The sequence below is a fragment of the Pseudoalteromonas rubra genome, from assembly GCF_005887095.1.
Lineage (GTDB): Bacteria > Pseudomonadota > Gammaproteobacteria > Enterobacterales > Alteromonadaceae > Pseudoalteromonas > Pseudoalteromonas rubra_E.
This window is the reverse complement of sequence record NZ_PNCI01000041.1, coordinates 57,672-115,342: the sequence shown is the minus strand read 5'-3', so window position 1 is coordinate 115,342 and position 57,671 is coordinate 57,672. Positions and strand designations below refer to the sequence as shown.

Annotated in this window: 42 protein-coding genes (2 of these 42 cut by a window edge); 19 read left to right on the top strand and 23 right to left on the bottom strand. The window is 47.2% G+C overall.

Features of this window, described 5'->3' with window-relative positions; genetic code table 11:
* The 7 genes from CWB99_RS17340 to CWB99_RS17310 all read right to left on the bottom strand — a co-directional run.
* Positions 1 to 1,514 carry the 5' portion of a basic secretory protein-like protein gene (locus CWB99_RS17340; protein ID WP_138551152.1) on the bottom strand. Its footprint begins 16 nt before the window's first position, so only the first 1,514 of its 1,530 coding nucleotides appear in the window; the start codon lies at positions 1,512 to 1,514; the stop codon falls past the left edge of the window.
* A 491-nt stretch (positions 1,515 to 2,005) separates the two neighbouring features.
* On the bottom strand, positions 2,006 to 2,896 hold the full coding sequence (locus tag CWB99_RS17335) for a sterol desaturase family protein (RefSeq protein ID WP_138551153.1): 891 nt from the start codon (positions 2,894 to 2,896) through the stop codon (positions 2,006 to 2,008).
* 3 nt (positions 2,897 to 2,899) lie between these two features.
* Positions 2,900 to 3,508: a hypothetical protein gene (locus CWB99_RS17330; RefSeq protein WP_138551154.1), complete on the bottom strand. Its 609-nt coding sequence runs from the start codon at positions 3,506 to 3,508 to the stop codon at positions 2,900 to 2,902.
* 95 nt (positions 3,509 to 3,603) lie between these two features.
* Positions 3,604 to 4,182 carry a TetR/AcrR family transcriptional regulator gene (locus tag CWB99_RS17325; protein WP_138551155.1) on the bottom strand — a complete coding sequence of 193 codons (579 nt, stop codon included), beginning with the start codon at positions 4,180 to 4,182 and terminating at the stop codon, positions 3,604 to 3,606.
* Between the two features lie 553 nt (positions 4,183 to 4,735).
* The gene (locus CWB99_RS17320) at positions 4,736 to 5,533 is read right to left on the bottom strand and encodes a dermatopontin-like protein (RefSeq protein WP_138551156.1); all 798 of its coding nucleotides are present in this window, start codon (positions 5,531 to 5,533) and stop codon (positions 4,736 to 4,738) included.
* A gap of 611 nt (positions 5,534 to 6,144) precedes the next feature.
* The gene (locus tag CWB99_RS17315; protein ID WP_138551157.1) at positions 6,145 to 6,879 is read right to left on the bottom strand and encodes a zinc-dependent metalloprotease family protein; all 735 of its coding nucleotides are present in this window, start codon (positions 6,877 to 6,879) and stop codon (positions 6,145 to 6,147) included.
* Between the two features lie 11 nt (positions 6,880 to 6,890).
* The gene (locus CWB99_RS17310; protein ID WP_138551158.1) at positions 6,891 to 7,613 is read right to left on the bottom strand and encodes a hypothetical protein; all 723 of its coding nucleotides are present in this window, start codon (positions 7,611 to 7,613) and stop codon (positions 6,891 to 6,893) included.
* Positions 7,614 to 8,049: 436 nt separating this feature from the next.
* On the opposite strand from CWB99_RS17310, the gene CWB99_RS17305 reads away from it, so the two are divergent.
* Positions 8,050 to 8,412 carry a hypothetical protein gene (locus tag CWB99_RS17305; protein WP_138551159.1) on the top strand — a complete coding sequence of 121 codons (363 nt, stop codon included), beginning with the start codon at positions 8,050 to 8,052 and terminating at the stop codon, positions 8,410 to 8,412.
* A gap of 117 nt (positions 8,413 to 8,529) precedes the next feature.
* On the opposite strand, the gene CWB99_RS17300 is transcribed toward CWB99_RS17305, so the two are convergent.
* The 8 genes from CWB99_RS17300 to CWB99_RS17265 all read right to left on the bottom strand — a co-directional run bounded on the left by CWB99_RS17300 (position 8,530) and on the right by CWB99_RS17265 (position 22,554).
* Positions 8,530 to 11,058 carry a TonB-dependent receptor plug domain-containing protein gene (locus tag CWB99_RS17300; RefSeq protein ID WP_138551160.1) on the bottom strand — a complete coding sequence of 843 codons (2,529 nt, stop codon included), beginning with the start codon at positions 11,056 to 11,058 and terminating at the stop codon, positions 8,530 to 8,532.
* 187 nt (positions 11,059 to 11,245) lie between these two features.
* Complete coding sequence (locus CWB99_RS17295; RefSeq protein ID WP_138551161.1) at positions 11,246 to 12,313, bottom strand: hypothetical protein; 1,068 nt, start codon at positions 12,311 to 12,313, stop codon at positions 11,246 to 11,248.
* 60 nt (positions 12,314 to 12,373) lie between these two features.
* Positions 12,374 to 13,852 (bottom strand): internalin, encoded by a 1,479-nt coding sequence (locus CWB99_RS17290; protein ID WP_138551162.1) that lies wholly within the window; start codon positions 13,850 to 13,852, stop codon positions 12,374 to 12,376.
* Between the two features lie 11 nt (positions 13,853 to 13,863).
* Positions 13,864 to 14,736, bottom strand: coding sequence for a GEVED domain-containing protein (locus tag CWB99_RS17285; protein WP_249331971.1), 873 nt, complete (start codon positions 14,734 to 14,736; stop codon positions 13,864 to 13,866).
* A gap of 10 nt (positions 14,737 to 14,746) precedes the next feature.
* Positions 14,747 to 15,994 carry a hypothetical protein gene (locus CWB99_RS17280; protein WP_138551163.1) on the bottom strand — a complete coding sequence of 416 codons (1,248 nt, stop codon included), beginning with the start codon at positions 15,992 to 15,994 and terminating at the stop codon, positions 14,747 to 14,749.
* Positions 15,995 to 16,048: 54 nt separating this feature from the next.
* Positions 16,049 to 18,097, bottom strand: coding sequence for a Hint domain-containing protein (locus CWB99_RS17275; protein ID WP_138551164.1), 2,049 nt, complete (start codon positions 18,095 to 18,097; stop codon positions 16,049 to 16,051).
* 79 nt (positions 18,098 to 18,176) lie between these two features.
* A complete protein-coding gene (locus CWB99_RS17270) occupies positions 18,177 to 21,542 on the bottom strand; it encodes a M4 family metallopeptidase (RefSeq protein ID WP_138551165.1) in 3,366 nt (1,121 codons plus the stop codon).
* Between the two features lie 379 nt (positions 21,543 to 21,921).
* The gene (locus tag CWB99_RS17265; RefSeq protein WP_138551166.1) at positions 21,922 to 22,554 is read right to left on the bottom strand and encodes an arylesterase; all 633 of its coding nucleotides are present in this window, start codon (positions 22,552 to 22,554) and stop codon (positions 21,922 to 21,924) included.
* On the opposite strand from CWB99_RS17265, the gene CWB99_RS17260 reads away from it, so the two are divergent.
* Positions 22,553 to 23,272, top strand: coding sequence for an ABC transporter ATP-binding protein (locus CWB99_RS17260; RefSeq protein WP_138551167.1), 720 nt, complete (start codon positions 22,553 to 22,555; stop codon positions 23,270 to 23,272). The genes CWB99_RS17265 and CWB99_RS17260 overlap by 2 nt on opposite strands.
* Positions 23,262 to 25,763, top strand: a complete 2,502-nt coding sequence (locus CWB99_RS17255) for an ABC transporter permease (protein ID WP_138551168.1) — start codon at positions 23,262 to 23,264, stop codon at positions 25,761 to 25,763. Before CWB99_RS17260 ends, CWB99_RS17255 begins: the two co-directional genes overlap by 11 nt.
* A gap of 54 nt (positions 25,764 to 25,817) precedes the next feature.
* On the opposite strand, the gene CWB99_RS17250 is transcribed toward CWB99_RS17255, so the two are convergent.
* A complete protein-coding gene (locus CWB99_RS17250; protein ID WP_138551169.1) occupies positions 25,818 to 26,606 on the bottom strand; it encodes a class D beta-lactamase in 789 nt (262 codons plus the stop codon).
* Positions 26,607 to 26,681: 75 nt separating this feature from the next.
* Positions 26,682 to 27,548, bottom strand: a complete 867-nt coding sequence (locus CWB99_RS17245; RefSeq protein WP_138551170.1) for a helix-turn-helix domain-containing protein — start codon at positions 27,546 to 27,548, stop codon at positions 26,682 to 26,684.
* A 378-nt stretch (positions 27,549 to 27,926) separates the two neighbouring features.
* Here CWB99_RS17245 and CWB99_RS17240 point away from each other — a divergent pair, with 378 nt between their 5' ends.
* Positions 27,927 to 30,899 (top strand): TonB-dependent receptor, encoded by a 2,973-nt coding sequence (locus tag CWB99_RS17240; RefSeq protein ID WP_138551171.1) that lies wholly within the window; start codon positions 27,927 to 27,929, stop codon positions 30,897 to 30,899.
* A gap of 26 nt (positions 30,900 to 30,925) precedes the next feature.
* Here CWB99_RS17240 and CWB99_RS17235 read toward each other — a convergent pair whose 3' ends face one another.
* On the bottom strand, positions 30,926 to 31,123 hold the full coding sequence (locus CWB99_RS17235; RefSeq protein WP_138551172.1) for a hypothetical protein: 198 nt from the start codon (positions 31,121 to 31,123) through the stop codon (positions 30,926 to 30,928).
* Between the two features lie 362 nt (positions 31,124 to 31,485).
* Between CWB99_RS17235 and CWB99_RS17230 the strand changes: the two genes are divergently transcribed.
* Genes CWB99_RS17230 through CWB99_RS17220 form a run of 3 tightly spaced genes read left to right on the top strand, consistent with a single transcriptional unit; the run spans position 31,486 to position 36,196 of the window.
* Complete coding sequence (locus CWB99_RS17230; RefSeq protein WP_138551173.1) at positions 31,486 to 32,748, top strand: MFS transporter; 1,263 nt, start codon at positions 31,486 to 31,488, stop codon at positions 32,746 to 32,748.
* Positions 32,745 to 33,620: an ROK family protein gene (locus tag CWB99_RS17225; RefSeq protein WP_138551174.1), complete on the top strand. Its 876-nt coding sequence runs from the start codon at positions 32,745 to 32,747 to the stop codon at positions 33,618 to 33,620. Before CWB99_RS17230 ends, CWB99_RS17225 begins: the two co-directional genes overlap by 4 nt.
* Positions 33,617 to 36,196: a family 20 glycosylhydrolase gene (locus CWB99_RS17220; protein ID WP_138551175.1), complete on the top strand. Its 2,580-nt coding sequence runs from the start codon at positions 33,617 to 33,619 to the stop codon at positions 36,194 to 36,196. Before CWB99_RS17225 ends, CWB99_RS17220 begins: the two co-directional genes overlap by 4 nt.
* Positions 36,197 to 36,226: 30 nt before the next feature.
* On the opposite strand, the gene CWB99_RS17215 is transcribed toward CWB99_RS17220, so the two are convergent.
* A complete protein-coding gene (locus CWB99_RS17215; RefSeq protein WP_138551176.1) occupies positions 36,227 to 37,963 on the bottom strand; it encodes an amidohydrolase in 1,737 nt (578 codons plus the stop codon).
* Between the two features lie 71 nt (positions 37,964 to 38,034).
* Between CWB99_RS17215 and CWB99_RS17210 the strand changes: the two genes are divergently transcribed.
* Together CWB99_RS17210 and CWB99_RS17205 are read left to right on the top strand one after the other, a co-directional pair.
* Entirely contained in the window at positions 38,035 to 38,715 is a 681-nt protein-coding gene (locus tag CWB99_RS17210; RefSeq protein ID WP_138551177.1) for a response regulator transcription factor, read from the top strand.
* Positions 38,712 to 39,899 (top strand): sensor histidine kinase, encoded by a 1,188-nt coding sequence (locus CWB99_RS17205; protein ID WP_138551178.1) that lies wholly within the window; start codon positions 38,712 to 38,714, stop codon positions 39,897 to 39,899. Before CWB99_RS17210 ends, CWB99_RS17205 begins: the two co-directional genes overlap by 4 nt.
* Here CWB99_RS17205 and CWB99_RS17200 read toward each other — a convergent pair.
* Positions 39,887 to 40,351 (bottom strand): OsmC family protein, encoded by a 465-nt coding sequence (locus tag CWB99_RS17200; protein WP_138551179.1) that lies wholly within the window; start codon positions 40,349 to 40,351, stop codon positions 39,887 to 39,889. The two genes, CWB99_RS17205 and CWB99_RS17200, sit on opposite strands and share 13 nt — an antisense overlap.
* A gap of 99 nt (positions 40,352 to 40,450) precedes the next feature.
* Between CWB99_RS17200 and CWB99_RS17195 the strand changes: the two genes are divergently transcribed.
* The 4 genes from CWB99_RS17195 to CWB99_RS17180 all read left to right on the top strand — a co-directional run bounded on the left by CWB99_RS17195 (position 40,451) and on the right by CWB99_RS17180 (position 48,728).
* Positions 40,451 to 41,377, top strand: coding sequence for a LysR family transcriptional regulator (locus CWB99_RS17195; protein WP_138551180.1), 927 nt, complete (start codon positions 40,451 to 40,453; stop codon positions 41,375 to 41,377).
* Between the two features lie 100 nt (positions 41,378 to 41,477).
* Positions 41,478 to 45,632 (top strand): response regulator, encoded by a 4,155-nt coding sequence (locus CWB99_RS17190; RefSeq protein WP_138551181.1) that lies wholly within the window; start codon positions 41,478 to 41,480, stop codon positions 45,630 to 45,632.
* Entirely contained in the window at positions 45,610 to 46,512 is a 903-nt protein-coding gene (locus CWB99_RS17185; RefSeq protein ID WP_138551182.1) for a CheR family methyltransferase, read from the top strand. Before CWB99_RS17190 ends, CWB99_RS17185 begins: the two co-directional genes overlap by 23 nt.
* 83 nt (positions 46,513 to 46,595) lie before the next feature.
* A complete protein-coding gene (locus tag CWB99_RS17180; RefSeq protein ID WP_138551183.1) occupies positions 46,596 to 48,728 on the top strand; it encodes an EAL domain-containing protein in 2,133 nt (710 codons plus the stop codon).
* Here CWB99_RS17180 and CWB99_RS17175 read toward each other — a convergent pair.
* Positions 48,680 to 49,276 carry a hypothetical protein gene (locus CWB99_RS17175; RefSeq protein WP_138551184.1) on the bottom strand — a complete coding sequence of 199 codons (597 nt, stop codon included), beginning with the start codon at positions 49,274 to 49,276 and terminating at the stop codon, positions 48,680 to 48,682. The genes CWB99_RS17180 and CWB99_RS17175 overlap by 49 nt on opposite strands.
* 349 nt (positions 49,277 to 49,625) lie before the next feature.
* Here CWB99_RS17175 and CWB99_RS17170 point away from each other — a divergent pair, with 349 nt between their 5' ends.
* Together CWB99_RS17170 and CWB99_RS17165 are read left to right on the top strand one after the other, a co-directional pair.
* Positions 49,626 to 50,552 (top strand): hypothetical protein, encoded by a 927-nt coding sequence (locus CWB99_RS17170; RefSeq protein WP_138551185.1) that lies wholly within the window; start codon positions 49,626 to 49,628, stop codon positions 50,550 to 50,552.
* 162 nt (positions 50,553 to 50,714) lie between these two features.
* The gene (locus CWB99_RS17165; RefSeq protein ID WP_138551186.1) at positions 50,715 to 52,742 is read left to right on the top strand and encodes a methyl-accepting chemotaxis protein; all 2,028 of its coding nucleotides are present in this window, start codon (positions 50,715 to 50,717) and stop codon (positions 52,740 to 52,742) included.
* Between the two features lie 93 nt (positions 52,743 to 52,835).
* Here CWB99_RS17165 and CWB99_RS17160 read toward each other — a convergent pair whose 3' ends face one another.
* Positions 52,836 to 53,111 carry a SelT/SelW/SelH family protein gene (locus CWB99_RS17160; protein ID WP_138551187.1) on the bottom strand — a complete coding sequence of 92 codons (276 nt, stop codon included), beginning with the start codon at positions 53,109 to 53,111 and terminating at the stop codon, positions 52,836 to 52,838.
* Positions 53,108 to 54,022 carry a transcriptional activator NhaR gene (gene nhaR, locus CWB99_RS17155; protein WP_138551188.1) on the bottom strand — a complete coding sequence of 305 codons (915 nt, stop codon included), beginning with the start codon at positions 54,020 to 54,022 and terminating at the stop codon, positions 53,108 to 53,110. Before nhaR ends, CWB99_RS17160 begins: the two co-directional genes overlap by 4 nt.
* 137 nt (positions 54,023 to 54,159) lie before the next feature.
* Between nhaR and CWB99_RS17150 the strand changes: the two genes are divergently transcribed.
* The 4 genes from CWB99_RS17150 to CWB99_RS17135 all read left to right on the top strand — a co-directional run.
* The gene (locus CWB99_RS17150; RefSeq protein WP_138551189.1) at positions 54,160 to 54,462 is read left to right on the top strand and encodes a hypothetical protein; all 303 of its coding nucleotides are present in this window, start codon (positions 54,160 to 54,162) and stop codon (positions 54,460 to 54,462) included.
* 358 nt (positions 54,463 to 54,820) lie between these two features.
* The gene (locus CWB99_RS17145; RefSeq protein ID WP_138551190.1) at positions 54,821 to 56,089 is read left to right on the top strand and encodes an efflux RND transporter periplasmic adaptor subunit; all 1,269 of its coding nucleotides are present in this window, start codon (positions 54,821 to 54,823) and stop codon (positions 56,087 to 56,089) included.
* 103 nt (positions 56,090 to 56,192) lie between these two features.
* Positions 56,193 to 57,521, top strand: coding sequence for an ABC transporter permease (locus CWB99_RS17140; protein ID WP_249331970.1), 1,329 nt, complete (start codon positions 56,193 to 56,195; stop codon positions 57,519 to 57,521).
* Between the two features lie 10 nt (positions 57,522 to 57,531).
* Positions 57,532 to 57,671 carry the 5' portion of an ABC transporter permease gene (locus CWB99_RS17135; RefSeq protein WP_138551192.1) on the top strand. Its footprint extends 1,072 nt past the window's final position, so only the first 140 of its 1,212 coding nucleotides appear in the window; its start codon is at positions 57,532 to 57,534; its stop codon lies off the right edge, out of view.

Genomic DNA, 57,671 nt, shown 5'->3' with positions numbered 1-57,671 from the left:
CCGCCGTTTTGAATAAACTGCACGTAATCCTGCCAGGCTTGCTCTACGCCTATACCCAGTATATCGGTGAAGACACGGTCAAATGACCAGGTGTAGTTGGTGTAGTCTACCGCCGACTGGTTAAACTTGCGGATAAACAGGGGGTCTTTTTCCTGTTTAATGTAGTGCAGGAAGAAGCCGGTAGTGGTGTATCCGCCCAGCCACTTTTTAGGGTTGGTGATGTCCGGTTGTCTGGTTTTATGAAAACCCGCGCCAATCCGCACAGCATCTGCCAGGCCTTCGGTATAGGCCCAGTAAGGACCGCCGTCACCATAACCGTCGTGTGTTATTGGAGAGTTGTTATAGCCATGGGTAACCTCATGGAATAAGATGCCGTCAATTTCGTCGCGGATCGCGTTGTCGTCGTTGTTTCCTTCCCGGTAGACTTTTTCCAGATGCTTAGTACTGACGGCAATGGTCATCTCACCGGACCCATCCTGGCCGAGTTTATAGGCCACAAAGTCGTTGCCCCAGGCGTCTTTTTCTCTGAGTTCAAAACGCAGGTGTCTGAAACGTTGCGATTCTTTCGGGTCGGTATAGAGCACTTTGGCCACATCTACACAACGCTTTGCCATATGGGCGGCCGGATCGCTGATGATGCGCTTCACTAGTTGCGAGCCCGCAGTTTCTGGGTTCATATCAACAAAATCGACCACCGGCTTATCCCAATTACCGCCGCCATTGTCGCTTTGTTCTTGTATATTGATGGTGTAACGGGTGGCAGACCAGCCATAAACGGAGACATACAAGTTGTTGCCCTGAGCCTGACAGGATTCCGCAGCTGTGGGCGAGGTGCTGGCACACTGGTAGTTGTTGGTGGTTGGCTGGCTACCCAGGCCGATATACAGATCGGCATCACCGCTACCTGAGGTGGTTGCCAAGACCTTTCCCGCTACATTGAATGGCCCATAATGCTGCCAGCTCCCTTTACTGAGCGACTGGCTGTCTGTGAGTGGCAGAGAATCTCCCGGTGGTGTCGTTCCTCCCAGCAATTCAATTTCTGCCAGCTGCAAAATTCCCGCGCCCTGATTGGCAGTGACGTTCAGCTTGTAGTGGCGGTAGGCCTGATTGTTCGTAACACTATACTGACGAGTCTGATAGCGTGCAGAAAAGATCTGATTGGTTTGTGTATCAAGTTCGTACCAGGTGTTGCCATCGTTAGAGCCTAATAATTGCCAGTCCTGCGGGTCGCGACTCGCCGCATCGTTGGCGGAAGTCAATGTGTAACCCGATACTATCTGAGGGGTATTGAACTGATAAGCTATCCAGCCTGTAGGCGTGAAGGTCAGCCATTTGCTGTACTGAGAATCGTCAAATGCCTTGCTGCGCCCTTCAGCTGTGCCATTCTCCCCACTGGCGGTGATAATCCCTGCATTTGGCTGAGTCAGGTCGGTACTTGCGAAGCTTAACGGAGCTATAAGCGCTCCACTTAGGCACAATGCCAGCGTGAGTGGATTTAAGTGTTGTGTTTTCATCCTGTTGCTCTCTTTTACATGTTGTTTTTTATAGTGTTGCACTTAATTGTATCGTTCCAATTTATTTCTGGTTGGTAATGGGTTTCTTCTCGTTGTAGAGGCAGAAAGTATGAGTTTATTTGAATTGGAACGATCTAAATATTGCGCTTAATGTAGGAGTTGTCAAACTTATGTAAATAACAATTTGATTTAAAATTAAGCAGTTTGGTTATAAGTAGCCCAGTACTTTTCCCATTTTCCTCTTTGATTGAACGATAAAGTCAAGCAATAACAGGCTGATAACAATCAGGTTGTTTGTGAATTGAGCGCTGGAAGAGGACATGCTGATATCAGCACCTGGATGGCCTGTTCAGTCCTACTTTGAGGTGAAATTGCGTTGATGGACAAGGTTTCCTTTTGGGAAATTGGAAACCTGTTTCGGGATTACTGTGGTCGATCTGGCATACAGTGCACGTTTAAATCTGGCAAAGGCCAGGCTTACTGGCTTTTGTCTACCTTTTACCTTTCTGTTCTTGTTGCCAGGCCCAGATAGGCGGCTTTGTCAGTAGCTTGAATCTGTGTGTCCAGCTTGGTGCATTAATGAGTTGTCTGAACAACTTTGTGTACCCGCCAAAAAAGATGGTAAGTGGATTTACGCTGTTAATTCTTGGGAAGACGCCATATCTGACTTGTGCTTCTTCCCTGGCAAAGGTGCCAAACAGCTTGTCCCAGATAATAAAAATGCCTGCATAGTTTTTATCCAGATACTGTTTGTTGGTAGCATGGTGCACCCGATGATGAGAAGGGGTATTAAAGATGGCTTCTATCGGGCGAGGCAGTTTCTTTACGGTTTCTGTGTGCAATAAAGTTTGATAGACCTGCACGACCACCTCGGCCAGCAAGATGATAAACGGATGGAAACCCATAAGCGCCAGCGGCAGGTAAAAAAACAGCGGGAAAAACCAATCCATTGGACCATGACGATAAGCAACGGAAATATTGAAATGTGGTGAGCTGTGATGAACGGTGTGTGTTGCCCAGGCAAAGCCGTTCTTATGTAAAAAGCGGTGCTCCCAGTAATAAGCGAGATCGGCCAGCACAATACAGCACAATATGGTCCAGGGTGTAAGTGGCAGGTCTACAATTCTGAAATTATCATAAACGTAGAAAAATATACCAACATAAGTCATCGCAACCAGCGTGACCAAAAACATAAACAGCCCAAGAGTCACAAAGTTGGCAACACTGTCACCAAACAGGTTTCTGGTAAATTGCTTTTTACAGGCGTACCGAAGCATTTCAACAATGAACAAGCCCAATGCAATGACCAAAAACCAGTCGTCGATAAAGACTTCGAGCCACCAGATATCGTCTGCTGATAGAGCAAGGGTTAGCAATTCCATGGTTTACTCTCCATAACCTACCAGCAATTCAGAGCTCGTTATTGTACTGTGGTCTGACAGGTAATGGATCTCAACAACCCTATTTATTGGTCTGCGGTAATCGATTTCTTGCCATGCTAGTGCGATATCTTGAACGCTATGCTTTTTTCTTGATAACAGCGGCTCATAGCGCGCAGCGTCGAGCGTTACGGTGTCCTCTGCAGAAGAAAGGGCATCTATGGAATAGCCGATGGTAATAGTGGCTTGAGCAAAGTTAGCAGAGAAGTCTTTATACAAAACATAAACCGCGAGTGGCTGCTTTATCAGCCGGCTATTTAAGGCCGTATTGGTATTAAAATCCTGCCATAGCTGTTGCACTTTATCTGTGGGTAAAGTGGCAGTATTTCCGGAGATCACCAGTGTATCCAGAGCAACCATTAAGGTGCCTTGTTGTTGTGCCGTCGCTTCAGTCGCTACATTCGTGCGTGTTGCTTTAAGGGACGATTGTTTCTGAGTTACTGTTTGGGGTTGTGCTGAGGAAAGCGCTTGTACAGGCATTGGCTGTAGTAAAGCAATTCCCCAAACTGACATGGCAATGATCCCTGTGACTACCAATGAGCTGGCTAGCTTCATATCTAAATCCTATCGATGTGTGACGAATGAAGCATAGCCTAAATTTTGAGTCTTAAATTGTCAATGTGAAAATTTATTTCTTTCAAGTGGTCGATTTACGCCAGTGTGGTACAAAGTAGTTTGGAGGCGGCTTTGAGCTTATAAACCTGATCAACCAGGGTGAGAGGTAAAAAAGATTCTGACAGCAGGTAATTCGCGTAAATTCCGTGGGCAACCAACTCCACTTTATCTGGGTTAGCATCCGGGTATTCGTGACGTAAAACATCGCTGATAATCGTAATAAACTCATCCATGATACTGGTCTGATCTTGTTTGATAGCTGGCAAACGCTTGGCTTCTGAGAAGATGGCTTCACCGATAATAGTTGCGTTGATCCTTTCCTGAGAACCGACAGTGAATAAAGCATCTATGATTGATTCAATCTTATTCGTCGAGGGAAGCCAGTGCAAAACTTGTTGCCATTGTTCAGAATACCGGGAGCGTAGCCGGGTACTCAGTGCGCAAATGATATCGTCACGGTTACCGATATAATGACGCAAAATGGTGCGTTTCACTCCCGCGGTTTCTGCGATATTTTCAAGTGACGTTGTTTGGATCCCATATTTCAAAATACAGGCTTCAAGTGCATCCAGTATCTCTTCAGTGCGTTGTGCCGCCATACTTGGTCTTGCCATGGTTTCTCCAGTTTTGCTATTTCAGTCACTATATCAATTGAGGTTTGATTGTCATATTGACAATCAATGGTCTTGCAAGTTATGGTATAAATTATCAATGTGAAAATCTATAGTGAGGAAGTTTCAAATGTGGATAGGATTGCCCTGGAGCTATTGGCTTGGTTTTGGATTACTGTTGTGGTTACTCAATGACCTGGTAAGAGGGGTCAGCTATTTGTGGCATCCCTATGTGCGAAGTGAGCAGCCCTACAGGTACTGGTTGACGATATTTCTCTGGGCATTGGTAGCTGCATCATGTTTTGTCTACCCACACTGGCCATATGCTTGATTATATTCACACTGTGCTACTCACCAAGGATAATATAGGATATCTATGAAAATATATTTCTGATGGTTTAACTGTTTTCTGCCTTGATTTTTAAATATGTTAGTGGTTTTTATTTGTGGCGTTTTTAATTGTATTCTGCTTTTATAGTGATGGTTTAGGTTGTATATTATAATGCAATAAAATATTAAAGCAGGCTACAGCATAATGCCTGCATGCTAACTGTTATTACCAGTCAGATACTGAAGTACAGAAAGAAACACTTGTTTCGCGATCTTCGTGAGAGTTGCTGTGACGGCTAGCCATGCCTACAAGCGCGCCGTTTGAACCCAGGTGCCAGGGTTGGTCGAAGTTAGTTGGGCCTACATTCGAACAGGTTTCAGCACTTAGCGCAAAACCATTTGCTGAAGACTCAGCCATAGCGGCACAGGCGAACTTGAATACGCGATCTTCATGTCTGTTGCTGTGTACACTGTATACACCAACCAAGAACTTGCCTGCCGGGCAGGTATAGTTGAAAGCCTGATCGTACGAGTTTACATAGCCAGTCCAGCTGACTGTTTTACGGTAAATACGTGCACCACCAGACGTAGTGTACTTGCCACACTCGATGTTAAAGCGACGGTCTTCTTTCTTGTTGTCGTGGTAGCTTGAGATTGACTTGATAAACATGTTACTAGGACATGTGTATGATAGTACGGCATCAAAGTCGTTCAGGTAACCTGCGTTGAACGTACTATACAGGCGGAGTGAACCACCTGCTTGTATTGAGAAGTCAGATGTTGACAGTTCAGCGTTCGGAATGTCAGCTTTTAATGTCACAACGCCATACTCAGAAACGTCATTGCGACTTTCAATCAATGCAATGATTTCATCGATATTGTTAGCCTGTGACGCTGGAATTCTGTAGATGCTGTCTCCCAGGTTATACTCCATATAATTTGCCGTTTCCTGAGCTGCAAATACACCCGTTGTAGCTACTGCCAAAAATAATGTTGCAATTTTTCCAATAGAACTAACTTTCATCTTGATAATCCTTTTTAGGGTTTTAGTTTAAGTGATTCAGTAGAATCGGGGTATATTTGATGCTTTGGTGTTTAAATTGTCAATTTCATTTATATTAACCTTGGGTTTCTATTTTATGTCTTGCTGATCTTTATACGCTGATCTGAAATTGTTGTTTGTTGAGGATAATTGGTTTTTCTTGACTAGGGCGTTTGTTTTTTAAGCTAATAACGGTGTTTTTTCATCCGTTTGTTTTGTTATGTTGTTCAATTAACTTTTTCTTTATTGGCTAATAGGTAATAAAAGGTCGCCTTATTCTATTTTATTATATTGATGCCCCCTTTGGGGCTAATTTTTGGGTGTACAGGTGGTAGCTGAGAACGTTTTAGAGAGTACAAAGTGTGTACAGGTGTGCCCGGAAAGTGTCATATTGATTGATGTAACGAGATAAGCTAAGGCTTTTGGTGTGTAGTTACGAGTGGCTGCCCACGCGCGTCGCCGTTGAGGATTGATTACAGATGTGGCTTTCATTTTTATAAATGTTCATTTCTATTTAATCTGATGGCATAAAAAGAGCGCTCAACATCGAGCGCTCAAAGCCTGTTTACCTGATAAAAGATAAAGGTTGCTTGTTATTTCATGTTTGCAATGTCGTCTTTTGTTGCATTCACGGTTTTCCAGGCGTACGACTCGCCCTCAACACCGAAAGGATATCCGTTTGCCGTCCAGTTAGGGTTTGAGAAGTAGTCATACTGAGTTGCACTGCCAAAGACATGCGGATATGCCATGATGCTGGTGAAGACATTATAGACACCATGTCCCATACCATCTTGGTATACACCACCCGATGTGTCACCCTGTCTGCGGGCGTGTGTTAAACCCTGGTTGTGGCCTAGCTCATGAACAAAGGTGGTTGCACCACAGTCTACAGCGGTAATGGAATACATCTTGTTGACCTGAGACGAGTACAAATTACCATTGCTGCCCTGACCAACCCAGGCAATACCACAGCTAATGAGATTGCTGCCCGCAGATGAACCAACACCCAATAATGCAACCATGTCAGCATTATTGGCATCACGATATTGTGCAATAGATGCGCTGTCCGTCAATGCGTTTAACCAGTTTTCGTCAGCTGTTACCTGCGCACTGCCGATTGAAGCTGACGCAACCAGATTGAGTCTTAAGTCAATTTCGTTTTGGCTGTAAACCTGGTTAGAAAATGAGATCAGTTGATTGATTTTCGTTTGGATATTCGATGTATTGGCTGCCGCTTCATCACTATACAGAATAGCAATATCGATTGTATTCGCCTGAGTTAAACCTGAGGCTAAGATGAGCGCCGTCGCTAGGATTGCTTTTTTCATATTGATTTTCCTTACTTCTTACTTGTTGTTTGAGTGTTGATAGGCGGGGAAAAGAGATCTTTTGCCCCTTCTGCAGGCGCACGTTCTTGAGGCGTGTGCTCCACATGATTCTTATACAGGTCGCGTTTTGCGGCTATCCAGCCATGTTTGCCATGGGATTCAAAAACATAATTGCCAGAAGGGACAGTGAATTGCCCGTAAATGGCATCACTGCCTACCGTCATCACAGAATTATGAAAGCGGTTATCCGAGCCGGTGACTTTTGCAAAAACACTTTTGTCACCGTTTGGAAATACATCCACCTGGGTGACTTCTGCGCGATGCATTTCGGTGGTCTGTGGGATGGTTAAGTCAAAGGTGTCGCCAACCTCCAGTTGCTGCATGGCTGCAAGGTTGAATTCGACATAGGCTTCTTCACTAATATCCCTTACCAGCACACCTGCTTCTGTTAACACGGCTCTTGCGTCATCAGAAATTGCTGCGATTTCCCCAATATCTAACGGCAGTCGCTCCATGTCCTGCATAATTTCTTTTGTTGTGTTTGAGGCAATTTCTATTGGTTGCTTGGGTGAAATTGAAACAGCAAAGGATTCTGCCTTGTCTGTGTTTTTATTCACTATTGGTGCATCTTTTTGCATAGGTGCGGTGTGTGCAACTTCTGGAGTGGAACTGGAAAAAAGCCAATATGATATAAATATACCTATTAAAACAAGTGAAAATGTCAGTTTCTTCATTTTTTATTCTTCGGTTGGCTGGGGGGGGGAGTGAATATAATTAAAGTTAACAATTGTGTCAATTAGGTTGCAAAACTCTTTTTTTGTGATTATTTTGTTATGATATAACGAATTATTATTGCTAATAATGAATAAGTATTAGTTACAAAATAAGTGTAAAACGCAGGTCTAATCACTGAGGAGTAAGCAATAAAAAGTGCATTTTTTCATCAGGTGAAATAGCTATAGTTATGTATTTATTGCTTTTTTATTTTTCTAAGGTAAAACCAGATCACTCCGCTTATTTGTCTGCAATGCGTTTTACACCTGTTTTTAGGGATCCGCAGCTAAGTGCTCTCCACTTGGGTGAAGTAAATTGCTCTCATGTGAGATAGTAATGTGACTTATAAATTGGTTTGTCGGTATATATTATTCATTTTTATTATATCCGTGCTCAATGAAATTTGTCTCAATCACCGAAAGTGACAAGCTATATAAGTTCAACGGGGTAAGCTGGGAGCAGCGGTCAGTTGCCTGCAGAAAACTATGCACACTTAATGACATTGCAGTGGGAAGCGGTCAGGTTTACCTGGTTGCCAGTGTGTATGGCAGCAATGATGGCCCGCAGAATGTGTATACATTGAACAATGGTAAGTTGGTTAAATTTGGTGCTTTTTACAATATTGATGTAGACAGAGAAAGGGTGATCTGGGCTATTTCAAACTACACCCGCACAGTGTTTTACAAGCGCCCGGGTATGAGCGAGTTTGCTGAAGATACGCAAATGAGCCAGCGGGTCTCATCAAATATTGGTGGATAATAAGTCCGAACAGTGACGGTAAGTACTTGCAAATACAGAAAGATATAGTCTGTTTGAGCTATCTCTGCATATCCGTACTGAAAAGGAAGGGGTGATGACTATCACCCCTTTTCATGTTTAGAAGCTGAAGCTCACCTTGGCGTAATATGTCATACCATCAAAGCCATAGGGCAAAGCTCGCAATGGATAGCGCATCGCGCCATTGGTAATGAAGTTAAGCACCTCATCTTCACCCAACTCGTCAGGTGTTTCATCAAACAGGTTATCAATACCAGCAGACAGCGCAATGCTGTCGGTCAACTGGTAGCCCGCGTTGATGTCAACCAGAACGGCCGATTCTACAACACTGGTTTCCTGCCAGCTATTGGTTGGCGACAAGAAATCTGGCAACACTATGTGTCCGCCAGCAAAGTAGCTGACCTCAGTTTTACCAAAGTAATTAAAGCGCAGCAGGGTGTTCCAGTCGTCCTGCTGGTAGTCAAAGGTCAGCGTGGCTCGTTCCCTTGGTTGACCATGGGTCAGGAATGAGCGTCTTTGCGCATCAAGTACAATGTTGTCCGGAATACCCTGAGGCGCGTTAACTTTGTCAATCTCGGTCTTATTTTTGTTCGCTGCAAAGGTGATGTCCAGCTCACCAGCTGCCAGAGCCATTGAGTAGGAGGCGATTAAATCAAATCCCTGAGTTGTTGAATCAAGCGAGTTTGAGAAAAAGTTACCTTGCACGGCGCCGGTGGTTGTTAATGCGGCGTTGGCAGCCGGGAAAGCGTTCAGCTCATCGCTGTTTGCACCAATGAAACTGCCGAGGTTGATGCGGTCGTAAATCTTGATCTGATAGAAATCCAAAGTGACAGACAGGTCGTTGCTGACATCCCAGGCCAGACCTAAGTTATAATTGTCCGAGGATTCCAGTTTCAGGCCTTCCACGCCAAGTGCGGCGGGGAAAGGTGAACCAGCGGTTGCGGTATAAGATGTAGCCAGTGTGCCATCTCCACCGAGTGTCGTGGTAAAAGCGGTATAACCCGATTGTTGCAACGACGGCGCTCTGAAGCCCGTTGAAGCTGCTGCGCGCAGGGCCAAATCTTCAGTCAGTTCGTAGCGGGTTGCCAGTTTCCAGATGGTGTCATCATTTGAGTCAGACACATCTTCGTAGCGCAGTGCTGCACTGATCAGCCAATCTTCATTGAGCAGGGTTTCTGCTTCTATATAAATGGCATGACTGGAACGATCGGCTTTATTGGCAGCATCTGGTCTGAGCCCCTGATAAGCCTGAAAACCACAATCAGCGAAAATTTCAGCATCAATCACCGACGGGAAAGAACGGTCAGAGTTCGAGACACCACATGCATAAGATGCCACTTCACCCGGGACTATCTCATAATTTTCCTTGCGGTATTCGGCTCCCACAGACAGGTAAATCGGCTCGCCGCCGTCTATGTCAATAATGCCGCTGATATCCAAATTGGTGGTCCACTGGTCGAATCGGAAACCACCTGAATACCCGCCTCTGGGGCCGGCATTGTTGGCAATGTCTTGTGCAGATGCATTCGGGTTGTTGGCCAGGTATTCTGCTGCATAAGATGCATTGATGGTATTGGATGACGAATAGTCGTACTGGTTTTCGCCGTATACGCTGGATACATCGAATGCCCAGTCTGGGTTGATATCGCCTTTCAGACCGATTGCAAAGGACAGATCTTCAGCTTCGTTATCGATCCGTGGTAAGAAACCATCCGGATAAACCTGAGGTACATTGCGTTCTGCACGATTAAAGTCGCGGTAAAAGCCGTTACCTAAAGCAGTCCGGTTTGAGAAGCCGGCAAAAGAATACAGTTCTTTGTCACCCACAGGCAGCGCAGCGTTGTAAAACACTGAGATAAACTCACTGTCAGAGTTACCCTGCTTCCAGCGCACATCATCGGATAAAGTTCCTGGCGCTATGGTTGAGGAGCCACCCGTATCACGCTCGGCCCGGTTGGTACCATCGGCATCGCGATATTCTAAAGAGACATTGATAAAGCCGCCCTGGCTGCCCAAATCAAATCCTCGGTTCAGGCCCAGAGAATAGGTATCCCCATCGCCTTCTCCGGTTGATCCAGCCTGTACAAAGCCGGTGGTGACGCCGGTGCTGTCGTTCAAAGAAAGGTTTATAACACCCGCAATGGCATCTGAGCCATAACGCGCCGCGGCGCCGTCTCTGAGTATCTCAACATTCTTCAGCGCCATCATAGGGATGGAGTTCATGTCTGTCCCGGCGGCACCAGCTCCAACCGTGCCAGATAATCCAAAGATTGCCTGAGTATGACGGCGTTTGCCGTTGACCAGAACCAGAGTTTGATCCGGCTGAAGGCCACGTAATGTCGCCGGGCGGAACAGATCCGAGCCATCTGAAACTTGAGTCCGGCTAAAGTTAAACGACGGAGCGATGGATTGCAGACTTTGCCCTAGTTCAGTAAAGCCGCCTTTGTTTAATTGATCGGTATCCAGTATGTCTATGGGAGAGGTCGACTCGGTGGCCGTCCGGTTGGAGACCTTAGAGCCCAATACTGAGATGGTTTCTATGTTTTGTTCATTGGATTGTTCGGCCATCGCGGCGGAGCACGCAAAGAGTGCCAGTGCTACTGGCGAAAGTTTAATAGTCGTTGTCATCACTTCTACTACTCTGTTGATGTTATGTAATTATTCTGTGTTTGTTGAGCAGACGTTGACATAAATCAAATTTGAGTGCAATCGGATTGGACTAAAGTAGAAGATGAATTTTATTCATTTCAATGAAGTGATTTCTCTTAAGTGGCTAAGGAGACTAGCCACTTGAGTGAGAAAAATACATGCTTGTTTATGGCCCACACTGACTCAACCAGGGCGATTCAAGGCAGGTTTGACGTAGTGTCTGCGCATCGCTGAGTGCTATCTGGGCGGCTTCAAATTGGGCTTCCAGTGCGGGTTTTTCGGCCTCACTGGCCACCGCTAAGAACGCTTTGGTGCGTTCCAAGTGTCTGACTGCTTCACCATACTGATGCTCTGCCCACCGCCAGGCTGTCTCATACAGAGTATTACTCATCACAGACGCCCAGTCAGCGGCACCATAGTGGCCTGAATCCTGAAAGCTTTTTACCACAAAGCTACGAGGCACTTTGTCTAAGTCGGCCAAATCCAGCATGAGTCCATTGGGGTCGAAACTATATGCCACGAGTTTCTCCAATGTTTGCAGGCAGGGAGTAATGTTACCGCCCCGGCAGTAGGTAGGTTGCTCGCTGAGTTGCTGCTGCAGCTTAGCTGGTAATGGTCCATTTGAGTTAACATCGACGCTGAATACCGCATTTTCGGCATACTTTTCGATTTCTTTGACCTTAGTGATGGTTTTTTTGAAAAACAGCAAACGTATTTTAATTTTAATGACAAACCGTTTGTAATCTTCTTCGGTCCTAAAATGTAGCCTTGTGTTGACGAACAGATCGCGGCCATAGTTGACCTGATAGACAAAATGGCTACCACAGTCTTTGAGAGCCACGCCGGCTTTTACCTGGCGATCCTCTAAGGTGCTATAGCCCTCATCAAACTTGAGATGAAGCTGCGATGTTAGCGTGCGTTGATCGGTGGCATTACGATGTGTCATTGAAGTCGACACACTACCGGCAATAATGAACAGGTTAACACCGCCATGTACCTCACCGAATGTACGGCGCTTGATCAAGGTCTCGTCAACCCGTTGGAAATAATCCAGGCTACCGCTGAGTTCATTATGCAGCACAGGTGTGCCCTGTAAGCAGGCACCACTGAGCTGGTGCATGTTTGGGTCAAAAGCCCGGCCAAGGTCGTTAGCACCGACTTTTTCACTGTAATAGACCTGGCTGTGTGCTGCGAAAGTGCACCCCAAAGCCAGTAAAGGTAAAAACTTTTTCATATCCGCTCCCTGAAAAGAAATCGCAATGTGCTCCGGCACATTGCGATTAATTATGGCAGGTTATTGCGCAAACGCCGTACCGTAAGTGGTCAGAGCGCCTTCACATAAACGCCAGTTCAGGATCCCACGGGCCGGGGCTGTGACGTCGATGAAAGTCGGAGCCCAACGCATGTTTCTGAAACGTGCGCTTTGCTCCTCAGTGACGATACCGGCACGCACGGCTTCTTGCCTTGCTAATTCGCACTGTTTCCAGTCCTGCTGATCGTTACTTGGCAGTTGCAAGTCAGTCACATTGTAGGTGGCCGGACAGTTTTTACCGCGTTGCACACAGGCACTCTTCATTTCCTGTACCTTGTTTTCACATGCGTAACCAAATGGATTGTCGCGGCAAAATTGTGCGGCATTGAAGAAGAACCAGGCGTTGTCGTAGGCCAGGTCTTTGATCTGCTCTACAGCCAGACGTTGCGATGCCGGTAAATAGGCATAGTAACTATTGAGTAGCTTATCGGCACGTTGCTCATCCAAAATAGCTTGTTTGAAATCATCTTCAAGTTCACTGATCAGCCATTTTGTTGCATTTCTGACTATCTGATACTCAGGTACTAACGCGCGTAACGCCAGTGACGAGTTCTCATAACGCGTGGTGTAGTAACGCACCACATTATAGTCACTCAGCGAGTTTAGCTGCGAGTTGAAACCAGACTTGGCATACTTCACGGCTTCATAAAACATATCAAAACATGGCTCTGGGTTGTCCAGTGAACAGGTGATGATGTTGTTTGGTATGATGGTCAACAGTTGCTTAGGATCGCCCCCTTGCTGGATGGCACGCACCGTGATCTTCACTGAAGATTTAGTTTCGTCCTTGAGGTATCTCAGCTGACCGCCGACGTTGAATACACCCCCATATAAATCTACATCCAGATAACCGCCAATGTCTGATTTGTCTTTGTTGCTACCGTAATCGATCTTAAGGTTTACCAGAACGTTTGCGCCATATTCAATACCGGTTACAAACTCATCGCCAACCAGAGTTTGCAGTTTGGTCTGATGATTGTTGGCAACATCACTGCCCACTTGAGACAGGGTATAGCCCTGGTTTTGGTCTTTAGGTAAGAACAGACGTTTTTTCGGCGTGCTCGAGGCACTAAAAGTGTATGAACTTGAGTAAGTGCTGGAAGCCATTTCTTTAGCTAAAGACGCACCTGCGGATACACGAACAACCGGAAAGTTGACGTCTACATCCACACTGCCGTTCAGGGTATTGAGCATATCATCATAGCTCATATCTATACCGGTTTTAAATTTGAGCTCAGTATTACCAAAGGTCTCATCAATCACACCCGCAACAGGCTGAACATTGAGAAAGCGTTTCTTTTGGCTGTCATATGCTGTGCCCATGGCAACATGATCATTGATCAAGCCTGAGATCACGGAACCAGACAAGTTGGCGCTTGAAATGTTCGCCTCTTTTTCTTGCGCAGCAAGGCTTTGTCCTGTCATTGCCAGTGCAAAAACAGATAAATAAATAGGTTTCATATCATCTTTCCTTAACGAACCGTTACAAGGTAGTCTTCGACTTCACCATATTGAATACGGGAGCACGCGTTGTCTGAGCCACCACCCGCATCGGTTGCAATGCGCATCAATGTTGTGCCCTGGGGTACATCCGCAGGAATGTCCATGGTAAATTTGAATACCCCATCTGATGCAGATTTGTAGACCATTTCACTGTTGTCTAGCTGGCCATTGTGATCCCAGTCAACCCAGACTCGTGCAACGACGTACGAAGGATAGTCAGGTTCCAGATTGCCTGGCGTGATAGACACCTTGACGCTCCGGTTTGCAGGCAACGTAGCCACTTTTCCTGACACCATAGTGTGGGCTTTGGTGCCCGACTGATGTTCGAAATCCTCAATGGTTACTTTGGAAATCCATTCCCACTCGTTGTCAAAGCTGGCATTGTCGCAGTAGTTATGTGACAGCACAGTAGTTTTCAATGCCACAGGCTGATACTCTGGCGGCATAAGCGTACATGCCTGACTATCACTGGTGCCTGCAACCCAGTTGTAAGGATTGCTGAAATCTTCATTCGCAAAGGTCACATATTGCGCTTTGCCTGCAGCGATTTTATCTGCCGACAACCACAGCTCTTTAAGCTGGCGTAATTTCTCTTCTTTGCTGACAATGTCACGGGTATCGAACATCTGCTCCCACAGTTCAACGAGTAAACCGTCGTAGCATTTTTGCATCCAGGCGAATCTGCCCTGAGCCTCAGTAACCGTTAGCATGTCACCAAGCTCGCTATAGCGGGCTGCCTGTAGTTGGGCATCGCTGAGATCCTGTGCCTGTGCAGTGGCGGCCAGCAGGGGTAATGCCAGGGCGGCAGACACAATCGATGTGCTTATAGAAAACTTTTTCATAATGGTATCCTTACTTTAATACGGCGCTGATAGCGCTGTAGTCGCGATAGTAAGCTAAGTTGCCTGACTCATAGTCGAGGCAGTAATTTCCTTCAGGATTGCGTTCGCAGTAGTCGACCATATCTGCGAATAAGTTGGCGTTGGCGCGACTGGATGTTTCGATTTCCTGTAATTGATTCAGCTGCTCTGCGCTAAATTGTGCGGCATAATAACGCTGTAGATTCTTCGCTCTGCGGTATGTCAGTCGCTCTTCAATCCAGCGGGAAGTTAACTCTTTAATAACGAGTTTTGTCAGGTAGTTGACCGGAGTGTAGCCCGCGTCTGGGATTAACTGTTGCAAACCTGCGCCAGAGTCCAGGTATTTTGTGACATAACTATCAGTGATATTGTAATCATCCAGTGAATTAAACTGGTTGATGTAATCTGATTTTAAGTAGTTTACAGCGGCTTCGAACAGGTTGAAGCATGGCTCAGGGTTCAGCAGCGTACAACGCATAATGCCATTAGGAATGATGTTCAACAGTCGGTTTGGATCGCCGCCGCTCTGATAGCCGCTGATGGAAATTTTAACGGACTGGCGTTTTTCCTCATCAATCTTTTGCAGCTGACCATCAACCTTAACCTTACCTATCCAGTCGACACTGAGGTAACCACCGATCTGACGTTTGTCTTCCTCATTGCGATAATCAATTTTCATGTTGATCACGACGTTGGAGCCATAGGCAAAACCTTGTACAAAGCCATCGCCCAGATTTGCCGCTTTGTTACCCGGATATGCCTGAGCCAGCTCTGTTGCGGCCTGCGTTGGCTGGTATCCTTGGTCTGAACTTGGCATTAGGATGCGAGACTTAGGTTTGACTGATGAGTACACGGTATAGGTACCTGTGTAACGGTCTGCGCTGATATCTTTGGCATAGTTTGCGCCCGCGTCAACGCGCACAGCCGGGAATTTAAAGCCGGCATCGACCTTACCGTCGATAAGTTTGAGTGCCTGTTCATATCTCAGATCTACACCAACGCGAAAGTCGATGCTGGTATTTCCCAGGTGCTCAACGGCCATGCCTTGTACAGACTGAATGCCCAGCAAGACATCGCCTTTACTTTGATGTGCTGTACCAAGTGGCACCAAATCGATGCTTTTTGCCTCTGCTGAAAGCGGGGCTAATTCGCTGAGTTTCTCTGGCGTTTTGGTTGCCTGCGCAAGGGCCTGGGATGTCGTTAGTGCCAGCGCAAGGCAAATGAATTGATTTTTATTCATTGTGTTCACTCCGTGAAGAGGCCCCTTTAGAGGCCTCACTGGTTTGTTTCCTGCTTACTGAATGCTGTTTAGGTAATCTTTATGCCAAGCTTCAGGAATTCGATTTAGGACGTCTTGTGTTGTTTCCACTTCGTCCTCAAATTCATTGTCACTTTGCATTGCCAGATCGCCTACCTGCAGGCCATTTGCAAACATTGAGAAAGTCTCACCGGTAATGTGCTTTGGATCATCCGAGGTGCGAGCCAGTTTGAGGTTGTAAACATTGTCCTCGTATTTCACTTGTTCGATCTTAGTGACCAGCTCCAGGCCATTGGCCGTATGAATACGGTCACCTTGTTGAACCTTGTTGGCCCAAGCCGAGACACCCGATTGAGTGACTACTGGGTGCGATTCAGTCAGTAGCAGCTCTTTACCAGAATCTGTGGTGATCTTGATCATAGGTAAGGCTTCAACACCGATTGATACGTCTTTGATTTCAAGCGGCATGTGTGAGTTAGGTGCAAATTGACTGGCGCCAAGTACCAGATCGCCAACCTGTAACTGTTCGATAGGCAGTTGCTTGCCATTGGCCAGCATGATCATCGACCCTTTCGCCAGACAGCTATACACCATCTGCATCGGTGGATGCTCAATATCGGTCCAGGTTTGCTCTTCAGGCATGTCTGTGCTGCCCACAACGTAGGTGAAATTACGCAGGCGTTTTCTGCCACGCATTTCCTGCTCAACTTCAATCGACAGGTTCATGATCCAGTGCGCATCGGCATAACGGCCGTAGAGAGTTGCGTCACCAAATACCCCTTTTGAGCGTGGGATATTCCATGAGATACGAGTGTAATCGTAGACGTTGTCACCGACTTGCTTTTGCAAATATTTCAGCGATATGTGATCAGAGAAAAGGTGTTCTGAGCCCTGGTAACCCCCTAATTTGGATGCACCACCGCCTTCTTTAGTCTGAATGAAAATTTCGGTGCCATGGTATAGGCCCATCGGTTGGGTGCCCGCAGGTTTGATAGCATAGCTCGGGTTACCATTGGCGTCATAAGTGACATCTTTAGTGCTCCAGTCCGGGCGATAGATTTTGGTCACTTTACCCATGACATCACGAAAACCAGAAAATGGTACAAGTACCTTTAACTGATCATTAGGGGTACCGTGAGGGTAGACCGCGTCGTAGTCACAGTCAGCGTATTTGCGGTTCAGGCAGATTTTGATCCGGTCCAGTGTTGAGTCTGCGTTGATCTCTTTTAAATCAACCGGGTTGGTGACGGCACTTTCCAGAAGCGCACCTTGCTGAATAGTCGGCATAGATGACGAGGGGAGTGCTTCAGTCCATGCCTGAGTTGATGCAGTGGCGTGCTTTAAATTCTGACTCGCTGAAAGCGCATTCTGATAGCCTAACTCGGCTAGCAGAGTCTCTTTAGAATATTCAACGATGGTGTTTTTGTCTTCAGCAACTTCATTGCCATTTTCATCGATATACACCACAGTCACCCAGGCATCAGCGAAAATTTGCTCTGCAGCAAGCAGCCTTGGCATGATATCGCTGAGCTTACCAAGCGACGCTATGTCCATACGCTTTTTGGAAATCCCTTCACCATAGTACTCAGCAAATCGAGGAATGGTGATGTCCTGGCCATTTTCGTCAATCAGCGCAATGTCGATAAAGGTATAAGTGGTTGATGCCACTTCACTGTTGATGGCGGAGATCATCACGTACTCAGTGCCAGACGCGTCCTTAACGGCTCTCAACCCCATGTGCTTGAAAAACGAACATACTTTATCAGCGTTACAATTTGCGCTGATACTATTGCTCAGGCTGCTAAGCTGCTCTGTCTGAGCAGCTTTGAGCCCAAATTTTTTCGCCTGTTCGCGTTTGTCCAACAGGTTGAATAAATGCGGACGGTTACTCTTATTAAGGCCATGCTTACTCAGTCGTTGTTGTACTTTTTCTGCACTGCTCAATGCCTGAAATTTTAAAGCAGACTTAGGTAAAGCGGTGCTATTTTCGGACAAAGCGGTGCTATTTTCGGACAAAGGACTCGCGACAGTAGCAAGAGAAGCCCCTCCCAAAGCAGCGATGACTGCTAGGCTAACAAGTTTCATAAAGTTTCCTTTTTGAGTGGTTTTATGAGGTAGCTCGTAGGCAAAGTGACCTTTGCCTACATGACTGCGAGCGGTTTAGTTAATATCGGGTGACTTTGATTTTGAGATCTTCAATTTCACCGTAATTAAATCTGTTACAAGCATCTGACTTATAATCATTGGTTGGACGCTCTTCTAATTTAGAGCGCAATACAAACCATTTTGACCAGTCCCAGGTGCTGACATTGGGCAGTGTCAGTGATTTTGTTGCGCTGATCCGGCAATATTCAGAACCGGAAATTGTGGTGCACTGGCTATTGTCTATCCAATAGTTGTAGTTTGGATCGTTGTCTAACCCGGATTCAGCAGGCGCGAACTCCTCGTTGCCGTCTGCATCCAGCCAAATGGTGAAGCGTACATCTCGGTTACCGTTTTGCAGTAAGTTTTCGGCAGTAGAGCGAGGTATCAGATTAGTCATGATTTCGACACTAATATAAGTTCTTCTCTTAATGTTGGTGCCGTTTAAAGTGTTCAGGCTGTAGCCGTCACGGTTGAAGCCTGCTGCAGAGGGGACATTGGCAAGTAGTGTTGAATAATTGAATAACTTCATATCGTCGATATAGATGACATCGGCATTGGCGCCGTCACTGATTTTAGCTGGACATGCGTTTACGGGATCCAGTGAGATGCTGGTTTGCTTGGTATCTGTCTCACTTTGATCGGCGTACTGTATTTGTAACGATACATTAAATTGACCGCCGCTGGCTGGATAGTCAATTATCCCGGGCTCTCGTGCGGTACTGGTGCGGTTATCAAAACCAAATTGCCAAAAGAATTGTGGGCTTTTAGCGTCATTGACCTGAGAGGTGTTAGTGAATTTGACTCGGTTACCATCCAGATACTGCACCTCAAAATCAGAGATCAGCGGCAGGTTATCAGAGTCCACATCCATCATCACATCCACAACCTGAGCGTTGTCTGCAACACCACAGGCGTCTAGCAGTGAATAGTCAAACTCGGTGTTAGTAATGGCGACACGTAGCAGGCCAAGACCACGATTAGTTTGCTGATCAAGCGTGAACTTCACGTTATTCCCTGCGATGGTTTGATTTGAGAGTATTGCTTCATTCGATTCCATCAGCCCGTTTTTATTGCCATCAAAATACACGGAAACACGTTTTCCGCTCAGATTCTGTGCAAAGCTCAGAGTGTGCTCTCTCGGTTTTGCGACGGGCCAGGGCGTGTCTAGTTTTGCTCTGTATCCGGCGCTGAGCCCTGACAAAGTAAAGTTATTGATAGACAGAGTGCTGGTGTGTAACACAGCGTTGTTTATAAATGGCTCACAGCGCAATGCAGCTGGGCGACTATAAAAGTGGTTATAAGCCGACTGAGTTGTCTGGTTACCAGTTTGATCCTCGGTGGTTACATTGACAGAGAATCGGATCAGGGTGTCTTCAACAACCTGTTTGCTGCGTTGTAAAAAGGGATAGATGGGCGTGCCACTATCGCGCTGCCAGCTCTCGCTCTGGCCGTCTCCCCAGTTCACGTCGATGCTGCGAATGGTATCCTGAGTGATACGGCTTAAATCATAGCTGGCCTGGTTGTAGTTAAGCCATGCATCGGCATCCAATGTCGACAGTCCGATTCCAGTAGAAATACCGACACCAGCAAGGCTGAGAGATACGTCTGATTTTATCTGGTTCAAAGATTTGTTGCCGACTTGAATGTGGGCGGTTTGATCGATCAGGCAGAAGCCAAATTCATTTAAAGACATGCCAGAGAAAACACAGCCAGACGTGTTGGCGCGCAAAAATAAGCGATAGGCTTGCTGGATGGTCCAGCCCTGTGTTTTTACAAGCTCATAGAACGCTTTTCTTAGTACACCGCCATTGTCATGACCTGTTTTGGCTGTGGTAAAATCTTTGACGTGATCTATGCTTCGGCCATCCCAGGAAGGTAGCTCAAAGAAGCGTGCCGCTTTATCCTGTGGGAACACATCCCAGCCATACCACCACTTACGGTTCTTAGTGTACAACCCCGTTTGATCGGTAAATTGATCAGCAAATGCCTGAGACTGTGTGTAAGCGCCTGATGCGGTATGTTGATAATAGTCGAGTATTGCAATCGCAGAGATATCGGATAGCCCTTCGTTAATTGCACTGTCGACGTCCTCTCTTCCCAGTCCTGAATTCCACTCGGTAATGGCATGGGCTATTTCGTGTGCGGCGATACTCATACCAGTCAGAGCAAAATACTCATATCCTCCGTTGCCCGAGCCATAGTTAACAAATTCACCATCCCAGGACGCGGAGTTAGTGCCAAAAATGGTGTTTCGGTTTACTTTCTGGGAAAGCGGTTTAATGCAGTAGCCATTGCTGTCACAGTCAAGGCTTTGCTGTGGGTACAAAGTCTTGAGTTGTGTGTGGAAATACTGCATCACCAGGCCAGCGTTAAAATGTGCTTCGTTTGCCGGGCTGTAGCTGTAGTAGGCGTCAAATGTTTGGTCAATTTCGCGTTTTACAAAGTTTTCGTTATTCGTCTGACAGACATAAGAAACCGGAGTAGTTTCGGAGACCGTTGCATCGTAAGTGACCACATAAGGGTTATCTAAAATACAGTTATTGTTTTCCTTTTTGACGATGAATGGGTAGCCATTAAATTCGGAAAAAATGGCGTTCTGGCTCAGGTCTTCAAATCTGAGCTCTGCACCTTTGGGGGCAATTTCGTCAAATTGGTAACTGGTACAGTTTTGCATACTGTCAGGACTGGGGGAGTAACATATTGCACCTAGCTTGTCGTTGCCACCTATACCGCCACCTGCAACATACCCAGCATCTTTTAGCGAGTCTTGAGAAAACGCAAAGGACATATTGTAGGACTTAGAAACGACAGTAAGATCGTCACCACTGAGCAGTATCTTTTCTTTTCTATCTTCAAATGTCGCCAAGACTTCTATGACAGGGACCAACATATCGCTTTTGATAAAAAAGGCCTTTTCGTAACTGTATTTGGTAACATTACTTAACTCGGGCAGTGCTTCAAGGCGCTGACTGAGCTGAGTATGTGCCATATCGTGAAACTGAGCCTGTCCCTGAGGTGCAATCCCGGAGATTAAACTGCCCATTGCCTGGCGGATCTCACCATTATTGTTGCGTACAACCACCAGGTTACTCGATAACACCGGATAATTTCCGACATAAGCACGATAGTGTTCATAGACAGTAGGAGCACCTGTTCTTTTTGTTAATTTATAGTGAACATTCTGTGCTGTTTTTTCTGCAGTTAGCCTGCCTGTCCCAAGTGTTGACGCTGGAAATGAGTGAGGATGACTTTCTGAAATTACCTGCTTCAGGTCGTCCCACAGAAATTGCTTGTTATGCAGTGATTGAGATTTGATGTCAGCGAGTGCACTGGAAATGGGCAGCGCAGCAACACCTAAACCAAATAAGTACCCCAAATGTTTCATGCAGTTTGTCCTTAATGAGTGTCAATATGTGGCCTTGTAGACCTTGATTAGTTGGAAAACTCTAATGCCAGTGTTGGATAGTATATAAATTAAATAAATTGTTGCAAATGTTTATTTTATGTTCATTTTGTGTTTCTTTTGGGTTTATTTTTAAGTCTGCAATAATTTGCTGGAAAGTGTCTTCCCATGTCATTGTTTTTGTTTCTACAGCTTAAGAAGTGGATAATTGTGGATTGCGAGGATTGGAATAAAAATTTCTTATTTTGATAATCTTGGTGATGTGATAATTCTGTTAAAGACAGTGGCGGAAGGGGAACTTGATCTACTTTTGCAGCAATGCGTAGATCAAGTTAATCATTTTTGCGGGTTTATTGGATGGCTATTTTGCAGCGGTTGCAAGCCATTTTGCGATGCGCTCATACATGAAATCCCGAATGAGAGGTTGAGCTTTTTCATTGGGGTGCAGATTATCGTTTTGCATCAGGCTGCGATCTGCTGCAATGGGCAGCATAAAGTAATCCATTAAATAGGCGCCAGTTTGTTCTGCTACCAGAGGGTAGCTATCGGCAAACAGGGTGCTGTAGCGCTGACCATAATTGGGCGGGATCTGGATCTGCATTAATGCTACCTTGGCCCCATTTGCCAGGCTTTTGTCAACCAGCTCGCGCAGATGTTTGCGGATCAGCTTAGGCGGAAACCCCCGCAGGCCATCATTGGCACCCAGCTCTATCAGTACGTGGCTGGGCTGATGGCTTTCAAGTTGTTTATCTATCGTCAGCAGCGCATTATCTGTGGTTTGTCCCGAGACACTAGTATTGATCAGAGTGATCGCTTTTTGCTCCGTCTCGTATTTATTTTGTAACAAATTAACCCAGGACGGTGCTTGTTTGAGACCATAACCGGCGCTTAAGCTATCACCAATGATCATAATTTTGGTATCGTTGGCGTTCGCTTTTAATACGAAAAGTGTGCCGAAGATCAATACCACCAGTTGTAGGAAAAATCGCATCATGTCAGTGCTTTCTCAGTTAAATATAATTCAGGTTAAGGAGTTGGGTAAAACCGTCAGTACCTTTGAGGGTGACCTCACTATCCTTAGCGATATCAATTTTTCTGTCAAGTCAGGGGAGTCAGTGGCAGTGGTTGGCACATCTGGCTCGGGAAAATCAACGTTACTTAGTTTGCTGGCTGGTTTGGACATTGCCAGCAAAGGGGAAGTTTACCTCGATGGTGAAGCACTTCATCAACTTAATGAAGAGCAACGCGCACGCCTCAGGGCTGAAAAGGTTGGTTTTGTATTTCAGTCCTTTATGTTGGTGCAAAGTCTGACGGCATTGGAAAATGTGATGCTGCCTGCGGAACTGGCAGGCGAAAAAAATGCCCGTGAGCAGGCCCAGGCGCTGCTGGAAAAAGTGGGGCTGGCCCATCGGGTGGGTCACTATCCTTCGCAGCTGTCGGGAGGAGAGCAACAACGTGTTGCTATCGCGCGAGCATTTATCGGAACACCAAAAATTCTGTTTGCCGATGAGCCCTCCGCAAATCTGGACTCAAAAAATGGCCACCTAATCGAGAGTCTGTTGTTCGATTTAAACAAGCAGCATGGCACAACCTTAATCCTGGTGACACACGACGAAGATCTGGCAAAACAGTGTGACCGCATCATTCACATCGAAGGCGGTCAGCTGGCAAAGATCCGTGACGGAGAAGGAGTAGCGGCACATGTGGGCTAAACTGGCGCTGAGATTATTTTTTCGCGAGTTGCGCCGTGGCGAGCTGACCATCATTTTTGCCGCTATTGCCTTGGCGGTGCTGACGGTCTTCAGTCTGAGCTCAGTCACAGAACGGATCCGGCTCAATATTGAACAGAAGTCTGCCGACTTCATCGCCGCGGATCGTCGCTTGTCGAGTAACCATGAGCTAGATGAACGCTACCTCAAGGTCGCACAAGACTTTGGGCTCGAAACGGCACAAAATATCTTCTTCGACTCCATGCTATTCGCAGATGATGAATTGGTGCTTGGGTCGATTAAAGCGGTGAGCAATAGCCACCCGTTGCGCGGCAAGATCACACTCAGAGATACATTGGAAGGTGAGCAATACGACATTGCTGCGGCGCCCAATAAAGGAGAAGCCTGGCTCAGTGAAGGGCTGTTTTACACGCTTGGCCTCAAAGTGGGTGATCAGGTAGAAATTGGTGCGGGTATGTTTACCGTCACAAAAGTGCTGGTACAGGAACCTGATTCTGCTTTTTTCTCGTTGGCTGGCAATAAACGTGTGTTACTGAATATTGCCGACATACCAACCACGCAAGCCGTGCAGCCTGGCAGTGATGTTTTTTACCGCTTACTGTTCTCTGGTGATGAGCAGATCCTGAAAGAGTATTATAACTGGCTTAAACCGCAATTAAGAGAAAACCAGAACTGGCAGGGTGTTAAAGACAGACAGTCCCCTTTGGGTGAAAACCTGGAACGCTCGGAACGGTTTTTACTGTTGGCGGGTTTATTCGGCATTATGTTGGCGGCGGTTGCTATGGCGGTATCTGCTAAACGCTATTGCGAACGTCAGTATGATCCGGTTGCTATGATGAAAACCTTAGGAGGCAGCCGCGACACAATCAAACGGATATTTTTGATGCACTTGTCGCTGGTCACTTTGAGTTCTTTGCTCATTGGCTTGGCAATTGGCTATGGTTTACAGGAGGTCGCCGTTGACTATCTGACACGCTTTGTTGCTAACGAGCTACCGGCTGCCGGGCCTCGCCCGTGGATTTTGTCTATTGCCATCGGGGTGGTGTGTGCGTTGATGTTTTCTCTCAAACCGCTATTGGACCTGTTCGACATTCCTCCGTTACGGGTACTCAGAAGAAGTTTGGGTGACAAACTGGCTGTCAGCCGCATACATATGGCGGTGTCGGTTGGCACCATATTCATGCTGATGTGGCTATTCAGTGGCGATATCAAAACCACCTTACTGTTGTTTGCCGGCACCGCCACCCTGATGGCCGTGTTGTTTGGTTTGTCTCGATTGTTTTTCAGTGCGGGTCGCAAACTTGGCCTGAGCCCTGGGAACAGCTGGTCTCTGGCCATTGCGACCTTGCAAAAGCGCGCTAACGCAAATGCTGTGCAACTGATCAGTTTTGCATTGGCTATTAAGCTGATGTTGTTTTTGTTTGTGCTTAAAAACGACATGATCTCTGACTGGCAAATGCAGGTACCTGAGGATGCGCCCAATGCGTTTTTGATCAACATTGGCGAGCGTGATGTTGACCAGTTCAAACAATTTTTTGCTGAGCAGAACATCCACCACGAGGCGTTTTATCCGGTCTTTCGGGGTCGAGTCAATGCTTTAAACGGAGAGGCGTTTGCACGTCGGGTATCCAAGCAAGAAGGGGAGCAGGAACAAGACGATGCGCGCAGTGGCGTGGGTCGTGAACTCAATCTGACCTGGACGGACACGCTGCCCGATGGTAACGAAGTTCTGGAAGGTCAGTGGTTTGAGCAAACCGATGAATTGCAGGTGTCTGTATTTGAAGGGACAGCAGAGCGGGTCGGCATTGAGTTAGGAGACACGCTAACTTTCCTGGTGAATACACAGACATTCGAAGCGAAAGTAACCAGTATTCGCAGCGTTGATTGGGGAACACTCAAGCCAAACTTCGTAATGATCTTTAACTCGGCAATGGCCGAACGACTACCGGTGACTTATTTCACCGCGGCCAAACTGGAAGAAAACCATGTGCGTCCGATCAGCCGGATGTTATTGCAGTACCCCACCGTGAGTATGATTGACATCAAAAATAACATAGCTCAGGTGCAGTCGATGATAGCTCAGGTATCGCTGGCAATCGGGTTTGTGTTATCTATTGTATTGATCAGCGGTGCGCTGGTCCTTATCTCTCAGGTACAAGCCAGTCTTGCGGAGCGTATGCAGGAGGTGGTTATTCTTCGTACCCTGGGGGCCAGAGGTAGACTGATTAAGCTTGCGACGCTCTATGAATTTTTATTACTAGGGGCACTTGCGGGTTTCGTAGCAGCGCTGGTGAGCGATATCACGCTATTGATCATTCAGCAGCAACTGTTTGATGTTGAGGGTCGCCTGCATCCATACGTTTGGCTTTTAGGACCGCTGTCCGGCGCGTCTTTTGTGGCACTGATAGGGTATTTTATGGTGGCACATACGATGCGGCAAAATACCCAGGGGTTGTTACGTAAAGTGGCCTAGTCGTCTTGTGACGAAATGCCGTGGTGTGTGTAAGTATCACACGCCACGGCGGGCTTACAATATCTTCATCTCGTGCAGTGTCGCTTTAGCAATTTCGACTCGCGTTGCTGCCATTTCTTTAAAAGTCTTAGCATCCATATTGAAAGCAAAATAATGACGCCCCTGAGCGTTTTCAACCATGCCAACATACCACCCCAGATACTCGCCTTTTGCGACCGGGCCAGTCCCTGTTTTGGCAAAGAGTTTTGTGCCTTCGGTTTGCTCTTGTAAGAAAATCTTATTAAACGCCTGGTAGGTAGTGGGCTTTAGTTTGAAAGCATGTGATTGCAACCGGCGTAAAAACTCGACTTGCTCGACTGCACTGAGCTTAATACTGCTGTTCAGCCAAAACTTGTCGTGTGGGCCACTGATGTCGCGGTTCCCATAGTTAAAGTCATCCAAATACTGTTGCATCAGGGGTTTGCTAAGCAAGTTTGTCCAGGTCTGATATAGGGGTACTGCAGAGTATTTAAATGCTTCTTCAGGTGTGATCGACTCTTTGCGCCAGGCATCAAACCACCATGATTTGGCTGGATACCTGGCATGATCTATCTGGTAGCCTTGCCCGGGCTTGATGGTATCTGTGTCCAACAAGATCAGGGTATTGGGGATCTTATACGTTGAAAATGGGGTGTAGGCCTGAGTTGCGCGCGTTTTGTTTACAAATTGCCATTGTTGGGTGCGCTCGCTGTAAACCGCCATTGTACAGGCCTGCCCGTCCTGACAAGCTGGCAGTGTTGCCTCGGTAGTAATGACACTCGTCATTACCAAAGGGGCAAGTGAAAGAGATGAGAGAAGTGGCATAGGTATATCCTTAGTTATTTTTATTTGCTCGCGCTCATCATAGAAACACAAACTTACCTTAGCCTGAACCGTTTTTTATATCAGCGCTTTTTGCTGCACTCGGGCGCGAAACTGGCTGGGTGTGCATTGCTTGATAGCCAGAAAGCGACGGTTAAAATTAGACAAGTTATTAAATCCACACTGATCACTGATCACCGTGATCGGTGCTTTGGTTTTGAGCAGCAGTTTACAGGCTTTGGCAATTCTCAACTGGTTGATGAATTCGGTGACCGTGCACTCGGTGCGCTTTTTAAAGAAACGGTGAAAATGATTAGTACTCATATGGGCTTGTCTGGCCAAAAGCTCGGCACTTAGAGGTTCGGTGTAATTGTCGTAGATGTAATTGATCACATGATCAAACTTATCTTTGGCGGGGTCCAGCTGCTTGGCAAAGCTGAATTCCATGGTTGAAAGGGTGTGGTATTGACTGCCCGCCATCAGATTAAGAAGTTGAAAGAGTAAAATATAACGCTCCAACGGAGTGGCATTTTGCATTTTCCGAAACAGCTTTTCACTTTTTTTAGCTGTGTCTGTGTCAAAACTTAAACCACATTTGGCGTGGTCCAGCAAGGTGTGTAACCCCTGAAGTTCAGGATTTTGTTGCAGCTGTTGCTGTAACCAGGGAGCCGGAATTTGCGCAACATGCACAATATGTTTACTGCCATCTGTATTGTCACGGGACTGCCAGGTGTGTGGTAGTTCCGGGCCCATTAACACCAGGTCGTAATCTCCATATGATGCGATATGATCGCCAATATGGCACATTCCCTGGCTATTTAAAGTCAGGCAAATTTCATATTCAGGATGATAGTGCCAGTTAAAAGGAATTTCTTCTAGCTGATACAGGCAGTATCGCCATGAACAATTATGAGACGGAATGACTTTTTCACACATTGCTTTCATGGCATTACTCCTTTACTTAAATCGACTGATGGCTGTACAGACATATTTTTACGTCATAATTTGCTCTATCCAGTTATATTCACGCCTTAGTCTCTAAATGGTGATGCATTTCACTTATCTTATAATATTATTCTATGCATTACGCTTAAAAAGGTACAGTTTATTAACAAAGGTTAAGGGAAAGCATGCATAATGCATGTACCTAGTTCGTTACTAAGTACTAGATAACGAAATGACAGCGCTGTTATCTGATAGGTTTGTACCGATATGGGTTTGAAAATGCAAACTTATAAACTACAAGCCTGTTCAAATAGGGAAAGTGCCTGGTGATTATTTCGTCAGACGTACATCTTAAGAATATAGAATAAGAGGAAAGAGATGAAACATTGTAATGCAGCATTCAGATTGTCTCGTATTTCATTTGCGGTAACCGCCGCAGTGATTTCGAGCACCGCTTTTGTCATGCCAGCTCAGGCTGAGCAAGAGGAGTCTGTTGAAGTCATTGAAGTTCGAGGGATCCGCGCTTCGACAGAGAAAAGCCTGAACACAAAACGCTTTGCCGATGGAGTAGTCGACTCTATCACTGCGGAAGACATTGGTAAGCTTCCCGACGTCACCATTGCTGATTCACTACAACGGGTTCCGGGTATTCAGATCCGTCGTAGCGCTGGTGAAGGTTCGACGATTAACGTCCGGGGTATGCCACAGGTTACAACGTTACTGAATGGCGAGCAGTTTCTAAGTGCAGGCTCACTGACCACTGTACAGCCTGACTTTACGGATATTCCGTCTAGCCTTGTTGGCGCGATGGATGTAATGAAATCGCCTACCGCAGATACGCTCGCAGGGGGGATTTCTGGTACGGTTGATCTTAAGACTCGCAAGCCATTTGATTTGGAGCAAGGGTTTAGCGGTGCGGCATTGATTGAAGCATCACGGGGCTCTTATTCAAAAGAAACGGACCCTAAAGCGATGATTGCAGCGGGCTATAACGCAGATCGTTTTGCCGTGCTGGCAACCCTGACCAGAGACGAAGTGAACCTGGCGAACTACCGTTTTGGTTCGACCAACCACGGCTGGGGTTATGCGCCGCAAGAGGACGGCGGTTGCTGGTATTGTCCTGCAGGTGATATCAATGGTGACGGGGATACCGATGATGCAGAATTCACTTATGTGAGTTACGGGATGGTTAACAGGTTTACTGAGCGTGAGCGTACCGGTGGCAGTTTGAGTTTCCAGGCGCAGCTCAGTAACAACTTTGAACTGAGCGCAGACGTTTTTTATACCAAAATGGATGATGCAGACCGCCAGCGTGGCTTGATGGCCGACAATGCCTGGGGTGGTCACTGGGACTGGCAAGAGCAGCATGATGCCATCGACAGGGGTAAAACGGATGGCGGTTACAACCTGTACACGGCTCAGGACATTACCCTGCATGCACCACGTGTGGTTGCGCATTCGGAAAGTCATACCAACGAGCGTGAGTCTACCAACTACAATTTCGAGCTGACTTACAAAGGCGACGGCAACTTTTCGGGCAAGATGCGTGTTATTACAGCGGATGCAGAGCGCATGCACACTGAAAACGTTGCGCAGGGCTATATGACCAGTGGTCTGGCGCATAATCTACGTCGTAATGAAGGCAACGGCCCGATTGCCGTAAACCCTGGCGGTTATGGTCCGGGCACTGTGCCGGTCAGGCTGAATTATCAGGGCGATCATCCGGTACTGGTTCCACCCAGTGAGCTGCAAGGCGAAGTGTTTGGTTCTAATATGAATCGCTACTCAGTGGTGTCGACTTACTCCGAAAACAACTTCAATGAAGATGCCAGCCTGGATATCATCCGCCTGGATGGTGAGTACTTGTTCGATGATCTGGGCTCACTGACCAAGATGAGTTTTGGAGCTCGCTTGGGTAACCGTGATGTTTCACGTGAGCAGTATGTGCTACTGGCTCCATTTAGCAATCCAGTAGGTGAAGGCAGTGTCGATGTTATGTGGAAAGACCAGGGCCTGGCGGCATTTGATACTGACGGTAGCGGCGGTGTGCCAAGTGCATCTGATGGTGACCTGACCATGGGTTATGACACTCCGTATACGTTCGATAAACTGCCTGAAGGCTGGATCCAGCAGGTCTCTGACTTTGGTCCGGTGAATGGTGGCAGCTATTTCTTCATTGATCCTCGTCAGCTGGATGACCCGTTTGCGTTCCAGAATCAGCTTTATCCGGGCAACAAGAAAGGCGGCGTACCAGGCAGCACCTATGAAGTTGAAGAAGAGACACAAACGCTCTACTGGCGCGCAGATTTCTCCACTGACCTTTACACCGCAAACGTAGGTTTCCAGTACATTAAAACGGATCTGGATATACTACAAAACGTGATTGGTGATTCTATCTGTGTTAACTGTCCGGGCTCTGTGGCTGCAGATGCCGGTGATATTAATACCAGCAAGTCGTTCAGTGACTTCCTGCCGTCATTAAACCTGGCGGTTAATCTGAGTGATGACGTCATCTTCCGCTCTGCCTGGGGCAAAACCATGACACGCCTTGACCTGAGCGCGATTGCTGGCGGATTGCAGGTCAGTCGCTCACGTGCTGGCGACGATCTGGCTGCACGTGAAGGTATTTCGCCAGACTTGTTGATTGCAACGAACGCGACCATGCAGGGTAACCCGGAGCTTGAACCCTGGCGTGCAACCAATACCGATGTGGCATTGGAGTGGTACTTCTCTCCAAGTGCATTGGTGAGCATTGGTGTGTTCAACATTCAGCTGAAATCCTTCATTGAAACCAGCACCTGGACAATGCCATTGGCCGATGCGGATGGGGTTGTACGTCGTGAAGTGAGTGTCACCGGTCAGGTAAATGGCCAGGGTGGTACGATGAATGGTGCTGAGTTCACTTACCAGCAGGCATTTGACTTCCTGCCAGGGTTCTGGAGCGGGTTCGGCGCGGCATTCAACTATACCTATTCAGACAGTGAAAGTGGCCGGGTGGATTTCTATGGTGAAGCGTTGCCATTACAAGATAACTCTAAAGAGTCTTCTAATGCTGTACTTTGGTATGAAAAAGATGGCTTCCAGTTCCGTTTAGCTGCAAACCATCGCTCTAAGCGCCTGGCTCAGGTTACCACCACAGGTGGTATGGGCGATACCGCCATCTGGACGGAACCAACCACCTACATTGATATTTCGGCCAGCTATGATGTCACTGATTATCTGACGGTTTACATGTCGGGCAGTAACCTGACAGAGGAATACGAATCCAACTACGCACAGTGGAAAGACAACCGTATTTCACAAAACGTCTACGAGCGTCGTCTGACACTGGGTGTGCGCGGTCGCTGGTAATTCTCCCTCGGGCCTGAGTAGGTAGTTCAGGCCTTTTCTTTTCCGGCGGTATCAATTAAATGCGCTGGGAACATGCTTCTACGATAGTGCCTTGATGATTTTTTCTCACTCAATATATTTTTAAAACTCAGAAACTTACCAATCCCCATCGTTGTCGAATGAAAAAATGGCAACTCCTGAACTAAATGAGTTGCGGATTGACGTCGATAATGCGCTTCACTCATATAAAAGAACCTGAAAAATATAGTTTATTAACTTTTTCATATAGCAAGTTGAATAATAGTTTAGTCTTGCCTTTCATTCTGATGAGTCAATATGGTTCGTCTGGTGAGAAGGCTAAGCTTACTGATGGTTATCCAGTTTTTAGCGTCATTGAATGCCATCAACCGCACTAGAAAAGTATTAGCAATTGTTTGAATTGTGCCGCAACAGCGCTGGCAATGGCGGCACACTAGTCTTACCAACGAGTTAAGGCGGTGGCTATCCTTAGCAGGATCCCCTTGGATCATTGAGTTTGTCTGCCCACAAACTGATTCCAAACTAGTCACCGCCTTTTTATCTCTCAGTTCATAACAAGGTAAGACACATGAAACCCAATTACGTCGTGGTTGCCCTGGTACTGGTGACCTTCTTTATGGTGTCCTTTTTCACCAATATTCTCGGTCCTATATTTCCGCAGCTGATAAGCAGCTTTAACATAGGTCTGACTCTGGCCGGTTTATTTCCTTTTGCCTTTTTCATCGCCTATGGGGTGATGTCCATTCCTGCTGGATTGCTGGTTCAGCGCTTTGGAGAGAAGCGCGTTATGCTTGGAGCATTTGTGCTGGCCGGTTCCGGAGCGCTGTTGTTTGCAGTAGCACCCGTGTTTTTAGTCGCTATGCTGGCGCTATTTTTGATTGGCACCGCGATGGCAATGTTGCAGGTTGCCATTAACCCCCTGCTCAGGCGCAGCGGCGGTAGTGCGCACTTTGCTGTGTTCTCAGTACTGGCCCAGTTACTGTTTGGTGCGGCAGCGAGTCTGTCGCCTTGGGTATATGTCACGCTCGCCACTCACATACAGGCGTCTCCCGCTGATTTCAGCTGGATCCCTTCATCCATGCCCTGGCTCAGCATGTACTGGTTGTTTGCACTGTTAAGTGTGGTGATGCTGATCTGGATTAGTCTGGTCAGGTTGCAGGCCGTTGAACGCAGTGATGAGGAAAAGCTGAGTGTAAAGGCTTGTATGGTGTATTTTCGTGACCCTGTCGTGGTGCGGTTCTTTTTTGCGATTGTGGCGTATGTGGCATTGGAGCAGGGCATCGCCAATTCTATAGCGGTGTTTTTGCACACCTATCATCAAATAGAGACAGCTCAGAGCGCGCAAGTAATCAGCCATTTCTGGATGATGTTGACTCTGGGGTGTGTGCTGGGTTTATTGCTACTGAAACTACTTGATGCAAAACTGGTGCTTATGTTGTTTTGCCTGGGGGCGGCGATGAGCCTGATTGTGGCTCTGACAGGCAGTGCGCAGACCGCGTTGCTCGCATTTCCGTTGTCCGGATTCTTTTTGTCTGTGATGTGGTCAGTACTGTTCTCTTTGGCATTGAACTCTGTGCCAAGTGGTCATGGCACTGTCTCTGGTGTGTTGTGCACGGGGATAGTGGGTGGGGCGCTCGCTTCTCCCTTGATTGGTATTTTGACTCAGCTGAGTGGCTCGTTGCAGCTGGCATGCTTCGTTTTGATATTACCACTGGGATACATCGCCTGGATTGCATGGTGGGCAAAACCTATCGTGAAAAATCACACCATTAAAATATTCTGGCAAAAGAAGGCCCTTTCAACTGAGCAACAGGAAGTGACAAACCAATGAGTATGATAGTCAGTGTTGACCTGGGTGGAACCAAGGCACAGGTTGCCCGGGTCGATGAGCAGGGGGTTTATGATGCTCGTCGCTATAGTGTGCCTGCTACCGCAACCAAGTCACAAGTTAATGATTTTATAACAGGGATCGTTGCTGAGCAGCTAACTGGGCAATGTTGTGGCATAGCAATTGGTGTTCCCGGCATGGTTGATCTTAGCAGTGGCACCGTGCTGGAGACTGTCAATATACCGGCCTGGCAGGATGTGCCTCTGGCAGCACAACTAAATGCATATTTTTCTCTCCCTGTAGTTGTTAACAATGATGTTAACTGTTTTACTATGGGTGAATATTGTTATGGACATCACTATCTGTCGGGCACTGGCTTGCATACACCTGTTCCTAACCTGTTGGGCGTATGCCTGGGTACCGGACTGGGCGCCGGGCTTGTTTTTGATGGTCGTCTATATAGCGGCAGGCATTGCGCCGCGGGTGAGTTTGGCAGTTTTCCGTATCGAGACGGCATATTAGAACATTACACCAGTGGGCAGTTTTTTCTGAAGCGCGGGACGAATGGCGCTGAGCAGGCATTGCTTGCACAACAAGGAGATCGCTATGCGCAATCTCTGTTTGATGAATTTGGAAGCCACCTGGGATATGCGTTAGCGCAAACTTTGTTGGCCTTTGATCCGGATAAAATAGTACTGGGTGGCTCTGTTAGTCAGTCGTATGACTTATTTGAACGTGCTATGTGGCAAAGTCTGGCCAGGCAAACACATCCGGCGTTGTTTAAACGACTGGAAATAGCCGTCGGTACATTAGAGCACGCAGCACTGCGTGGTGCATATAAGTTGTTTCAGCAACAGCTTTCGGAGGGAATATGAAGAAGTTAGCTTGCCTGTTTATGGCGCTGTTGAGTGCCCCGGCGGCTCTGGCAATGACGCAAGGACAGTTGAATGAAATTGCGGATACACTCCAGGTCCGTTATCACCTGATTGACTCTATGCCAAAACACTGTCCAGAACCTGCTAAACAGTGTTATTTATCTGAGCTAAGATTGCGCTCACCGGTGCGTTATCCGGGGTCTGATTGGGCTATTTATTTCAGTCAGCTGATGCCTATATACCAGGTTGAGTCGGCATTGTTTAAGATTGAGCACTTAAATGGTGACTTACATCGTCTGACACCCACAGCGGCGTTTCGTGGATTTTCATCGGATGATGAGCACGTAGTGCGTTTTTATACGCAAAACTCACAGATCACGCGCTCTGAGTTTATGCCCAACTATATCTTGGCGGACCAATCGCACAACCTGACCCCCAGAGTAATTGCCAGTACGCGGCCGGTTCGTGATGAGCATACTTTGCTGGAACAGCAGCCATACCTTGCGCCGTTCGACTCCTATAATCAATTACGGGTGAGCGATAAAGATCAGACTCCCTGGATGGGCGCTGCCTATCTCGCGCAGCACCAGTCGGCGCCTGAGTTTACCCATGCACCGCAGGGCGTCATTCCCAAGCCCAGACAGCTGAAGGTAGTGTCTCAGGGACGGATTATGCTAGACAAAGGCGTTCACTTTGAATTGGCGGGTGTTAATCTGGCACAGCTGGAAATGGCTGGTAAACGACTTGCTCAACTGGGCGTTAAGCAGACCAAAGAGGGGCTGCCGGTCAGAGTCACTGTCGATCCCTCATTGTCAATCGAACGAGAGGGGTATCAGCTGAACAGTTCCACCCACGCCATAGACATTAAGGCGTCCAGTGCCGCGGGAGCCTTCTACGGCGTGCAAACGTTAATAGGATTAATGGACCTGAAAACACTGACTATCCCCAGTGTATCCATCGAGGATTCGCCCCGTTATGCGTTTCGGGGGCTGCATATCGACAGCGCTCGTAATTTCCGCTCCAAGCAATTTATACTGGATACCATAGTGCAGATGGGTGCGTATAAACTGAATAAGCTGCACTTGCATCTGGCTGATGATGAGGGCTGGCGGCTGGCTATTGCAGGCCTGCCTGAGTTGACAAAAGTTGGCGCGTTACGGTGCCTTGATCTCAGCGAAACGCGTTGTCTGTTGCCGCAATTGGGCGCAGGAACGGGCACGGGGGCGCCGCGCAATGGGCATTACTCTCAGCAGGATTACAGCGATATTTTGCGCTTTGCACAAGCACACCACATAGAGGTCATTCCCTCGTTGGATATGCCGGGTCATTCTCGGGCCGCCATCATTGCCATGGAAGCGCGCTATCGCACTTTGATGGCCAAGGGTAAGTCTGAGGCGGCCAATAAATATCGTCTGGTGGAGGATGCCGACACCACGACGTACTCTTCTATCCAGCATTACCATGACAACACGCTAAATGTGTGTTTGCCTGCCACCTATCGATTTGTTGACAAGGTACTGACAGAACTTCAGCGTATGCATGAGATGGCGGGAGTGCCATTGAAAACCTACCATATAGGTGCCGACGAAACTGCCGGCGCTTGGCTGGAATCTCCAGCGTGTCAGGCCTTGAATAAGGAACAAACCATTACCTCAATGAACGGCTATTTCATAGAGAAAGTTGCTGCTATGGTGGCCGAAAAAGGGATCACAGTAGCGGGCTGGAGTGATGGTCTGAGCGATGTGGACCCCGAGAAGATGCCAAAGCGTGTGCAAAGTAATGTCTGGAGCACGCTCAGTGAGCAAGGCCACAAGGTTGCCCATCAGCAGGCTAACCTGGGTTGGGATGTTGTGTTGTCACTGCCGGATGTCACTTATTTTGATTTTCCATATCAGTCTCACCCGCACGAACGTGGTAATCATTGGGCGAGCCGAGCGCTAGATACTCGTAAAGTGTTTGAGTTTATGCCGGATAATTTGCCAATTCATGCAGAGTTCTGGCGTGATGTGCTTTCGCATACTTATAGTGCAGATGACAAAGAATCAGGTCTTGTACAAGGTGCCGGTTATATTGGCATGCAAGGACATCTGTGGAGTGAGATGATAAGGGACGATTTACAGGCCGAATACATGTTGTACCCGCGCCTGCTGGCACTGGCCGAACGTGCCTGGCATAAGCCTGTCTGGGCTGTACCTTATCAGAGTGGTCGGGTTTTTGATGATAAAAGTGGCTACTTTAAGGCTAAAAATCGGCAGTTACGCGAACAGGACTGGCAACGTTTTGTGGCCTTGTTAGGCTATCGGGAACTCCCCAAGCTGACACGTCAGGGGCGCTTTTTCCGTATTCCTACCCTGGCTGCAAACCGGCGAGACGATGGCACTCTTAACCTGTTCAGTGAAATACCGGGGTTTAAACTGGAGGCACTGATTAATGGCCGCTGGGTAAACTATCACCCGAAACTGGACTTTGATGCCGTAAATGCCGTGCGTGCGGTCCTGGCGGATGAGTCGCGAGCAGGCCGGGCATTGCCTTTACCTGCGCCGGTTGAGCCAACAGTTAGCCCCCTGGAAAATTAAAAAAGGGGCTAACCGTAGCCCCAATATGGCCTAACGCTGATAAACAATTTCGCCATCGAGTAGTGTCATGACTACCTGGGCATTGCGGATCTGTGTGGCCGTGGCTTCAAATAAATCTCGGTCAATGACCACCAGATCTGCCAGTTTACCGGCTTCAATGCTACCGACACGTTGCTCCTGGCGCATGGCATAGGCGCTGTTAAGCGTATAGGCTTCTATCGCCTGTGCCAGCGTAATGGCCTGCGGCTGACGAGAAACCGCATTGCTTAATCCGATGAACGGATTAAACGGGCTGACATTCCAGTCGCTTGATAAGGTGAGCGTGGCTTTGTTGTCAACCAGGCTGCGAATGGGCACCAAATCCTGCGCCCGCTCCGCCCCAATTAAGGGGATGGTGTCGGGCCAGTGGCTCGGATCTGTAAAGTCGCCGGCAACTTGTGCATCGGCAATCACCCCCAGCTTATCAAAGCGTGGTAAATCAGCAGGGTCAATGACCTCCAGATGGGTAATTCTGTGGCGGGCTTGTCCATTAGAGGCCTTTTCAACTGCGTTCAACGCTTCATGAATACCACGGTCACCAATACCGTGGATGTTAAAGTCAAAGCCAGTAGGCTCCAGTGCTTTGATATACTTTTCAAGTCGAGCCTGAGAGAAGTAATTTAGCCCCCGATTACCATCCAGTTCCAGCCAGTTTTCCAGATAGGGTTCATGCATTGCTGCTGTGGTATTGACTAAAATACCGTCCATATAGAACTTGACCTGGTTAACCTGTAACAGCTCAGCCGGGTTACTCTGGTACAAAGATTTAAGTTTTGCCAGTTGGGTATTGTCGTTCATTTGTGGGTAAGCCCATAACCCCAGCGCGACGCGCAGTGTTAATTTGCCTTCTTTCGCAACGCGCTGCCAGGTTTCCAGGTGATCACGTTGCCAGTAGGTGCGCGCATCACTGATGGAGGTGATGCCTGCCTTGTTGAGCTCAGGCATGGTGTATTCAATCAGGCCCAGGTAGTCACTCTGTGCAGCTTCCGGAAGTGACTGCATGGCCAGCTCCATGACCTGGTTGCCCGCATTGTCGTACAAAATACCGTTGAGCGCCCCTTGCTCATCGCGACCCAGCACCCCACCAATAGGGTCAATGCTTCTGGCGGACAGGCCAGCAAGCGCCAGAGCTTTACTGTTTACCCACATAGAGTGAGAAGTTTGTTCCATAATGATCACCGGGCGGTCAGGCACGGCTTCATCGAGTACCGCCAACGGAGAATCAGACATCTCCAGCAGCGTTGATATCTCATGGCCATAGCCGATCAGCCAGGCAGCCGTGGGATGTTGGCTGGCTGCGTAAGCTACTTCGTCTATGTACTCTCCGGCGGTTGCTGCGGCAGGCACCGTAAACTGGGTCGCCTCCGAGGCTGACTCAAGCGGGTGCATATGCACGTCATGGAAGCCGGGCAGCATCATCTTGCCCTGCAAATCAATGTGCTGTGTGGTTTCGCCGATATACTGCTGAGCTTGTTCATTGCTGCCAACCAGGACAATTTTGTTGTCTTGCAGCACCACGGCCTGTGCCCATGGTTGCTCAGTATTCACTGTGTATATTCGTCCATTGGTAAAGACCATAGTGGCGCTATTAATATCACTGGTCTGCGCTACATTCGGGGTGCTTGTCGGCTTCGTAGTTGGACTCGTTGTTTGATTGTCTGAGTTACAGCCACTGAGGGCTAAACCGGCTATCAGAACGCTGCTGGTGATCATCTTTGTTGCTCGCATTGTTGACTCCTCGTTGATGCCGATACACTATCAATAGCATGGTAACCACAAGGTAACAGTATAGAGGTTAAATGCTGATCTTATTGGTTGAAGACGACTCGGTTCTGGCTGCGCAAACCATCGACTTTCTTAACGCTGAAGGGATTGACGTGGATTATGCCGCAACGCTTGCCAGCGCAAAAGAAATTGCGGCTAAAAATGCCGCGTTTGATGAATACGATGCGATTGTTCTGGACATGGCATTGCCTGATGGTAATGCTTTGAGTTTGATGCAACAAACACTGGCGGGGTTTGACGCTCCGGTATTATTCTGCACTGCCGCAACGGCACTGGATGATAAGCTGGCTGCATTTGATGCCGGTGCACTCGACTACTTAACCAAACCCTTTGCGCTTCCGGAATTGGCAGTACGAATCAAGCTGTTAACGGGTAAAGTAAGCAAACAAAACCAGGTCTTTGAGCTGGGTGATCTGCATATCGACTTTTCGGCAAAAATTGCCCGGCGAGGCGGTCGCACCATAGTGTTATCGCCTCAGCAATGGCAATTGCTCGCATTACTGGCTGAGCAGGCTCCGGCTCCTGTCAGTAAAGTCCAAATATTGCGCCATATCTGGCCGGACAGTGAGGTGAACAACAATATGTATAAGTCATTGATAACGCGGCTGAGGCATAATCTGAGCCGGGGGGATGAAGCGTCAGTGATACACACGCTCAAGGGACAGGGCGTAGCGTTGAGAGAAACCACGCCATGAAGCAAAAAACGCTCAGGTGGTATCTGGCCAGGCGATTGTTTTTGCTGTTTAGCATCTTTTCTTTGATCTGGATTTGGGTAGCCAGTCAGGTTTATCACTATGCCTGGGATGGCACGTCAGAGTATTATCTTTATCAGGATCTGGAGGTGGCGCTGTCGGGCCAGCTAAAATTACCTTATGAGGATACCGGCAAGTTGATGGGTCACTGGCAAGATCTGCCCACAGACTATCAGCGTACTTTTGCGCGTCATGGGTTGGGGCCTGACGAACAGGCTCGGGAATTCACACAGTTGCTCACACTAGGGGAAGACTATGTGTATATTCTGCGCTATGCAGAGATGCCGTCCGAACCGCTGTACATTGTACATCGTATTGCCGGGCAGGATTCGCCCAGCCTGCTGGTGGTGTTTATTGCCCTGACGCTGGCGCTGTTTGTGCTTGCCGCCCTGATATGGTGGCCCACTCATCAACGTATTGTGCGCGAGTCTGAACAACTCACTGCGTCTTTGAAGTCACCAGATAGCAACCCAGCCCAGTTTGAAGAGTTTGCTTCTCAGTCTATTCTCGCCGCCACTGATGCCTACGCACAAGACTATGCCCAGCAACAGGAGCGGCTGTATTCCGCCTTTTTAAGTCACGAACTTAATACGCCACTGGCACAGATCCAAAATACGCTGGCACGATTTGGGCAGCTGGATGAGCTGCCTTTAGATGCTTTACCTTTATTAACTCAGCTTGAACAAGCAGGTCAGGATCTGGTTTCGCTGAGTGAGGCTATTTTGTTGCTGTGCCGAGCCGATCAGGCACGTCTGACAGTAACTGAACTGAGTGGGGTTCTGATAAGCTGGCAACAGATTTGGCTGCAACAAGGTCTGTGCATAGAGCTGAATCTGCCAACAGAGCCAGTCAGCCAGCCAGTTCAGCTGCGTCTGTTGACCTTACTCCTGACGCAGCTGGGCAAAAACGCGCTGCAACATGGTGAAGGCGCACTCGTTGTAACACTGGATAATAGTGGCATGACCTTTTCCAATCGAGTGGGTCAACAACAAGCACATCACGGTCAGGGGTTAGGTACCCAAATTATTGCCCGCGTATGTACATGTTTTGGCTGGCGGGAGCAGCATCATTCGCATTCGGATCAGCAATTTACGCTGACGATCCATTTTTCCGGTTACACCGGTTGAACCAGTACCTCGGTTTTAACAGAATTGGCAATAAAGCATAGCTCATGAGCCTGATGATGTAACGTGTTCAGGCTCATCTGATCATACGTATTATGTGCTGCCAGAGTTACTTCGGGGCGCAGGATAACCTGGGTCATGGCCATTTTACCTGTGCTGTCTTCACTGAGGGTGCCAACAGCCCTATCTTCGTAACTTTCCACCACAAAGCCTGATTTTGCAGCCAGGTGAAGGAAAAATAGCATATGACAACTAGATAAAGAGGCAACAAACGCTTCTTCCGGATCCGCATATTCAGGCACTGAATATGGCTGTGGCACTATGTGTGGTGATGCAGAAGCTTCGAGCTTCGCTCCGCCACCCAATTGCCAGTGGTGTGCGCGGCTGTATTGTTGTTCAGTAAAACGTTCATTGTGGTTGAGCTGCCAACGAATAGTTGCATGATATTGGGACATTTTATTGCTCCAGATTTTGATGACTGACATCAGTATGGAGTTGAATTGCTATGAGTAAAAGCGATAATAACTCAACCTGTTGTTAAGTATATTCACATCATGATTGAGGCAAATATTTCGCTGACTGCACTACAAAGCTTTGCCGTGGTCGCAGCTGAGCTGAGTTTCACCAAAGCCGGTCAGATCCTGCACAAAACCCCCAGCGCGATTAGCCACCAAATGAAACAACTGGAGCATCAGCTCAATGTGCAGTTGTTTTACAGAAAATCCAAAGGCGTAATATTGACACCTGCAGGCAAGTTACTAAAGGCGGATGTCAATCACGGACTGGCACAAATCAACGCAGGGATCCGCCAGGCCAGACTTAAGGCGCAAACTGACAGGCAGACTCTCGTTCTTGCGGTGATCCCTTCATTACTGGAACACTGGCTGTTGCCCAGGCTCAGTCGCTTATACACAGCGCTGCCTGCCATTCAACTGGAGCTGATTGCAATGGACCAGCTGGCCGATTTCGCCAGCAATCGGGTTCATGGTCATCTGCACTTTGGTCGGGGAGAGTTTGCTAATTTGGACAGTCGCTGGCTGGCCGATGAGTATACCTATCCCGTGATTTCACCGACGCTTCGCCAGCAATATCCTCATTTGTCTTCGGTCAGAGACTGGATTGGGCAAGTGCCCTTACTGGCTTATCGTGGTGGGGTCGAGGATGCGCCAGCAAATCTTGGTTGGGAAGCATGGCTGAATCGCTTTAACCCATCAGACGCTCGGGTGCCGCGTGTTAACACCTTCAGCCATGTGGGTCTGGCGATAGGGGCGGCCAAACATGGTCAGGGTATGGCCCTGGGTTGGCACCACATTGTACATCATGCCCTGAATCGTCGAGAGTTAGAGCAACTCCCGGTTGAACCAATCAAGTTGGCATTTTCTTACCATCTGGTAGCCCCCAAATGCCAATGGCTCCGGCCAGAAATGGTGGCTTTATTTGAGTGGCTCAGATTAGAATTTTCTCTCTCATCAATCGGGTGAATTTTAGGCAAAAAATTGCCCTAACTTGTGACTGCGTGACTATACTCTGAGTGAGTATTTCAAGAATAAATGGACTGGCACTGGACAGAGAGAAGGAATAATGGAGTTAAATACGTTAAGCACGCGCATTAGTGCGGGGTTTGTACTCGCCTTTGTTATCCCCGCTGCAATTGTTATTACGGCACTTTTTCAGCTTGCTGAGCTGGAGCGCAGCAGCACTCACTTTAGTAGCAATGAACTGACCAGTGTAAAGCATATGCAGGCACTGAGATCGAATTTTGAGGACTCTAAACTCGAGCTGAAATCCTGGATGGCTGGAGGTGGTCAACAGCACCTGCAAGGAAGACGCGAAGCCTGGCAAAACATTGATGAGTCTCTTTTCAAGATAAAGCGACTATCTTTATCTGCGTTGAATCGTGACCAGGTTGTAAGGCTGGAAGAAAAGCTGGGCGAAGCCAGGCTAGTGCAGCAGAAAATAGAAGCTGTGGCCCAAACCGAAGAGAACTTTCCGGGGTTACAAATTCTGTTTAATCAGGCAATGCCCAGAGCTGAGCGGATCCAAAATGCGGTAACCCTGTTGATAGAGCGAGAAGAAGAACTCGCTGCGGGAGAGCAGCGTAAACAGCTTCTAAAACATCTGGCTGACTTTAGGGCCAGCTTTGCGAGTGCAATGAGCGCTGCAAAAGCATTTTTACTCAGTAATCAGGAGTCCTATTTCAGGGACTTTGAGGAATATCACTCTTGGCATGAAGACGCCTGGTTAAATGTTCAGCAGCAACAGGCATTGCTGGATGAACAACAAATAATGCAATTTCAGAAAATTACACGTTTACGTGTCGAATACTGGGGGCTGGTAAGAGACATGTTTGAGTTCAGGCGGAGTGCTAATTGGGATCAGGCTGAAAGCATCTGGCAAGAGCAGTTAGGTCCGCTAACGCGCGCACTTAAAAACCAGCTGATCGAAATAGAGATAGCCCAGCAACGACTTGCCGACAACAGCCTCATGTCTAACCAACAAAGTTTAGCTGAGCTGTCTTTGTTCTCTGTCATTGCGCTCGTGCTGGCAGCAGTGATTACAACTTTTATCGCATACCTAATCAATAAGCAGATAGGGCAATCAGTTAGCCAGTCTATTGAAGTTGCAGAGCAAGTGGCTGATGGTGACTTTAGCACCAATGTTCAGCTCCAAGGCAGCATTGAAATTGTTCGGTTGTCAAAATCTTTGTCACGTATGACAGAAACACTCAGAGCAATCACACAACATGTGAAGTTAATAGAAAACGGCTACTACCAGACAGACTTTGTGCCCAAAGGGGAGCAAGACCAGCTGGGCAAAGCGCTTGACTCGATGACCAAGAAATTAAGAGAGAGTAAACTGCAACTAGAGTCGCAGAGTTGGTTAAAAGCGGGGTTATCTGAGTTTTCTGACTTATTGACTGGCGCTCGAACCGTTACAGATATTTATCAGGCTTCAGTGGATTTTTGCACCAAACATACCGGGGCTGAGGTCGGCGTATTGTACGCAAAAGAAGGGGGCGGTTTTAAGCTTGTCAGTAGTTTTGCATATAAACATCGCAATTCTGCGAGCAACGAGTTTATGGCTGGTGAAGGGTTAGCTGGTCAGGCGGTGTTAGAAGGCAAGGTGATGTGCTTTTCTGATTTACCCGCTGATCATATACCGCTTGAGATTGAATCCGGGCTCGGTCACTCTGCGGCTAAATTTATTGTCGCGGTCCCCCTGGTCGACAGATTACAAAATGGCGCCGTTTTGGGGGTACTTTTACTCGGGAACACTAAACCTTTCAAGGCTATAGATATAGAGTGGCTCGAGCAAAGCGCAGATAAACAGGCTCAGGCGCTTACATCCGCTCAATCTCGGGGGCGATTGCAAGAGCTGCTGGAAGAGTCGCAACAACAAGCGGAAGAGCTTGAATCTCAGCAGCAAGACCTTAAAGCCGCCAATGAGGAGCTGGAGCAGCAAACACAGGAGCTCAAGCGCTCGGAAGAAGAGCTCAGAGAACAAAGAAGCCAGCTTACCCAAACCAATACTGAGCTTACAGAGCGTACAGACACCTTACAAAAGCAAAAAATTGAAATTGAAAATGCCCGAATTGAGTTGCAACATCGTGCTGAACAACTGGCCGTATCGAGCAAATACAAATCTGAGTTTCTGGCCAACATGTCTCACGAATTGAGAACGCCGCTCAATAGCTTACTACTATTGTCACAGTCGTTAGCCCGGAACTCTGAAGGCAATTTAACCCAAGATCAGCTTGAGGACATTGAGGTGATTTATAACGGTGGCCAGTCTTTGCTGACCTTAATTAATGAGATCCTGGATCTGTCAAAAGTGGAGGCGGGAAAACTTAAGTTGATTTCGGACCGAGTTGATTTACACAGTTTTGTAGCCCGACTAAAAAGACAGTTTGACCCGGTTGCAAAAGAAAAAAATCTTGAGTTTAAAATCACGGTTTCTGCGTTGGCGCCGAAGGACATAGAAACAGACGAGCTGAGACTGGAGCAGGTACTTCGAAACCTACTGTCAAATGCTTTCAAGTTTACGGAACAAGGTTATGTGGAACTATGCATTGAACCCGTTGCCGGCGACGTTCGGTTTAGCAGTTCAACATTGACTCCGGATAACAGCTTGAGCTTTGTGGTGAGAGATACAGGCATTGGAATCGAGCAAGGCATGCAAAAAGCGATTTTTGAAGCTTTCCAGCAAGCAGATGGGTCAACCAGTCGGGCTTTTGGAGGTACAGGTTTGGGATTGACCGTTTCGAGAGAGTTTAGCCTGTTATTGGGCGGAGAGATCCAGTTGGTCAGTGAGGTGAATAAGGGCAGTACCTTTTCTCTGTATATTCCACGCCATAAACAACCCGATCATGAAGAGCAGGGTGAGCCACAGTCTCAACCGGATTTACCAGCAAACCAGGTTGCTCAGCAAAACGACTTTGTGAAAGCGCATGATGATGCACTGCTGGCTGAGCAGCAATCTTTAAGTGCTGATGTTATGGTCACCACAGATGTCAGACCCGCTTCAGCCCCAGAACGCAATAGTACAATTTTGATTGTGGAAGATGACAGTCAATTTGCCAGTATTTTATCTGATATTGCCCGCAAACATCAGTTTGACCCGCTAGTGTGTTCGCAAGCTGAGCAGGCACTGAACATGATACAGCAAGCGCTGCCCAGCGCGGTGATATTGGATATCGGACTGCCGGATATGGATGGCATGATGTTATTGGACACCTTAAAGTCGGAGCCTAAAACACGCCAAATTCCGGTACATATAGTCTCGGGCAAAAACAAGGATCCAAAAGCGCTGCAAAAAGGCGCCATCGACTTTTTAACTAAACCCGTGTCTTTAGAGCAATTGGAACAGGTTTTCGCAAAGTTCGAGGTCTTGCTGCAAAAGCACATTAAACATTTGCTCTTAGTAGAAGATGATACCGATGCCTGTAAAGTGATTAAGCAGGTTTTGCAGCAAAAGGGGTTAGAGCTACATGTTGCCAACGATGGCGGCACAGCTATGCAGGTGTTGAAACAACATCAGATAGACTGTTGTATTGTTGATTTGAACCTGCCGGATATATCGGGTTTTGAATTGCTTGAAAGAATGGATGCAGAATCGGGCCTGACTCTGCCGCCAATTATAGTCTATACCGCACAAGACTTGAGCCGGGATGAATACCATCAACTGTTGCGCTTTACAGATAAAATTGTACTGAAAACCGATCACGCGCCGGTGCGCTTGCAAGATGAAGTCGAGCTCTTTTTACACTCAGTAGAGCAGCAGCTGCCACCCAGTGTGATAGCCTCTAAGCAAAATGATATTATCAGCCAGCCCGTTGATTTATCGGGCTTTCATGTACTTCTGGTCGATGATGATCTGCGGAACACCTATGCCTTATCCAAGTTGTTGAAAGAGCAAGGCCTGGCCGTGACCATGGCAGACAATGGTCAACTGGCTCTGGAAAAGCTACAGCAAAGTGAACAATTTGACCTGGTCCTGATGGATATTATGATGCCCGTAATGGATGGCTTTGAAGCCATGCGGCACATTCGTGCAGATATTTCCCAGAGCCTTCCCATTATCGCATTAACCGCCAAGGCGATGAGTGAAGATAAACAGAAATGCCTTGAGGCTGGAGCCAGTGATTACCTTGCCAAACCGGTTGATATCAATGTATTGATTTCTATGATGAAAATCTGGCTATACGAAACGCAAAATGCAAGTGACAGACTCCATTAACCTCACGCAGGGCAAAGACTCTGAGAGAAAGCTAACTCCTGAGCAACTGTTGGAAGTCGACATTCTGCTGGATGTATTATACCAGCGCAGTGGCTACGATTTTTCACAGTATGCTCGCAGTACGCTGATCCGGCGTCTGCAAAATTGTATGCTCATGGACAATGTGCCCCATTTTTCTCATTTAATCCCCAAAGTGTTATATGAAAAAGGGTACATGCACAAGCTGATTCAGGAGCTGTCGGTCAGTGTGACGGAGTTTTTCCGAGATCCCGCCTTTTTTCAGTCTTTGGAGCAACATGTACTCCCCGTATTAGAGACTTTCCCTTACTTTAAAATTTGGCACGCCGGCTGTGCCACGGGGGAAGAGGTGTATTCTCTTGCCATATTGCTAAAGGCACATGGCCTATATGACAGGGCAAAAATCTATGCGACCGACTTTAATGACCGTATCTTGGAAAAAGCCAAAGTAGGTATTTTTACTGAAGAAATTATGCAGCAGGGAGAGCAAAACTATAATCAGCTGGCCATATCACACGATACCCCATTTCATGAGCACTTTTCGACTCAATATCACAGCAGCAAGATTCGAATGGAGCTGGCTCGAAATATCGTGTTTGCCAATCATAATTTGGTCTGCGATGGGGTGTTCGGGGAAATGCAGTTGATACTTTGCCGTAATGTGATGATTTATTTTGATAGTACTCTAAAAAAGCGGGTTGTCGATTTGTTTGATCAAAGCCTGCATCACAGTGGTTTTTTAGGGCTAGGGCGGCTGGAAAATCTCGATTATCTGGACACCAGTGAACGATGGCAGTTACTGGACAATGCTGCAACGCTTTATCGTAAAGTACCGGGTCAAAAACTAGGACTAAAGACTTAGGGTAATATCTAAGTTTCGGGCTGGAAGATGCGATTTTTGTACTAAGCTTGAAGGAGCTGGAAAGAAACAAACCAGGATGATTTATGGAAGCACTAAAGCGAAATCAGGTGCACGAAGATGACTGCACCAAACCAACGATTTTGATTGTTGATGACAGACCCGAAAACCACAGAGTGGTGAAAAAAATCCTTGCGGATATGCGTGCCAATTTTCACTCTGCCGAGTCGGGTCATGAGGTATTGTCGCTGGTATTACGCCACAAGTACGCGGTTATTCTGCTGGATGTGATGATGCCAGGCATTGATGGCTTTGAAACGGCCTCTTTGCTACGTATGAATGACGAAACCAAGCATACGCCAATTATCTTTATCACTGCCGCAGATCATACCGAAGCGCTGGAGTTTAAAGGATATGAGGTAGGTGCGGTCGACTATTTGTTTAAACCCATTAATGCGCACACGTTGTACAGTAAAGTGCAGGTTTTTCTTGAGCTGGAACAGCAAAGAACGAAGCTTTTACAATCTTTCCATGATATTCAGGAACTTGAAAATAAGAACCGCCTCTTGTTGAAGTCGATTGGCGAAGGGATTTTAGGAGTCGATACTCAGGGTCGGATTACTTATACCAATCCGGCGACCGAAAAAATACTGGGCTTAAATGAAAATATGTTGGTGGGCGCTGATATTGCGGAGTTTATCTGTCTATCTACATCACTTGCCGGTATTGCAAACTGGGAAAATTGCAAAATATTTGAGCACTGTACCAAGGGGTATACCTATCGGGATTCATACGGGTTATTCAAGGATAAAGAAAAACGCATGTTTCCAGCTGAGTTTATTGCCACGCCCATCTATGAAAACAATACTTTGTTTGGTGTGGTTATCGCCTTTCAGGATATTAGCCAAAAGCGCAGTATTGAAGAACAGCTGAGTCGTTTATCTCAGTTTGATACTCTGACAGGCCTGGTAAATCGCAGCACTTTCGAAAAACACTTGCAGCAGGCGATTAAACGTAGCCTCAGGCATGGTCGGGAATTTTCACTTCTGCATCTCGATTTAGATCATTTTAAGCAGGTCAACGACCAGTTTGGTCACGAGCTGGGTGATATTTTACTTCAGGAAGTGGGCCACCGGATTGTCAAAACGGTCAGTGATGGAGATATTGTTGCTCGGATTGGCGGCGATGAATTTGTGATTCTGCTGGAGAACTTTATTGAGCAGCATGTCAGAAACGAAGCTGTACTTGCTGAACATTTGCTCAGTCATTTATCGGGTGCTTACCATATTCGGGGTAACGAAATTTACATTGGCCCGAGCATTGGCATAGCGCGTTTCCCTGGTGCCGGTGAAGACAGCGTCAGTGTATTAAGGGCAGTTGAACTGGCAATGTATCGGGCCAAAAAACAGGGAGGACAGAACTTTCAGTTTTTCACCGAAGAACTGCATTTGCAAGCTCTGGAATCTCTGGAACTGGAACAAAAGCTACGGGCGGCCATCGAGCATCAGGAGTTTGAGTTGCACTATCAGCCGCAATGGGACATTGCAAATAACAAAGTCAACAAGGTAGAAGCTTTGTTACGTTGGTTTCCCGCCGACGGCAACAGGGTGGGCCCGGATGTTTTTATTCCTAAGCTTGAGGAAATGGGGTTGATCAATAAAGTGGGTGAGTGGGTTGTTGAACAGGCCTGCTTGCAGGCAAAAAAGTGGCGATCCGAAATGCTCAACCCACCCTGCATTGCGGTTAATTTGTCGATGGAGCAACTGCAGCGAGAGGAGTTGCCCGAAATGGTGTTTTATTTGCTGCAAAAGTATCAATTACCGGCTGATGCCATCGAAGTAGAGGTAACGGAAGGGATGATGATACAAAACCCCCAACAGGCAATTGAAATTCTTAATGCCTTTCAACGCCTGGGGATTGCCGTAGCGATAGATGACTTTGGCACGGGCTATTCATCGTTTAGTTATCTGGTACACCTGCCGATCGACACACTAAAAATAGACCGTGAGTTTGTTCGCAAGTTGGGAGAAGACGAAAAATGCGAAATGGTGGTGCGGGCGATTATTAGCCTGGCTCACAATATGCGCTTAAAAGTGGTGGCAGAAGGGGTTGAGACAGAGCAGCAGCTGGCCTTTCTTTTGGAGCAAAAATGTGACCATATTCAGGGCTATTACTTTGCAAAACCTGCATCAGCTGCGCAGGTACGGCTTGAGCTATGAGCCTGTGCCAGTGCAACAAGGGGCAAATGGATAACGATAGCCTGTGAAGTGATATAAAATACCCAATTGATTGCTCTGATCTGTGGGTAATAACCTTGCCCCTCATTGCCAAAAATCCAAAATTGTCCGATGAGTGCATCGGCCACCGTGGCGAGTATCAAGCCAAACGCCAGGTAGAATCTGGGCACTTTTGGCAGGCTGGAACGAGTTAGCAGGCAAAAACCCAGCAGGGTAGTCTGAGCAATAAAGACGGCGTAGCTGCCTGTTAGGAGCGTAATATACCAGCCGCTGTCAGGCAGGTGCATAGACAGGTAACTGCATAATGCCAGTAGTGCAGTGAGCAGCACGGCAAGCATAAAGTAAACCACCTGAACACCTGAGTAGTTTAACAAACGCCAGCAGGCCAAGTATAAGAACAGATAGCCGGGCATAAAAAACCACACAGAATCAGCCAGGTAATCATGTTTTACTACTGTACCGTGTTGAAAGTAACTTTGCGTCAGATTGAAGTTAACCAGGTCGCCGGCCAGACAAAACAAAACAGACATAACGGCCAAGTTTGCAAATAGTCGGCAATTTTGAGCGTATTGATGTTGATAGATCGATTGTCTTATTATTAAGCAGTTGGACAGTAGCAAGAGCAAAGTCAGCGCTTCGAAACTCACAACCCAGACGCGTGTCTCTCCTTGTACAGACCAAACGCCGAGCAGGGTTAAAAGCAGGTCGAGCATTGCTAATGCGATGATTAAGACACTTATTTTTATCGTGTTCCAACGGGCTATCATCCTGAATCCTTGTTGCTTTGCCGATCTGTTTTGTGGAGGTACAACTTTTAACAGTATTCTCGATGCAAAAGCAATGCTTTTTGTGTAGATTGCCAGGCTTGAGAGGAAATATATGTCACAATTAAAAACCACACTGTCGTTTACTTTTTCAATCAGTGCGCTGTGCATCGCGCTCTACGGCCACTTTACTCAACCGCCAGGGCAAGAGCTTACTCACTATACTCAATTGGGAGAACGGGAACAGCTTGTGTCGCAAAACGAGCCGTTGACCACTGACCGACCGGAAGAATCCGAGCAAGGTCTGCAGCATATTCAGCAACTAAAAGAACAAGTGCGCTACTTGCAGGAACGTGTGTTAGAGCTGGAGAATCGTGCCTTTTCATCACCCGGGGCCGCTCAATCTCTTGAGGCATCAGTATTAGCTATTCTGGAAGAGAAAGAGCAACGCGAAAGAGCTGAACATCGCGAAAGCAATCCTGTGTATGGTTTTTACGAAGACCTGCCTGATGATTATGAAATGCGCCTAAAGACTGACCCTGAGTACGCAGATAAACTCTCTAAACAGTTACAACAAAAGGTTCTGGATGAGAGTTTACCTGTGATTGATCGTCTGTCCGCTATGGGTCAGTTACAGATGAATATGTATGTGCTTAATCGTACGCAAATGGACACTATGAGCTACGATACTGTAGATGCAGTCATCAAAATCAGTCGAGGTCAGTACGACGATAAATTGCGCGTTCAGGCGCTGGACGTGGTAGCTCAAACACCGGTCGTAGACGGGCGTATCGCCCGCTCTTTACTTGATATAGTCGAAAAGGAAAGCAACGATTACATGCGCGCAACGGCTGCTGAAGGCCTGATGGCGCAATATTATCAAGCCAATGATGAACAGTATCCAGGTTTAAAACGGCAACTGGCCAATGACATATTGAAGCTCTATAACAATGATATAGACAGTCAGGTATACAACCTGATGCAACGCATGATTGGAGATGAAGACTTACTGGAGCAAATACACAAAGATGCCAACAAGTAGTCAGGTAACGCGAATTGGTGTGATTTAGATACGAAAATCAGGTATTTTGTTTCTAAATGCAATAATTACGTCTATGTTTATGTTATATATTTTACTAAACAACTCGAATATTTAGCGTTGCCGCCAGGAAAAACTGAGACGGCAGTAAAGGAAGGTATAGCCATGTTGCCGTTGCAGCTTTCCATAAAACACAAAATTACCCTGGGCTTCGGGGGGATCGGTATGTTGCTGGTCATTGCCAGTGGGCTGGCATACTGGGCACTGCTGGAAATTCAGCATGCCAATCACAAAGTAACCGACACCGCCCAGCCTATCTTGCATGCCGCTGAACAGTTTCAGCAACAACAGCTAAGAATTAGAAACCTGGTTTCAAAAACATACAGTGCGGACGATGAAAGTAGTGTCAGGCAAGTACAGTTGGCGTTTAGTCAGGCGGAAGATAGGGCTCAATTGTTACTGGCTGATTTAGAGGCGCGTGCTAAAGACAATCCACGGCTGACGCAACCTTTGCGAGAAGTAAATCGGATCCGCTCAGAGTTACAGCAATTATCAGAGGCCCTGTTTACAGCACGACTGAGTCAGTTTCAGGCAGCAACTCATATTCAGCGAGGCGTTACAGAGTTCTTTGAACAAAGAAACACAGCTGGCTCGGCAATGTTGGATATTGAACTGATAGAAACACCCAACAGCCGACTAAGAGACGAAGTGGCGGGAACTGGGATCAGGATAGACGATCTGTTGTTTACACTGGAAAATAATGTGCAATCGCTTGCACAGGTTGGGCCTGACGGCTTTGCCACTCACCGTGAAGATGTTGGCTTCATAGTAGACAACATCAGTGACAATTTTACTTATCTAAAACGCCAGTCTGTCGGATTACCCGTAGAGCCTCTGTTACAGCAGTTTGAGCCAGCATGGGGAAAAATAACTCAGCAGCTTAAAGCGCCGGGAACTTTGTATCAGGCTCTGGGTCGTCGTCATGAAGGGCAGAAAATGGCGATACAGAGCTACCAGCAAGCAGAGCAAGCATATCAGACGCTGTTTTCTCAGATTGACAGTATTCAAAGCCATGCGCAGAGCCAGTTTGATCTTTATCAGCAGGAGTCCGATCTGATTATCGAGCAGTCTAAAAATGCGGCCATATTGTTAGTAATAGTTTTTGCAGTGCTTGCAATCGGGATTGCACTGTCTACCAGCCGCGCGATGTTGATCCCACTGGCTGCAGTAAACAAGATGCTCAGATACATTGCAAGTGGCGATTTTTCTCGACAAATTGTTAAGCGTCAGGATGATGAGTTTGGCACGCTTACTGACAACATTAATCAGGTAAAGCAAAATTTGAGTGGTCTACTTGAAGAGATCGACACCCAGGTACATGAATTAAAAAATCTCGCTGGTACATCGCTGGAACGTAGTCAGACGCTAACTACCCGAACAACTGCTCAGGTAGAACGTACCGGCAACGCACTCAGTATTGCATCGAACATCGCCCGCAGCGCAGTGGATGTGTCGGAACAATCTGAGCATGGCGTGGCCGGGCTCAAGCGCGCCCAGTCGTTGAATCACGAAACAACGCAAAGTGTCATGCAAAATAAGCAGAAGATCATGTCGCTCAATAGCAGAATGGCTGAGTCGGTCAGTGCGATGGACGGACTTAGAAACCACAGCGAAAGTATTGGCCAAATCCTGGATACCATTGTTGCAATCGCTGAGCAAACGAACTTATTGGCGCTCAATGCCGCCATTGAAGCAGCCAGAGCCGGTGAGCAGGGAAGAGGGTTTGCAGTGGTGGCAGACGAAGTGAGGCAGTTGGCTATTCGCACACAAAATGCGACCCAGGAGATCAACAAAATGATTGCGGCTTTGCAAGCTGATACTCATTCGACTGCGACTTTAATTCAAAGCGGACAACAAGATGTACAGGAGTGCGCAGAGCAAAGTGAAGTGCTGGCAAGTAATATGTCACAAGTCAGTGACGCGATTGAACAAGCGACGGTATTGAGTGAGCAGGTTTTGGATGCTGCAAATCATCAGGCCGAACACTGTGAGCGCATCGCAGACCTGATGAAAGAAGTGCAGGAAACAGCCTCTCGTAACTCGCAGGAAATGGGGTTTATGGCCAAAGACAGCGAGTCACTGAGCGGCTTTGCGGCCAGGTTAACCCAGTTAATTGAACGCTTTAAGCTTTAATATCAAACTGCATGAAGACATAACCACTTTAGTGGGATTAACTCTGCCAGTAACTGAATTATACGGCCCTTTGAATCGTCGGGTTATGATGACCTAAGTATCAATGTGGCCCATTGAGCGCTCAGGATCAAGCTGGTCTCGTACCCGACGTTTTAATATTTTTGCTTCAGGAAATCCGCCATCGCGCTCGCGACACCAAATTAAGGTGTCATTGTAATAGATTTTAAAGACTCCCTTACTGGCCGGAACCAGTGCGACCTCTGCCAGCTCGTCAGAGAAGGTAGATAGCAGCTCCTGGGCAAGCCAGCCACTGCGCAGCAACCACTGACACAGGACACAATAGTGAATGGCTATTTTAGGTTTATTCACGTCAATTCCTTGCTATCGTCAATCCCCCGGGCATGTTGCACAAACTCCGAGTAAATCGAATCTTTGATGAGCCTGTCTGGTGTAAAGGCATAATAGTTCTGGTAAACGTTGGCGATTGCACCGATAAAACTCACGTCGTAGTGACGTTCAATTTCGTCACGTACAGATAAAGGCGCAGGGAATACACCAAACCCTTGTTGACCAAGCGCTTTCATCAATGCACTGTCATCTACATGGCCTGCGACCGAAATCTCGATTTTTTGCTCATTAAGCCAGTACTGAATTGCACTGGTCACCGGGCTGTTTTTTGCTGGTAAAATAATGGGCGTCTCGGCGAGCGCGGCTGGAAAGTTATCGCTGGTTATGGCCTGAGTGTGTTTCGCGCCATAAAACCCGATCTGACTTTTCCCTATTTCATGGCAAAAGAGTTTAAATGGTGTATCACCGTCTAACGGTTTGTCTGCCAATACCAGATCCAGTTTATGTGTGGCCATTTGCGCCAGTAACTCTGCTTGTTGCCCGTCAATGCAGTGGAGGTTTGAGATCCGCTCATTGTCAATTAAAGGGGCGAGCCATTTTGATACCAGCGACTTTGGCAGAGCATCTGAAATGCCCACTTTTAGCGTTCGGTTAATCGATGCGAGATCACCTTTGGTCGTTTCCAGCCACTCCTCGGCTATGGCGAACATGTCATCCGCATATTGTTGTGTCAGTTGTCCGTACTCGGTCAGCCTTAGTCCTCGCCCTTCTCTTAAAAACAATTGTTTGCCAAGGCGTTGCTCCAGGCTGGTGATCTGAGCACTGATGGTCTGAGGTGTCAGGTGTAGTATCTTACTAGCCGCAGCGATACTGCCGTGGCGGCTTACCTGCCAGAAGTAGTACAGGTGGTTATAATTTATGTTTGTAATCATTCGTAATATTCGACGTTTCGCTAAGAATTTATCAGCTTTTTTCTTTTTAAATACATTAGTAGATTAACCTCAACGACGCAACAATATGAGTTCAACTCCATTTGTTGACTGGCTTTGTTCAAGAGGTTGATGGCATTATGAAACTGAATTTCAGAGCAACGGGAAAGCGCATTGCAGAGGCGACTAAGTCGCAACTCTCCAGATTAGCAACGAACAAATTTATGCGTTATGCGGCCCATATTCGCAAAGTGCGGATAGATGTGGATGAGCAGCCTTGTCAGCGTCACGGCATGCTGACGATCTGTAAGGTGGAAGTGTTGTTGCCCGGATTACCGAGTGTTTCTGTTCGGGCAAAAGGCAAGAACATGATGCAGGTGATCAAACGAGCGTTACGCGACAGTGAGCTGTTGTTAGCACGCCAGTTCAACAGAGCCGCATAGGGCTGAACAGTATTTTTAACAAAGTAGATAAATTATTTGACCCTAACTGTGCAAAATAGGAGGTGGCGTCCAGTTTAGATTACGATTATGCAGTATTTACAGTTATTCCCAAGCACTTGCGGCGGCATGGAGGCCGCGCTTTACCCCCCTTAACTCAATCCCTTCACGTGATATCCCTGACCTTGGGCCTAACACTCTGTATGTAAATTAACCATATAAGGTAAATAATGTTCCCAAAACAAATTTTTACACGAGGAAAATATTAATAAAATGTTTATTCTTGGTGACATTTAGTTTGATTTTTGCTATTTTCAGACTCGGTATTGATCAACACTTTTTATTTTCAAGGACGTAGTAGATGCAGTATATCGATGATACCAGTGCTCAGGACAGCCAATTAGAGAAAAAACATAACTATAAACGCTATTTCCTGATCATCGCTGGTGTAATTATTTCATTATATTTTGTTGTTCCTCAAATACTTGCATGGGCAAGTGGTGAGAGCGCTGTCAGAATGGACAATATCCACGTTGCACAAGTGCGCCGTGGTGAATTTGTCAGGGATATCTCAGTCCAGGGTAGGGTAATCGCAGCGCGCAGGCCCACATTATATAGCCCGGCAGAAGGGACTGTTACTTACCTTGTGACTGCCGGAGATTCTGTCGAAATTAACCAACCGCTGGCCCAGATAGACAGCCCCGAACTTAAGAGCTTGTTGGCGCAAGAGCAAGCTGAGTTAACCCGTTTGGGCACTCAGTTAGAGCGGGAAAAAATTCAGGCGAAGAAACAAGATCTTGCACAAGAAAACTACCTGGGTAAAGCCATGGTGGCATTAAACGCAGCAAAGCGAGAAATGCGCCGTAATGAAGAAGGTAAGAAGAACCAGGTTGTCAGCGACATTGATTATCAAAAAGCCAAAGATGAGCTGGAAAATGCGCAGCGAGAACACCGCCTTGCAGTCAAAGAAGTTGCTTTATTAAAAGAAAGCCAGAAATTTGAGATCCAGACGCGTGCAATTGAATTGCAAGCACAACAGGTGCTGGTTGATGAGTTGCAGCGACGCGTTGCATCGTTGGAAATTCGCTCTCCGGTGAATGGTATTGTCGGCAACCTGAGTGTTGATCAGAAGAATTCGGTTGCGAAAAACCAGCCTCTGCTGAGTGTTGTGGATTTATCTCACTATGAGGTTGAGGTCAACATCCCGGAAAACTATGCGGATGATTTGGCGTTGGGCATGCCAGCACAAATTACACTGAATGGTCGGGCATATGCTGGCGAGTTGACTGCCATTTCACCTGAGATTGTACGTGGACAGGTCGAAGGCAAGATACGCTTCAAAGAAACAGATATTACCGGCCTCAGGCAAAACCAACGTTTGACTAGTCGTATTGTGTTGGAAGAAAAGTCAGGTGTGACCTATTTACCTCGTGGCCAGTTTGTCGATGCTTACAGTGGTAAGTATGCCTATGTACTTGATGATGGCAGTGCAGTGAAAAAACCGATCAGTCTTGGCTCGAAAAGTCTGGGACAGGTTGAGGTACTGTCCGGATTGGCGGTCGGTGATACCGTCATTATCTCTGACACCCGCATGTTTAATAGTGCGGAGCGTGTGAGGGTCGTTCAGTAAAAATATATGCAGAAGGGCGAACAAAACGAAGCACGAATAAAACAATGTTCGCGCCAGCCCTGCGCGGTTAATAAGCGTAACAATATGTGGAGGAAGCATGCTGATGAGATATTATTTCAAACTGGCCTGGATAAGCTTCAAACAGACTCCACTATTAAGTTCCTTGATTGTGGTCACGATTGCAGTTGGGATTGCCGCAACCATGATCACCTACACCATCAGCTATATGATGAACAAAGATCCCGTGCCAGGCAAGGCCGACTCTCTTTATCTGGTTCAGCTCAATAGTTGGGACCCTCAAAAAGCCTATTACAGTCAGGGAGAAGATGAACGAGTTCCTCCTTACCTTACCTATCAGGACATGCAAAACTTATGGCACGCCAACCAGGCGCAACGCCATGTTCCTATCAGTGGTTACAGAGATCAACTTAAATTGCCACAGCAGGCTGACTCAGACGCAAAAACAACATTAGTACGCTCGACCAGCCGGGACTTTTTTAGCGCATTTAACGCGCCAATTCGATTTGGCAGTCCGTGGTCGGCTGAAGCAGACAGGCAAGGAGAGCTGGTTGCCGTTATCAGTGCAGATGTGAACCAGCGACTATTTAACGGACAAAACTCAGTTGGGCAATCTATTCGATTAGGCTCGCTGGAATACCGAGTTGTGGCTGTTCTGGACAACTGGCCCATCCTGCCAAGATTTTACGGCGAAGCGATGCGTGCTTTTCGCAAGCCCAGAGATGTATTTATTCCTTTTGAGACGCAAGTGCGTAACGAGCTGTGGTCGTCGAATTTACAAGCTTTTGAGTGTTGGCGTGATCCCCAAGACAGCTCATTCGAAGCGTTCTTGTCCTCGGAGTGTGTCTGGGTGTACTTCTGGGTCGAGCTTAATGGCTCTTCTGAGCGCCTTGCGTATGAAGAGTTTCTGTATTCTTATGTTCAGGAGCAACGTGCATCAGGGCGATTTCAACGCAAAATCATCAATAAGCTGAGCACTCCTATGGAATATCTGACCCAGCGTGAAGCCATTTCTCAAGACAACTATATGGCATTGGGACTGTCACTGTGCTTTTTGATACTGTGTCTGCTTAATAGCACCAACCTGATGATGGCGAAGTTTCACACTAAAACCCTGGAGGTGGGTTTGCGCCGTGCCGTTGGTGCCAGCAAACGGCAGGTATTTAATCAGTTCAGTATTGAAACCCTGTTGCTGGGGACGTTTGGGGGCGTACTTGGGTTGATATTGGCACAGCTGGGACTGAAGGTGTGTAGCCAGGTTTATCAGCATCTGAGTAGCGATCTGATGCAAATGGATCTGTTTATTGTGGTGTTAACCCCCTTAATTGCGATATCTGCCAGCGTATTATTTGGCTTGTTACCCGTGATTCGTGCTAGCCGTATTGAGCCCGCCAGTCAGCTTAACAGTGTGTAAAGGGGCAATCATGAGAGACCTGTTACCGATCCTTAAAACGTTGAATTATAGTCGCACTGCACCTCTGTTGTTTGTGTTGCAAATAGCGTTGACGTTTATGATTTTAGTGAATGCTGCCTATATGGCGTTGCACAAGCACAGTTTATTATC

Excerpts from the sequence above, each read along its gene's own strand:
- CWB99_RS17335 (WP_138551153.1), bottom strand. The coding sequence starts at position 2,896 with ATGGAATTGCTAACCCTTGCTCTATCAGCAGACGATATCTGGTGGCTC.
- CWB99_RS17330 (WP_138551154.1), bottom strand. The coding sequence starts at position 3,508 with ATGAAGCTAGCCAGCTCATTGGTAGTCACAGGGATCATTGCCATGTCA.
- CWB99_RS17325 (WP_138551155.1), bottom strand. The coding sequence starts at position 4,182 with ATGGCAAGACCAAGTATGGCGGCACAACGCACTGAAGAGATACTGGAT.
- CWB99_RS17320 (WP_138551156.1), bottom strand. The coding sequence starts at position 5,533 with ATGAAAGTTAGTTCTATTGGAAAAATTGCAACATTATTTTTGGCAGTA.
- CWB99_RS17315 (WP_138551157.1), bottom strand. The coding sequence starts at position 6,879 with ATGAAAAAAGCAATCCTAGCGACGGCGCTCATCTTAGCCTCAGGTTTA.
- CWB99_RS17310 (WP_138551158.1), bottom strand. The coding sequence starts at position 7,613 with ATGAAGAAACTGACATTTTCACTTGTTTTAATAGGTATATTTATATCA.
- CWB99_RS17305 (WP_138551159.1), top strand. The coding sequence starts at position 8,050 with ATGAAATTTGTCTCAATCACCGAAAGTGACAAGCTATATAAGTTCAAC.
- CWB99_RS17300 (WP_138551160.1), bottom strand. The coding sequence starts at position 11,058 with ATGACAACGACTATTAAACTTTCGCCAGTAGCACTGGCACTCTTTGCG.
- CWB99_RS17295 (WP_138551161.1), bottom strand. The coding sequence starts at position 12,313 with ATGAAAAAGTTTTTACCTTTACTGGCTTTGGGGTGCACTTTCGCAGCA.
- CWB99_RS17290 (WP_138551162.1), bottom strand. The coding sequence starts at position 13,852 with ATGAAACCTATTTATTTATCTGTTTTTGCACTGGCAATGACAGGACAA.
- CWB99_RS17285 (WP_249331971.1), bottom strand. The coding sequence starts at position 14,736 with ATGAAAAAGTTTTCTATAAGCACATCGATTGTGTCTGCCGCCCTGGCA.
- CWB99_RS17280 (WP_138551163.1), bottom strand. The coding sequence starts at position 15,994 with ATGAATAAAAATCAATTCATTTGCCTTGCGCTGGCACTAACGACATCC.
- CWB99_RS17275 (WP_138551164.1), bottom strand. The coding sequence starts at position 18,097 with ATGAAACTTGTTAGCCTAGCAGTCATCGCTGCTTTGGGAGGGGCTTCT.
- CWB99_RS17270 (WP_138551165.1), bottom strand. The coding sequence starts at position 21,542 with ATGAAACATTTGGGGTACTTATTTGGTTTAGGTGTTGCTGCGCTGCCC.
- CWB99_RS17260 (WP_138551167.1), top strand. The coding sequence starts at position 22,553 with ATGTCAGTGCTTTCTCAGTTAAATATAATTCAGGTTAAGGAGTTGGGT.
- CWB99_RS17265 (WP_138551166.1), bottom strand. The coding sequence starts at position 22,554 with ATGATGCGATTTTTCCTACAACTGGTGGTATTGATCTTCGGCACACTT.
- CWB99_RS17255 (WP_138551168.1), top strand. The coding sequence starts at position 23,262 with ATGTGGGCTAAACTGGCGCTGAGATTATTTTTTCGCGAGTTGCGCCGT.
- CWB99_RS17250 (WP_138551169.1), bottom strand. The coding sequence starts at position 26,606 with ATGCCACTTCTCTCATCTCTTTCACTTGCCCCTTTGGTAATGACGAGT.
- CWB99_RS17245 (WP_138551170.1), bottom strand. The coding sequence starts at position 27,548 with ATGAAAGCAATGTGTGAAAAAGTCATTCCGTCTCATAATTGTTCATGG.
- CWB99_RS17240 (WP_138551171.1), top strand. The coding sequence starts at position 27,927 with ATGAAACATTGTAATGCAGCATTCAGATTGTCTCGTATTTCATTTGCG.
- CWB99_RS17235 (WP_138551172.1), bottom strand. The coding sequence starts at position 31,123 with ATGAGTGAAGCGCATTATCGACGTCAATCCGCAACTCATTTAGTTCAG.
- CWB99_RS17230 (WP_138551173.1), top strand. The coding sequence starts at position 31,486 with ATGAAACCCAATTACGTCGTGGTTGCCCTGGTACTGGTGACCTTCTTT.
- CWB99_RS17225 (WP_138551174.1), top strand. The coding sequence starts at position 32,745 with ATGAGTATGATAGTCAGTGTTGACCTGGGTGGAACCAAGGCACAGGTT.
- CWB99_RS17220 (WP_138551175.1), top strand. The coding sequence starts at position 33,617 with ATGAAGAAGTTAGCTTGCCTGTTTATGGCGCTGTTGAGTGCCCCGGCG.
- CWB99_RS17215 (WP_138551176.1), bottom strand. The coding sequence starts at position 37,963 with ATGCGAGCAACAAAGATGATCACCAGCAGCGTTCTGATAGCCGGTTTA.
- CWB99_RS17210 (WP_138551177.1), top strand. The coding sequence starts at position 38,035 with ATGCTGATCTTATTGGTTGAAGACGACTCGGTTCTGGCTGCGCAAACC.
- CWB99_RS17205 (WP_138551178.1), top strand. The coding sequence starts at position 38,712 with ATGAAGCAAAAAACGCTCAGGTGGTATCTGGCCAGGCGATTGTTTTTG.
- CWB99_RS17200 (WP_138551179.1), bottom strand. The coding sequence starts at position 40,351 with ATGTCCCAATATCATGCAACTATTCGTTGGCAGCTCAACCACAATGAA.
- CWB99_RS17195 (WP_138551180.1), top strand. The coding sequence starts at position 40,451 with ATGATTGAGGCAAATATTTCGCTGACTGCACTACAAAGCTTTGCCGTG.
- CWB99_RS17190 (WP_138551181.1), top strand. The coding sequence starts at position 41,478 with ATGGAGTTAAATACGTTAAGCACGCGCATTAGTGCGGGGTTTGTACTC.
- CWB99_RS17185 (WP_138551182.1), top strand. The coding sequence starts at position 45,610 with ATGCAAGTGACAGACTCCATTAACCTCACGCAGGGCAAAGACTCTGAG.
- CWB99_RS17180 (WP_138551183.1), top strand. The coding sequence starts at position 46,596 with ATGGAAGCACTAAAGCGAAATCAGGTGCACGAAGATGACTGCACCAAA.
- CWB99_RS17175 (WP_138551184.1), bottom strand. The coding sequence starts at position 49,276 with ATGTCTGTTTTGTTTTGTCTGGCCGGCGACCTGGTTAACTTCAATCTG.
- CWB99_RS17170 (WP_138551185.1), top strand. The coding sequence starts at position 49,626 with ATGTCACAATTAAAAACCACACTGTCGTTTACTTTTTCAATCAGTGCG.
- CWB99_RS17165 (WP_138551186.1), top strand. The coding sequence starts at position 50,715 with ATGTTGCCGTTGCAGCTTTCCATAAAACACAAAATTACCCTGGGCTTC.
- nhaR (WP_138551188.1), bottom strand. The coding sequence starts at position 54,022 with ATGATTACAAACATAAATTATAACCACCTGTACTACTTCTGGCAGGTA.
- CWB99_RS17150 (WP_138551189.1), top strand. The coding sequence starts at position 54,160 with ATGAAACTGAATTTCAGAGCAACGGGAAAGCGCATTGCAGAGGCGACT.
- CWB99_RS17145 (WP_138551190.1), top strand. The coding sequence starts at position 54,821 with ATGCAGTATATCGATGATACCAGTGCTCAGGACAGCCAATTAGAGAAA.
- CWB99_RS17140 (WP_249331970.1), top strand. The coding sequence starts at position 56,193 with ATGAGATATTATTTCAAACTGGCCTGGATAAGCTTCAAACAGACTCCA.